This is a genomic window from Rhodococcus spongiicola (assembly GCF_004011835.1).
Taxonomy (GTDB): Bacteria; Actinomycetota; Actinomycetes; order Mycobacteriales; family Mycobacteriaceae; genus Prescottella; species Prescottella spongiicola.
Window position 1 is genome coordinate 142,597 of sequence record NZ_RKLN01000007.1, and the last position, 57,671, is coordinate 200,267.

Here is a 57,671-nt window from a genome sequence, read left to right on the forward strand (position 1 = left end):
GAATCAGTGAGCAGTCGTATGAGCGGAGCCTGCGGAGTGAATCAGTGAGCAGTCGTATGAGCGGAGCCTGCGGAGTGAATCAGTGAGCAGTCGTATGAGCGGAGCCTGCGGAGTGAATCAGTGAGCAGTCGTATGAGCGGAGCCTGCGGAGTGAATCAGTGAGCACAGTCTTCATTTACGTCCTCTTCCTGGCTGCGGGCTTCGCCATCGGCGGCGCGTACGCGATGTGGAAGGTCAACAAGCTGGCCTCGGGTGTGCTCGTGGCACTTGCGATCCTCGCTGGAGCGTCAGGGGTCCTGCGGCTGATCTGACGCGCGAGCGTCTGCGAGTGTTGCCGCCATGGGGAGATCTCCGACGGCTACGGAAGTGTGGGAAACCCCGAACTATCGGCTACTTCTCACTGTGTTCCCCTCTCGTCTACCGCACAGCCATGACCCGCGGGGTCCACGGGGCCCGGCTGTGCGGAGCCGGGGATGGCTAGCTGGGAGTGACCTTGGTGACGCCGGACAAGGTTCCCAGAATGTAGAAGTCGCCCCCCGGGCGCCAACGACAGTTGCGCGTACCAGTTGTTGAATCGAGCTGTACCGTCGCCGACCTTCGCTGCTCTCTGGACCTCGTGCAGGTCGGATGCGTATAGCGCGGTCAGATACCGAAGACCACCATCTCGAGAGAAGCCGCACCATCTACGTTGTGCGAACCCGCGTATTCGCGTTGACGAAACCGCATCGCCCGCAACAGCTGACTACACACGCGGGAAGCCGAGCTGCATGGCGAACGAACGAACAAGGGCCCGAACATGCTTCTGGCCCTACACCGTGATGGTGCCGGGCCAGGAAAGGGCGGTCAGGAACTGCCGAGGGGAGAGCACAACGCGTGGAGTGACGCGGCCCCCGGCGGCGGAGGATTGTCGTCGGGGCGCTCGGCTTCGAACATGCATGCTTCCACAGAAGCTGTGAGTATGAAGGGGAGTGCCAAGGACAGCCCCACGGAGCCGAAGACCATTTCGACCGAGCTGAGGCCGGTGCCTGCGCCGGTGTCAGCGACCGGTGCTGGCGACGCCATAGCGGACACCGCCTGGACGCTCGGCTCGACCGTCGCGGTGTTCGCCTGGGCGATGCCAGATCCGCCGGCGACGAGTCCGGACGTGACAGCGACGACGGCCATCGCCTTCCGAATGAAACCCATTGTGAGATCCCTCCCTAAAGTGAACCGGACCGAGACCCGGTAGAGCTGCAGTGAATTGGCAACCCTATGGAAGGCTATCGACCCATCGACAGGCGGCGTTAACAAAGGCATTTCGGGCACCCCGCGAGATCCCGAACCAACACAAAACAGCTTGCCCGAATATGCTTCTGGCCCGACACCGTGATGGTGCCGGGCCAGTAAGGGACGCTTAGGAACTGCCGAGGCTGCCGAAGTCGAGGCTGCCCCTGCCGCCATCGTCGGTGCCGCCGTCGTCGGTGCTAGTCGGGATGGTGAAACGAATCGGGTCGGCTGTCTTGGTGTAGCCAGGTTGCGAACCCGTCTCCCAGGACTCGCCGCCGCTCAAACGAAACCGTGCGGTGACAACGCGATACGACAACTTCTTGTCCGTTACACCGCAGCCGTCCGTATCGCCGCAATCAACCTGTGGCTCAACTGAACTGCTGACTATTGAGACACGGCCTGCCAACCATCAAGCGTTTGTGCTTTGGTGGAAGGTGAGGTGGAACCCGTCGGAGGGGCAGGGTTATGTCCATGTCATTCAGAGGTGTCGCCAATCTCGACATTCGTGATTCGATTCCGGACTGGGGGCCGTACGAGCAGCCGAAAGCCGAACCAGGTTCGCCGAACATTCTCTACATCGTGCTCGACGACGTGGGCTTCGGCGCACTCAGTTGCTACGGCGGACCGATCGAGACTCCCAACATCGATCGGATCGCCGCGAACGGACTGCGTTACGGGCAGTGGCACACCACGGCGCTGTGCTCACCGACCCGTGCCTGCCTGCTCACCGGACGGAACCACACCACCAATGGCATGGGGTGTATCAGTGAGGCCTCCACTGGTTTCCCCGGATCGAACGGGCACGTCCCACCCGAGTGTGCCACGCTGGCCGAGATCCTGGTCGATCACGGATACAGCACGGCAATGGTCGGTAAGTGGCATCTGTGTGCACAGGACGAAATGAATCTGGCCTCCAGCAAGCGTAATTGGCCGGTCGGTCGCGGTTTCGAGCGCTTCTACGGTTTCCTCGGTGGGGAGACCAACCAGTGGTATCCCGACCTGGTGCACGACAACCATCCCGTGGAGCAACCCTCTACCCCTGAGGAGGGCTATCACTTCGGCGTCGACATCACCGACAAGGCTCTCGAATACATCGGCGACGTGAAAGCGATTGCCCCGGACCGTCCGGTGTTCCTGTACTACTCCCCGGGATGCGCGCACGCTCCGCACCAGGTGCCCCACGAATGGTCAGACCGGTACCGGGGCAGGTTCGATGAGGGCTATGAGGTGATGCGTGAGCAGATCCTGGCCCGGCAGAAGGAAATGGGCCTTGTCCCCCAGAACACCGAGCTACCCCCGCTCAACCCGATCGGAACATTCGAGACCCGCAGCGGCCCGGACGGCCAGCCGTTCCCGCCCCTGGACTTCACTCGCCCCTGGGACACCCTCTCTGCCGACGAGAAGCGCCTCTTCGCGCGCATGGCCGAGGTGTATGCGGGTTTCCTCTCGCACTGCGACGACCAGATCGGCCGTCTCCTGTCGTATCTCGAAGACATCGAGCAACTCGACAACACCATCATCGTCGTCGTTGCCGACAACGGCGCCAGTGGCGAGGGGGGACCGAACGGTTCGGTCAACGAGAACAAGATGTTCAATGGTGTTCCAGACGACCTGGAGGAAAATCTTTCGCAGTTGGACGAACTGGGCAGTACCACAACGTACAACCACTATGCGAATGGGTGGGCGATGGCCTTTTGCACCCCCTTCAAGTTGTGGAAGCGGTACACATTCAACGGCGGGACTTGTGATCCGTGCGTCATCTCCTGGCCTGCCGGGATAGAGGCCAGGGGCGAGACCCGCGACCAATACCACCACGCCGTAGATCTGGTTCCGACACTTCTCGACTGCCTCGATATCGAACTTCCAGAGACGGTCAAGGGCTACACCCAGCATCCGCTTCAGGGCGTGAGCATGCGCTACAGCTTTGATGCAGCCACCATCCCGACGGCCAAGCACACCCAGTTCTACTCGATGCTCGGCAGTCGGGGTATCTGGCACGATGGCTGGAAGGCCGTCACCACGCACCCCACGCTCAGCGGGTGGAGCCACTTCGCCGACGACGAGTGGGAGCTCTACCACACGGATGTGGACCGCGCCGAATTGCACAACCTCGCCGCCGAGGAACCCGGCAAGCTGGCCGAGCTCGTCGGATTGTGGTTTCACGAGGCCGGCGCCAACCAGGCCTTCCCGCTCGACGACCGCGCACCTGTAGAGATCCTCACCGCCCCCCGCCCCCAGCAGGTGGCCCCGCGGAACCGCTATGTATACCGCCCCGGGGGCGCACCGTTGCCGGAATCTGTAGCGGTCAGCGTTCGCAACCGCTCGTACTCGATCGGTGCGCTCGTCGATGTTCCCGACCGCAGCATGCTCGGTCACCTTCTGGAAGAAGGTCCGTCCGGGGTTCTGTTCGCACAGGGCGGACGATTCGGGGGGCACACGCTCTATGTCAAGGATGGTCGGCTGCACTACGTCTACAACTTCCTGGGCATCGAGCAGCAGACGATCAGCGCGACCGAGGACATGCCGACAGGGGAGAACCTGATACTGGCCGCGTCGTTCGACAAGCAAGGTGAGGATCCACCTGGTACCGCGCGTGGGACTCTGGCCCTCTACTACGGTGACCGCAAGGTCGGCGAGGGCATGATCAGGACCCAGCCCGGCCCGTTCGGTCTCGCCGGTGCGGGACTCACGGTGGGCCGCGGCGGCGCCGATGCCGTTACAGACGACTACTCCGGCGATGCGCCATGGACGTTCACCGGGGGCAAGTTGAAACGAGTGGTGGTCGACGTCAGCGGAGAGCCTTACGTCGACCTCGAACGTGAAGCGGTCGCGATGCTCTCGCGTGAATAGCAGCCCCCGGGGTCGGGGCTCCGCCGTGATTGCCTCGGGCGGACGACGTCAGCGAGGGGAGTGAGTGATGGTCGGTGACGGGGGAGAGAGGCAGTTTCGCCAGCTGACGACCCCTCGGTCTGCAGCGGTCGCGGGCATCCTCTTCGCTCTACTCTTCGCGGCCAGCCTGGTCTTGCTGCGCACAGCTCTCCCTGCAGACCCCTTTGTGGAGCCGACCTGGGTGGGACGCAGCGAGTCGAGAATCGGCGCCGCACTCGTGCTGGCTCCCTTCGCGGGCATAGCGTTCCTGTGGTTCATCGGCGTTGTTCGCGATCGGTTCGGGCAGCTCGAGGACCGATTCTTCTCGACAGTGTTCCTTGGCAGCGGACTGCTGTTCCTGGCATGCGTTTTCGTCTCGATGGCAGTCGCAGGCGGTGTCTTAGCCGTCGGACGGTACTCGAGCATTCCTCAGGACGGCATCGTGCACTTCGGACGTGAGGTGATGCTGCAGATCAACAATGTCTACGCGGTACGCATGGCCGGGGTCTTCATGATCTCGCTGGGAACGATCTGGCTTCGCACAGGTCTGATGCCCCGGTGGCTCGCGGTGACGACGTATGTGCTCGCACTGACGCTGCTGCTGGTCGTGAGTCTCAGTCTGTGGGTCACCCTGGTGTTTCCCGCGTGGGTGTTGATGATCAGCGTCTACATCCTGGTCGTCCGTCGCCAGGAACTGCACCAATCAGGCTGATGATTCGCGGGCGAGGCGATCGGCACCCCAGACTTGTCCCCGACACGGACTCTCATCATGGATACACACAAATTCTTCGAGCTGGCGACACAGTCCTTCGAAGTGCTCGGTGTCCTGGCGATGGTTCTCGGATTCGTGTTCGCGTTCTTCCTGGCTGGACGAGCCTGGAGGCGCACAAGTGATGGTGGTCGGGCATTCAAGACTTTGCGCGAGTCTCTCGGGGGAGCGATTCTGCTCGGTCTGGAACTGCTGGTGGCGGCCGACATCGTCAAGACGGTCACGTCGACCCCATCGCTGACGGATGCGGCTGTGCTGGGCTTGATCGTGCTGATCCGCACGGTGCTGAGCCTGTCGATCCAGATCGAGATCGAGGGCGTTGCACCGTGGAAGAAGGCTCTGGTCACCGGTCCGCAGGTGCTTACTCGCGCGGCCCGCAAACCACTCCCCCCGGAAACGGATTCGGGTCGGTGAGAAGGAGGGCAGGTCGCCTACCGCAAGCTGGGTATGTGGCGGGATCCGGGACAGATCGCCAGGCTGGACAGAGACGCTATTGTAGCTCGCGGTCTGCGGCCGCTGGGCTCTCGGTAGAGTCTCCGCGTCAGTGTCCTTGCGCACGGCCGTGACCCGTGGGGTCCACGGGTCACGGATGTGGGGAGCTGGGAACGGCTACCTGGGAGTGACCTTGGTGACGCCGGTCAGGGTCCCGAGGATGTAGAAGTCGCCCCCGGGTGCCAAGGACAGTTGCGCGTACCAGTTATTGAATCGGGCTGCGCCGTCGCCGACCTTCGCTGACCACTGGACCTCGCGGAGGTCGGATGCGTTCAACGCGGTCAGATACCAGCCGTCGACCCGCTTCTCGTAGGTGATGATGGAGTTGTCGGCCGCGTTGCCCTTCGACACGATCGACGGCACGCTGATCGTGTGGTTGGCCGGCAACACTTCCACGCGTCCGTCGCTCCAGACTTCGATACCGCCGAAGCCCCCGACCGTGGTTTGTGGTCCCAGCGTGGACTGAATGCTGTCGTTGCCCCAGTTGTTCTCGGCGTAGATGCGGACGCTGTCCGGCGTAGAGCCCGGGAGGACGATCTCGGAATTCTCGTTGCTGATGTCGGTGCGGTCGCCGAATGGCGCGGCCTGTGCCAAGACTCGCTCCTCGCCTGGGCGCAGGTTCTTCTCGGCGCGATAGACGACGATGTTGGGCGTGACGGCGTTGTCGAAGATCGTCACGAATTCGCGATCGCCGATCTTGAAGTACGACGGTGAGGTGCCTGAGCCCCAACTGGTCTGGCCGGATTTCTGCCCGGTACCGCGGTCGTAAGGGGCCTTCCAAGCGATCTCCGGGCTGCCGTCTGGCGCCATGTCGAACCGGTACATGAAGTAGTTGGTTTGCTGGAAGGTGGACAGCCCAGCCACGGGGTGCGACTCCGAGATTCTCTCCTGCACTGTCCCACCGTTGAAATCGTTGACGTTCAAGGACTTGATGCAGTCTGTCGCACAGGGCTCGGGTGCCACCGTGCCCACCGAGCCCTCCGAGGTGGTGAACCAGATGTGACCCTCGTCGTTGGGGACCAGCGCGTAGAAGTTCTCGCCGGCGAGCGGTCCACCGCTGCCGGTCACATTGATATCGCGTGCCATGACGTAACGGTCGACGCTACTGACAGGCGACGGCTGACGCTCCCACGCGACGATGTGTCCATTGGGCATGCCCATGACGACGCGATAGTCGTTGTCCTGATAGAAGTATCCGATCCCACCGAACTCCGTCAATGCGGCCGTCAGATCCGTGAACTCCACCGCGAAGCTCTTGTAGGCGAGCAGGTTCCCGTTCATGTCGATCGTGATGATGCTGCGGACGAACTCGTTCGTCAGCGGGTTCGGGTAGCCACCGCAAACGGTCTGGAGATTCCCGTTGCGGTCATATGTGTGGGCGGGGCACTCACCTGTATTGACCGTGATCTGTTGCCCGGTATCGGGATCCTGGAACGTGTAGTCCGAGAAGATCTGGACGTCGACGTTCGGTGACCCAGCGGGACCGGGCATGCTGTACGAGTCGGTGAACGCGGCATCGTTGTGAATGTTGTTCCACGGGTTGGGAGACATCCACGGGTTCTGTGAGACCCAAACGGGTGCGGCGCTACTGGGGGACCATCCGAGTACGACGATGGCGATCAGGGAAAGCACCGTCAATGTTCTCCATCGACCCAGAGCGGGAGATCTTCGACGTTCCGTGGTATTCGACGCTGCGTTGGTGTTCTGCATCGGGAACCCCCAGTTCCGAACGAGCTTCGAGGTGGATCGACGTTGCACCCCGGCTTCGATTCGCAGTCAGTTGCCATTGTCGCACCGTCGCCTCGAGCGTCGAGGCGTTCTCCGCACCAGACTTCCTACGGGCAGGTGATTCGAGCAAGAATGTCCGGTGCCTGTTCGCGTCGGCTTTGCCGCCATTCACCCGAGGCGCCCGACAAATCCCCGTAAACTGCTGGCGGCCAACAGTTCTACAACCATCCGGAATAGCCAGCTCACCCAATTCCGCACCAAGTAGGCCACCGAGTCGAGAGTGCTCGTATACCGCCGCTTGAAGGTTCGACCGAATCGTGCAGACACGCAAACATCTATGTCACCGACGCGACCTACGGGATCTTGCCGTGGTGGACGCAGTCAGGCGATGAAACCTTCGGACTGTTCGACGGGCAGGGCGCGCGATGGCGACGGCAGTGGCGCTCGACCTGCCCGACTGCCGAACTCTCAGCTGAACCCTCGTAGCTGCAGGTCCAGCGACTGAGCGTCGCGATCCCGAGGCGCTAGCCCCCTGACCGCATGGGCTCCTCTATCAGTCCGAGGACTCGCTCGTTTCGGGCTCCGGTTCGGGCTCCGGTTCGGGTTCGGGCTCCGGGTCCGGTTCGGGCTCCGGGTCCGGTTCGGGTTCGGGTTCGGGCTCCGGGTCCGGTTCGGGTTCGGGCTCCGGGTCCGGTTCGGGTTCGGGCTCGGGTTCGGGCTCGGGTTCGGGCTCGGGTTCGGGCTCCGGTTCGGGTTCGGGGAGCGGCTCGGGGTCCGGTTCGAGTTCCGGTGAGGGCGGGTTCACTGGCGCGGGCGCCGGTGCGGGCGCGGGTGCGGGTGCACGCACTGGTGCACGCACTGGTGCGGGCGCGGGTTCTGGTGCCGGTGCGGCGCCGTCCTCCTCTGTGTCCTCGAAGTCGGCGAACGTCGTTGTGGTGGGCGCTGGCGGCTCCGAAACTTCGGCGGCGTCCGGCGTATCGGATGAGGTCGGCGCAGGCGCAAGAAGGCCGCCCATGAGCATGAGTCCGAACGCGCCGGCAGTAACCACTCCAGCAGGCTTGCGACCGGGGATCGGGGCCCAGGCCCAATCCAGGCTGCCTCGAACCAGTGCGATCACACCGATGACGAATGCGACAACACCGACGATGAATGCGATCAAACCAACGAGGCTGAATAGCGTCGACAAGCGAGTTCCTCCGGACATACGGGGAGAGCGGGCAAGTGTTCACGGTATTCAACCATGTGGTCGTACTGACTAGTACGTTAAGGTTGAAGGAATCGGTAGCGCACGGAATCGTTCGATACTCCGAATATGCGAAGTGGTTGTTGAACAGGATCGCCGGATGCTCAGACGAAGTGGGTGGGTACGACCGTTGCCTCGCAGTAGGACGGTGCCGAGGGGACGATGCGCACCTTCCTGGGAAGGAAGGTGCGCATCAGATCCCGGACGGTTGACTGCCCTCGAAGCCTATGAAGGGTCTATTGGAAGCACCCCGCGTAGCCCTCGTTGTCGAACGTCTCGGCCGAACAGTACGTAACCACTGGGTAGTACTCGCCCATAGTCGCGGCGGGATCTGCACCATCGGCCTGCGCGGCCTGGATCGACATCGGGTAGAAGGTGTCCGTCGGCAGCATGTTCCGCCAGATCAGCACCTTTCGCTCAACATCTGTCGAGCCCCATGGCAGCACAGTGACCGACGAATCGGCATTCGACGGGACGTCTTCCGGTGCGGCGACGACGTAGGTGTACCAGCCTTCGGCGTCGAGTGCGGTCTCGAAGTCTCCGGCGCAGGCGACCACCGGGAAGGGAAGAACGAGGTCGTTCTGACACATGGACCAGTACCTGAGCTGCTGGTCGGGATCGAGCGGGGATTCGCCCGCGCTGGTGTTCGGGAACGTAGGTGCCTTCCCGCGGATTACGGCAATGCGCCCGGGCTCGTAGGTCAGTTGCGCGCTGATGTACTTGTTGTCGCCGTTCGGGAAGAGGCCCGCGGTTCTCTGGGGGTTCGTGAAGGTTGCCTCGGGTGCGTCACCAAGCAAGGAGTCCAATAGCGACGGTCGTCCCTCCGGTCGCAGACCGGTCATAAGACCGGATCCCCCGGAAGCCTGATACCCGAACGGCTCGGAGCACGGCTGTATGGGCACTTCGTTTCCCCTGATGTTGTAGCGCACCTCCGGAAGTGGGACGCCGCCACTCTGAGACGCCGCGTCGTCCGGCACATACACGCGATAGATGAGGAATCCGACCGGACCACCGCCGGGCCGGAGCGCCTGGATCTCATTGCGGGCGTGGTCAGCCGGCCCCGACACCAGCGTCGCGGTCCACTGGCGCTCGTCGGGGGAGAGGTTCTCTGCCGGCGAATCGGAGAAGGGATTGCTACTCCCAGCGTCAGGGGAAATCAGCGCATCGCGGAGAGTGTCGATCGTGTCGAGCCCGGTGCCATACGTATTGAGCGAAAAGTAGCGCGCCGCAGGGTAGTTGCCGGATAGCTCGATCGAGGTCTCGGGACCGAGCGCGTAGGGAAGCACCCAGTAGGTTGCGTTCGTGTCGGGGAAAGCGATGTTCCCGACCTCACCGTCGGACATGAACCGCCAGGCACACATACCGCGGTCGGATGTGTCCACGGCCTCCGATGACTGCGCGAGAGCCGATGGGGCGACAAGCATGGCGGACACTGACGCGGCCGCCGCCGCACAAGCTAAGAGGCTGCGCCTGATTGATCCAGAAGGTTTCCGCACTGGTACTCCGATCCTGTTCTTGTACTCGACCGCGGTGGTTCCGTGGAGTTGATCTGAACCGCCCCTGTATGTCAAGAGACTGTCTCGAACGGCAGCTCAACGGGTCGCCGGGATGTGTCGCGACCGAAGTAAGCGTCCTCGAGTTCGACGCTGAACCACTCGGGGCTTCCGCCCTTCAGCGATGGGGGTTGCCCCACCCTTGTCGCCGTTCACCATCGCCGCCCACGTGGTGTGGGGTGTCCGGGAGTCGGTCTCGGTTGCAGCGGCGCAGGTTGCATCGTAGGTGGGTGGCTCGAGCGCCCGGTGTTCGAGCCTCCCTTGGAGACGGGGGTGACGTGGTCGGCGCTGGCGCTCATCGGGTCCGGGTAGGACAGGTCGGGGTCGATCCATTGACCGCATAGGGCGCGCACTCCCGAGGTGCGCAGGATCCGCTCGCGGTGGCGGCGGTATGTGAGATGTCCGGTGCGACTCATCGCTTCAGCCGCGCCCACCCGCGCGGCTTTGGTTCTTCATCCGGGTCGTCGTCGGCGATGTGGAGGTGGATGTGGATGTCGCCGCTCGGCTCACCGTCGGGCCCGTTGCCGAGGATGGGGTTGCCGATGCGGATCAGGACGTGACCGGTGATGTCTGTGATCGCCTTCACAGGATCCATGCCGCCTACTTGGTGTAGCTTGCTTCACGCCCGGGGGGGATTGCTCGCGTTCTCTCGAGATGCCACCGGTGCACCACCAGATACGGAGAACGAGGGAAGAGAATTCCTTGATCAAGTCAGTACGTGCCGTTGCCACCGCAGCCCTGGCCGCCCCGCTCCTGGCCGCCGTGTTCGCCGCGCCAGCCAACGCCGCACCCGGGGAAGTCAACCTCTCTGCTGAGGTCCAGGGCAACGACGTTTGGGTCACCATCAGCAACGACAACCAGTTGCCGGTCCTCTGCAATTGGGAGGTAACGAACGGCGATCCTGAGGCCTTCTTCGCCCCGATCCTCCTGCGGCTGGTCGAACCGGGCGGTGAGGATCGCGTCGGGCTGACCTTGGAGGATGGCAACTATCACGTCACCTGGAACTGCACCAACCTCTTCGAGGAATGGGGGACGACGGTCGAGAACGGGCCCGCAACAGCCGCCCCATTCCCGTTCACCATCCCGGCTAGTACCGACGACGGCAACGACGACAGCGCCGACACCGGCAGCCTCGGCAGCCTGGGCAGTGCCTCTGGAAGCCTGGGCAGCACGTCCGGCAGCTTCGGCAGTTCCTAACCGCCCCTTCGTGGCCCGGCACCATCACCGTGTCGGGCCAGAAGTCTGTTCGGGCGCGCTGTTCGTTCGCTCGTGTTGGTTTGGGTCCGCCTCACGGCATACTCGCAGGCCAATTGGTTGTGTTGCCATGGAAACCAAGCGTCGCGCACCGCGTTCGGTGTGAGGAGGTAGCCGCCTGGGGTCTGCGCGGCTATCAGTACCTCCCTACCTGATTGGACGGGGTGCCCGAAATGACTTTGTTATCGCCGCCTGTCGATTGGCCGATAGCCTTCCATAGGGTTGCCAATTCACCCCAGCCCTAACGGGTCTCAGCCCGGTCGACTTCAGGGAGGGATTCTCACAATGGGTTTCATTCGGAAGGCGATGGTCGTCGTCGCTGTCACGTCAGGACTCGTCGCTGGCGGATCTGGCATCGCCCAGGCCAACACCAGAGCAGTCGACCCCAGCCTCCCGGCGTGGTCGACGGGCTCCTGGATACCGGCAGGATCGCTCATCGACATCATCACAGACCCCGACGCAGGCCCGCTCGAATATGCCGCATTCTCCGTAGTGTTCCCCTTCGCGTTCACAGCTCATATGGTGGTCTGCTTGAGCGTCCCTAACGAGAACCTTTCTGTGCGGGGGGTGTTGGGGTGCGACTAGCTAGTTCCTTCCGGTCCGGAAGCTGCAGACTGGCAGTTCCTAACCGGCCCTTCCTGGCCCGGCACAATCACGGTGTCGGGCCAGAAGCATGTTCGGCCTACTCGACCGTGGCCAGGTAGACTTCATCGATCGTCTTCCGTGGCTAACGGTATTCGGTGGCTCATATTCTGCGGCCGTTGGGTTTTCAGTACTGGTGGCGGGAACACGTCTCGTGTCGGTCTCGTTCAGTCGAACCCAGTTCAGCAGCGTCTACGTGTTAGTGTCCTTGCGCTCTGCAACTAATCAGATGAATGAGGGGGACATGAATACACGCACCACCATTCGCCGCGGGCTCTCGACGGTGGCCCTTGCCAGTACGGCAGCCCTTGCAATCCCAGGCACAGCATTCGCTGTCGAGGCACCAAACGTCACCGTCGCAACCGGGATCAACACTGCGACATTCACCATCACGGCCCCGGAATCGGCGTTGGCGGGCTGCCTTGGCCCGTGGATCCACACTGAGGCAGACGCGATAGCGATACTGAACAGTCCCACGCTCGATGTCGCGAACAATCCTCTGAACTGGTTGGTAGGGAATCCGGTGTCGCCGATCACCCCTAACGGCGACCGCAACTCTGATGGGTCTCTGAACTACGTATACCCCGAACCCGGTCAGACGGAAGTCGCCAAGATTCCCTACATCGCTGACGGAGAATACGTCGCCGGCTCTCTTTGCATGGGGTGGGACGGTGCGGCCACCTGGGCCCTGACACAGACACCGTTCACCATCGGTAGCCCGGACTCGAGCCCTGGACCCGGCGGATCTGCAACCGGCAGCCTCGGATCGCTGTCGTTCGGGTCGTAAGGCATTCGATCTCTTGATCTAGTCGTGCCGAAAGAACGGAAGATGGCCGCCCGGCCGCCGGTCGGGGCACTGGGTCCGGGTGGATAGAGTGCTCCCATGAGTTCCGTCGCCCTCCTCGACTATGGATCCGGGAATCTCCACTCGGCCGAGCGTGCCCTCGCCCGTGTCGGGGCGGATGTCACCGTCACCTCCGATCCCCGGATTGCGCTCGCGGCCGACGGCCTCGTGGTTCCCGGAGTCGGCGCCTTCGCGGCCTGCATGGAGGGGCTGCTCGAGGTCAAGGGTGATCGGATCATCGGTCAGCGGCTGGCCGGTGGGCGCCCTGTTCTGGGTATCTGTGTCGGCATGCAGATTCTGTTCGAGCGTGGCGTCGAGTTCGGCGTCGAGGCTGAGGGCTGCGGCGAGTGGCCCGGCACCGTCGAACGACTCGAGGCCGACGTTCTGCCCCACATGGGATGGAACACCGTCCAAGCTCCCGACGACAGCGTCCTGTTCGCCGGCATGGACGCCGACACGCGCTTCTACTTCGTGCACTCGTACGCGGCGCGCACATGGGAGTTGCCGCCGTCCGATCACATCGCTCCTCCCAAACTGACGTGGGCCGAGCACGGCGACCCGTTCCTGGCCGCCGTCGAGAACGGGCCCTTGTCGGCGACCCAGTTCCATCCGGAGAAGTCCGGTGATGCCGGCGCGCATCTACTGGAGAACTGGGTCCGCAGTCTGTGACTAGGTGACCGGCGTCTCCAAGACCCGGCGGCCGCGACCCGGCACCTGGCCAGCGGCAGTGACCCGCTAGGATCGGCGCAGTGAGCCTGGTCCTTTTGCCTGCTGTAGATGTCGCCAACGGTGAAGCTGTTCGCCTCGTTCAGGGAGAGGCGGGAAGCGAGACCAGATACGGTGCGCCCCGTGAAGCCGCCCTCGCGTGGCAGAACGACGGTGCCGAGTGGGTGCATCTGGTCGATCTCGACGCCGCGTTCGGCCGCGGATCCAACCGCGAGTTGCTGGCCGCCGTCGTCGGTGAACTCGACGTCAAGGTGGAGTTGTCCGGCGGTATCCGCGACGACGATTCCCTCAAGGCCGCCCTCGCGACCGGGTGTGCGCGGGTGAACCTCGGCACCGCCGCCGTGGAAAACCCCGAGTGGTGTGCCCGCGCCATTGCCAAGCACGGCGAGCGCATCGCCGTCGGCCTCGACGTCAAGCTGATCGACGGCGACTATCGCCTGCGTGGTAGGGGCTGGGTGTCCGACGGCGGTGACCTGTGGGAGGTCCTCGAGCGCCTCAACCGCGATGGCTGCTCCCGCTACGTCGTCACCGACGTCAGTAAGGACGGCACTCTGACCGGCCCCAACCTCGAACTGCTGAGCGCCGTATGCGCAGCCACCGATGCGCCGGTCGTCGCCTCCGGTGGTGTCTCCACGATCGGCGACCTCGAGGCCATCTCGGGTCTCGTCGACGAGGGAGTCGAAGGGTCCATTGTCGGCAAGGCGCTCTACGCCGGACGGTTCACACTCCCCGAGGCGCTCGCAGCGGTCTCACGCTAGGACGGCTGCCGCGATGAGCCTGCCCCGGGAGCCGCTGGAGTTGCTCGCGATCGCCGGCGACGTCCTCGACGGTGCGCGGGACCGGTTCGTCGCGGGCCTCGGTGCCCCCAGCGCGGTGCGCAAGGGCCCGGCAGACTTCGCTACCGCGGTCGATCTCGAACTGGAACGGCTGATCTCCGCGGAACTCGAAACCCGCACCGGTATCGAGGTACACGGCGAGGAGTTCGGTGGCCCCGAAATGTCGGTCGGCGATGTGTGGATCCTCGACCCGATAGACGGGACGTACAACTACTCGGCAGGCCTGCCGATGGCAGGGATGCTGCTGGCGCTGTTGCGGGATGGGGATCCCGTCCTCGGTCTGACGTGGCTGCCGCTGACCGGTGAGCGGTTCGCGGCTGCGCAAGGCGGGCCGGTGCTGCGAAACGGGATCGCGTTGCCGCCATTACAGACCGGCGCACTCGCGGACGTAATGGTCGCGTTCGGGGCCTTCAACATCGACAGCCATGGACGAATCCCCGGACAATACCGGTTCGACCTGCTCGGCGAGCTGAGTAGGAGGTCGTCGCGTGTCCGCATGCACGGATCGACGGGGGTCGACCTCGCCTATACGGCGGCCGGAATACTCGGCGGTGCAGTGGTGTTCGGCCATCACGCGTGGGACAACGCGGCTGGCGTCGCGCTCGTCCGCGCTGCCGGTGGTGTCGTCACCGACTTGCGTGGTGCGCCCTGGCAGGTGGGCTCGCGGTCAGTATTGGCGGCCGCCCCCGGTGTGCACGACGAACTGCTCGACATTCTCGACTCTCTGGGAGACCCGGAGAACCGGCCTGAAGGAGGGCCACAACGATGACTTTGGCTGTTCGAGTGATCCCGTGTCTGGACGTCGATGCGGGCCGCGTCGTCAAGGGCGTCAACTTCGAGAACCTGCGTGACGCAGGTGATCCCGTCGAGCTTGCCGCGACGTACGACGCTCAAGGTGCGGACGAGTTGACGTTCCTCGACGTCACCGCATCGAGCGGTGACCGCGACACCATGCTCGACGTCGTCACCCGCACCGCCGAGCAGGTCTTCATTCCGCTCACAGTCGGCGGCGGCGTGCGGACCGTGGAGGACGTCGATCGCCTTCTGCGCGCCGGCGCCGACAAAGTCAGCGTCAACACCGCCGCCATCGCGCGCCCCGAGGTGCTGCGGGAGATGTCCGAGCGGTTCGGTTCGCAGTGCATCGTGCTCTCGGTCGATGCCCGCATCGTCCCCGAGGGCCAGCAGCCGACGCCGTCCGGGTGGGAGGTCACCACGCACGGCGGAAAGCGAGGCACCGGTATCGACGCAGTGGAGTGGGCGCAGCGCGGCGCCGAGTTGGGCGTCGGCGAGATCCTGCTGAACTCGATGGACGCCGACGGCACCAAGGTGGGCTTCGACTTGACGATGATCCGCGCAGTCCGTGCAGCGGTGCATGTGCCGGTCATCGCGAGCGGCGGAGCCGGCGCCGTCGAGCACTTCGCCCCGGCCGTCGAGGCGGGCGCCGATGCCGTGCTCGCCGCGAGCGTGTTCCACTTCGGAGAGATGACTATCGGTGACGTCAAAGCAACTATGCGAGCAGAAGGGATCACAGTCCGATGAGCCTCGATCCATCGATCGCCGCCCGCCTCAAGCGCAACGACGCCGGCCTGTTCACTGCTGTTACGCAGGAACGCTCGACCGGTGACGTCCTCATGGTCGCCTGGATGGACGACGAGGCCCTCGCCCGTACCCTCGAGACGCGCAAGGGCACGTACTACTCCCGCTCGCGGCAGCAGTACTGGGTCAAGGGTGAGACGTCCGGCCACATGCAGTACGTCCACGAAGTGCGCCTCGATTGCGACGGTGACACCGTCCTGCTGATCGTCGAGCAGGTCGGCGCCGCGTGTCACACCGGCACCCACACCTGCTTCGACGCCGACGTCCTTCTGCGCCCGGAGTCCTGAACGGTAAGAATGGTGGGATGCCACTCATCCAGATCAGCCAGACGCCCGGCCTGACGGCCGAGCAGAAGCGTGCCGCGATCGCCGCCGTCACCAAGGCCTACGCGGAGGCGACCGGCAAGAATGCGTCCAAAGTGTGGGTCACCATCACCGACGTGCCGCGAGAGAACTGGGGTGTCGGAGGCGAACCACTGGGGTGATCGGGCGGTATTCACCGCGATCGTGTAGATGCTCACCCAGCGGATGCGGGTGAGCGGTCGCTGCTACCCACGTTCCGGGTCTCACGGTCTCGACCGCGCACTGACGGTTCACGCCTGGCAGCGGCCCGGGTGTTCGACCGTTCGAAGATGATCCGAACCCGAGCTGGAGGCCGGGGCGTCGGGAACCGAGGACTCCAAGCCCTGATCGAATACCTCCTGATCGATTATCTTTGAGGCATGTAACCGACCAGCTACCCGGTGGGGTGGCTTCTCCTTCGGAAGTCCCGGCGACGAGGAGCAGCGAATGGGCGGCAATCACATCACCGTGTTCTACAAGTGGACGGCACAGCCAGGGAAGCTCGCGGAACTCGCGTCGATATACGAGAACGTGACCACAGCCATGGAGCAGAACGAGCCGGGGGCCGAGGCCGTCCACGTATACGTGTCCGAAGAGGACAACGCCGTGTACGTTCGCGACGAGTTCGTCGACGCAGCAGCGATGGGCTTCCACCTGCAAAGCACCGCGGCAGAGCACTTCCCCCAGCTGCTCGAGATCGCCACCCCCGGACCGTTCTTCTTCCTCGGAAACGTACCCTCCGAGCTGAAGCAGGCAACCCATCAGATGCAGCTTGGTGCCGAATTCAGCACTCACGCAGCAGGATTCGACCGATAGATCACACCGCGATCATCAGATGTGAGCCGTACTTTCTGCAAGAAGTGTCTCCATCGCGAGGTGCTCGACCGACTCGGAGAGCTAGCCACGACAGCTACGGATCGCGGCGACCTTGCGGTTCATGACGTGCCGGATCACCGTCCGGAACATGAGGTTCCGAACCCCGGTGAGGTTGGTCCCGTGCTTGCGGTAGAAGTCGTCAGGGTCTTCGTACGTGCCGAGGTCGCGGTTCACTCCGGTCTTCTGAATCGCGGTGTCGGTGCCGGTCCACGCCACCGGTGGATCATCGATGTTCTCAGTGCCCGCGCCGTACCCGAGGAATGCGCCATCCGAGGCGACCTTGTTGCGTAATCCGGACAGGTAGTCGGCGTCCAGGATGACGCCTTCCAGATCGACCCACCGGTCTTCGAACCGGACCTCCGCCCAGCTGTGAAGGATGTCTCGCGGGGCCAGGCGGTAGAGGATTCCGTCCACGACGCCCTTCTGCAGGCGCTTGTCGATGGTTGCCCCGTGGAACCGGCAGGGCACGTCGACGGCCCTCAGTAGAGCCATCAGGAGTGAGGTCTTCGTGTTGCACTGGCCGTATCCGTCGGCGAGCACCTGGGAGGCGGCCAGTTCGTCGGATGTGTTGTATCCGAAGCCGATCTCGTTCCTGACGAAGTCGTAGACCGCGCCGATGCGGATTCCGTAGGGGAGATCGCGCCATCCGCGCTTTGCCACGAGCGCCTGAACGGAAGGGCGGTCGTAGTCGAGGATGGGGGTGGGCCGTAGTTGAACTTCCATGAACCGAACGTATGCATAGCGGGCGACGGAGGCTTGAACTTTGCGGCTGACCTTCCGGATGGTGCCCGGTCCGATCAGTTGGTGCCTTCGGGCCACACGTCGGGGTCGAACCTCATACCGAGGAGGGCCGACGGGCTGAGGCCGAAATTGCTCTTGAACACCCGACTGAGGTGCGAGGAGTCGCTGAAGCCGGCCGCGACAGCAGCGTCCGTCAGGTTGTCACCGCCCGCCACTCGCTCGGCCACCGTCCGTAGACGCAGCCACAGTCCGTACCGCCGGAAAGGGATACCCACTTCTCGGGTGAACAGGTGAGTCAAGCGTGACGGAGAAATGTGGGCCTCGGCCGCCGCCCGCGCGAGAGTGGGCCGTGAACCGGAGTTCTGCTCCAAGTACCGCAGCGCGGAGCGCACCGGTTCGGACAGCTGGGCAGGCAGTTTCGGCGCTTGCGGGGTGACGGCCCGAACCAGACAGTCGATGGCGGTCACGGTGTTCGACTCTTCGGAGTGCTCGGTGACGATACGTGTAAGAGCGTCCTCGAAGTCCTGGCCACGGCTACGTTCGCCCACGACGCTGAGTCCCCGGCCACGCGGGCCGAAGGGCTCGACGAGCACCAGGAGCAGGCTGTGAGAGTTGCAGCGCAATCGGTGCCGTAGCCCGCTCGGAACGACGGCGGCCGAGGCGTGAAGGTCGTCGTCCTCGAACTCGAGGACGAACGGCTCGTCCAGGGTGACCATTACCTGCACGGCGTGGTGGGCGTGGAGACTCGCATCGCCGCCGGCACCACGGTAGAGAACCGCCCCGGGGGTCAAGGTGAGCGTTCCGCTCCACGGGAAGCGGGCAGGGGTCACCGGTTCCGCCGACATGGCAGCCGCCAGCGATCCGTGCCGGATCAGGCGCGGTTGCGGACGAACTCGAGCGCGCGGTCCGCGTGCAGATTGGCCCGCATCTCGCTCGAGATCACCTCGAGCACCGTGCGATCGGTGTCGATGACGAAAGTGCTCCGCTTGACCGGGGTGATCTTGCCCAGCAGGCCACGTTTGACGCCGAACTGCTCGGCGACCGTGCCGTCCACGTCGGCCAGCAAGGGGTAGTCGAACGACTGTTCACTAGCGAAGCCGGACTGCTTCTCGACATCGTCGCGGCTGATCCCGGCGACGGACGCCCCTGCCTCGGCGAACTCACTCGCGAGGTCCCGGAAATGGCACGCCTCGGCCGTGCACACCGGTGTAGATGCCGCGGGGTAGAAGAACAGCACGAGTGGTCCGTCCGAGAGCAGTGATGTCAGGGTGCGGCGGGTGCCGTCCTGGTCGGGAAGTTCGAATTCGGGTGCGCGCTCACCTGGCTTCATGAGCGCTGACGCTACCCGCGACCGCGGCCGAGATCGATGTCCCTGGGATGATGGGTGCATGCGCGGCGAGTCCTCCACCATCCCAGCAGCCTCCTCGGCCGCCCCGAACCAGGGGCTCCGGCACGATTCGACCACCACCCGTGAGCAGTTCCGGACGCTGGCGGCGGAGCATCGTGTGGTCCCCGTGATCCGAAAGGTGCTTGCGGACGCCGAGACTCCGCTGTCGGCCTACACCAAGCTGGCGGGCAACCGTCCCGGCACCTTCTTGCTGGAGTCGGCCGAGAACGGGCGGTCGTGGTCGCGCTGGTCGTTCATCGGGGCGGGCAGCCCCGCCGCCCTGACGGTGCAGGACGGTGAGGCCGCGTGGTTCGGCAACGTGCCCGCGGGTGCTCCGTCCGGCGGCGATCCATTGGTGGCCCTCGGTCGGACGCTCGAATTGCTGCGTAGCGAGCGACTGCCGGACCTGCCGCCACTGACGGGCGGCATGGTCGGTTTCCTCGGGTACGACGCCGTGCGCAGGATCGAGCGGTTGCCCAGCCACGCTGTCGACGATCTCCGTATCCCGGAGATGGTCATGTTGCTCGCGACCGATCTCGCCGCGGTGGATCACCATGAGGGCGCGATCACACTGATCGCCAATGCGGTCAACTGGGATGGCTCCGACGACCGTGTCGATGAAGCCTACGACGATGCCGTCGCCCGACTGGACCGGATGACCAATGCGCTCGAGGCGCACGCCCCGTCGACCGTGTCGACGTTCGCGAGGCCGCAACCCGAGTACCGTCGGCAGCGGACTACCGAGGACTATGGTTCGGATGTGCTTCGACTCGTCGGGGAGATCGAGGCGGGCGAGGCCTTCCAAGTCGTGTTGTCCCAGCGTTTCGAAATGGATTGTGCCGCCGAACCGATCGATGTCTATCGGATGCTGCGCGCATCGAATCCGAGTCCTTACATGTACCTGCTACAGGTGCCCGGTGAAGATGGCGGGACCGCCTTTTCGATCGTCGGCTCGAGCCCTGAGGCGCTCGTCACGGTCAAGGACGGCGTCGCCACCACGCACCCGATCGCAGGCACGCGGTGGCGTGGCGAAACCGAGGAGGAGGACATCCTGCTCGAGAAGGACCTGCTCGCCGACGAGAAGGAGAACGCGGAACACCTGATGCTGGTGGATCTCGGCCGCAATGATCTCGGTCGGGTGTGCGAGCCCGGTTCCGTCAAGGTCTACGACTACCGGCACATCGAGCGCTACAGCCATGTGATGCATCTGGTGTCGACGGTGACCGGTCGCCTCGTCGAGGGAAAGCACGCCCTCGACGCCGTTACTGCCTGCTTCCCTGCCGGTACTCTGTCGGGGGCGCCGAAGATCCGGGCAATGGAACTGATCGACGAACTCGAGCCGACACGACGCGGTGTCTACGGAGGAATCGTCGGTTACCTGGACTTCGCGGGCGACGCGGACACGGCGATCGCGATCCGCACGGCACTGATCAAGGACGGCACCGCGTACGTGCAGGCCGGTGCCGGGGTGGTAGCCGACTCGGACCCTGTCTACGAGGACACCGAGTCCCGGAACAAGGCGATGGCGGTACTCGGCGCGATCGCCGCGGCGCAGACGCTGCGGCCGTTCGGCGGTGGCACGGACGCGGGCGTCCAATGAACCCGGACGCGGGCGTCCAATGAACCCGGACGCGGGCGTCCAATGAACCCGGACGCGGGCGTCCAATGAACCCGGATGCGGGCGTCCAATGAACCCGGATGCGGGCGTCCAATGAACCCGGATGCGGGCGTCCAATGAACCCGGACGCGGGCGTCCAATGAACCCGGACGCGGGCGTCCAATGAACCCGGACGCGGGCGTCCAATGAACCCGGACGCGGGCGTCCAATGCTCTCGGAGGTGGGCAACCAGTGAGTGAGACCAAGTCCAGCACGCGTGCGACCCGGATCGCGGCGCTACTGCTGGCAGGCGCTGCCCTGTGCCTCTGGGCAGCATCGAGAATGACGTGGGTGACCGTCGCGTCATCGGACGGACTGGGTGAGGACCGGGTGACCGACTTGGACGGCGGGAACTGGGCGGCCGCGACGACGCCGCTCGCGCTCGCGCTCGTCGCCGCGATCGCCGCCGCGTTCGCAGTGCGTGGCTGGCTGGTGCGCGTGCTCGGGGTCCTCGTTGCGGTCGTCGGGGTGGTGGCCGCGCTCCCGGCGATAGGTCTGCTCGCCGGTGGTGCGTCGAACGATCGCGCCGCCGACATCGCCGGATTCGCGCGCGTTGCGACCCAGGTGACAGCCACCGAGGTCTCGGCCGGGCCGGCCGTGCTGGTGTTGCTCGGTTCGCTCCTTGCGCTTGTTGGTGCTGTCGTGCTGATTCGCAAACCCATTGCGGCGGGGGGACTCTCGTCGAAGTACGACAGCCCGGCCGCACGGCGCGAGGCTGCCGCCTCGCGCCCAGCCGGTGACGGGAAGCAGGAGCCGCAGACCCAACGCATGCTGTGGGACGCGCTCGACGCGGGGGAGGACCCGACGGTCGACGACGCCGATCAACGGTCTACCAGCGGTGAACCGAGGGCGGTGACGAATGACGCCACCGAGGACACCGGTCGTCCGGGTACCCGCCCGGAGAGCGACTGACCGCGGGCTCTACGCTGAGTCGAGATCCGATGATGTTGCTCACATCGGTTGACATGCCGGAAAGGACTCGAGCCACGATGACAGTTCTCGACTCGATTCTCGATGGGGTTCGCGCCGATGTTGCCGCCCGCGAAGCCGTCCTCGACCTTGCGGCGGTGAAGGCCGCCGCGGCAGCAGCCCCGCCGGCACTCGACGCGGCCGCCGCCTTGCGTGCCCCGGGTATCGGTGTCATCGCCGAGGTCAAGCGCGCGAGTCCGTCGAGGGGCGCGCTGGCTGACATCCCCGACCCCGCGGTGCTCGCATCCGCGTACGAGTCGGGCGGAGCGCGCGTGATCAGCGTTCTGACCGAGGAACGCCGTTTCCACGGATCGCTGGCCGACCTCGATACCGTCCGTCAGGCGGTCAACATTCCGATCCTGCGCAAAGACTTCATCGTCGGGCCGTATCAGATCCACGAGGCGCGGGCGCACGGCGCGGACGTCATCCTGCTCATCGTCGCCGCACTCGAGCAAAGTGTCCTGGCCTCGCTGCTGGACCGGGTCGAGTCACTCGGTATGACCGCGCTCGTGGAGGTTCACACCGAGGAGGAGGCGGACCGCGCTCTCGAGGCGGGCGCGAGCGTTATCGGCGTCAACGCCCGCAATCTCAAGACCCTCGAGGTCGACATGGACACCTTCGCCCGCATTGCGCCGGGGCTGCCCACTGACGTGGTCAAGATCGCCGAGTCGGGCGTCCGTGGCACCGCGGACCTGCTCGCCTACGCGGGTGCAGGCGCTGACGCGGTGCTGGTCGGCGAGGGGCTGGTGACCAGTGGTGACCCGCGGGCGGCGGTCGCCGAACTGGTTACCGCCGGCGCCCATCCGTCGTGCCCCAAGCCTGCTCGCTGAGCTGCCCGGGCCCTGGACCCGACCGTTCGTTCTCGTCGGAATTGGGGCAGACTGGTGAGGTGACTTCACGCAACGAGGCCCTCGTCTCCAAGGGTGGGAATCTGCCCACCGCCAGCGCCGGTCTGACCGAGCACTCGGGCCATGACCCCGATCCAGGCGGCCACTGGGGTGTCTTCGGTGGACGTCACGTCCCTGAGGCACTCATGGCGGTCATCGAAGAGGTCACGGCCGAGTACGAGAAGGCCCGCGCTGATAGTTCCTTTCTGGATGAACTGGACCGCCTGCAACGCGACTACGCGGGCCGTCCGTCACCGATCTTCGAGGCGACCCGACTGAGTGAGCACGCCGGGGGTGCGCGGATCATCCTCAAGCGAGAAGACCTCAACCACACCGGGTCTCACAAGATCAACAATGTCCTCGGTCAGGTGTTGCTCGCGAGTCGGATGGGCAAGACCAGGGTCATCGCCGAGACCGGTGCCGGTCAACACGGGGTCGCTACAGCGACCGCATGCGCACTTCTGGGAATCGAGTGCATCATCTACATGGGCGCGGTCGACACCCGGCGCCAGGCGCTCAACGTCGCCCGGATGCGCCTGCTCGGCGCCGAGGTCGTGTCCGTCGAATCCGGCTCGGCGACTTTGAAGGACGCGATCAACGAGGCTCTTCGTGACTGGGTAACGAATGCCGACCGCACCTACTACTGCTTCGGTACTGCTGCCGGACCGCACCCCTTCCCGATGATGGTGCGTGACTTCCAGCGCGTCGTCGGTCTCGAGGCGCGCGCGCAGGTTCAGGCCGCAACCGGACGTCTACCCGACGCCGTCGTGGCGTGTGTCGGTGGCGGTTCGAACGCAATCGGCATCTTCCATGCGTTCCTCGGTGATCCGTCGGTGAAGCTGGTCGGGTACGAGGCCGCCGGAGACGGCGTCGAGTCCGGTCGGCACGCCGCGACGTTCACAGGTGGTTCACCGGGGGCCTTCCAGGGCGCCTATTCGTACCTTCTGCAGGACGACGACGGGCAGACGATCGAGTCTCATTCGATCTCGGCGGGTCTGGACTACCCGGGTGTCGGCCCCGAGCACGCCTACCTCAAGGACACCGGGCGTGCCTCGTACGAACCGATCACGGACGCCGAGGCAATGGACGCTTTCCTCCTGCTCTCCCGTACGGAGGGCATCATCCCGGCGATCGAGTCCGCGCATGCTGTGGCCGGCGCGCTCGCGCTCGGCCGTGAGTTGGGCGACGGCGCGATCATCCTGGTGAACCTGTCCGGCCGTGGGGACAAGGACATGGACACCGCAGCGAAGTGGTTCGGGTTGGTAGACGATGCCGCGAGCAGTTCGAGCAAGGCCGCGAGCAATTCGAGCAAGAAGGGTACGACCAAGTGAGCCAACGAGAGTCACGCCTGGCGCCGACGTTCGCCCATTGCCGGGAGGAGAAGCGTGCGGCGCTCGTCGGCTATCTGCCTGCCGGCTACCCGGACGTGCCACGGTCGATCGAGGTCTTCAAAGCGATGGTCGATTCGGGCTGCGACATCATCGAGGTCGGCGTTGCGTACTCCGATCCGGTGATGGACGGGCCGACGATCCAGTTAGCAGCCGAGACCGCTCTGCGCAACGGGGTACGGGTTCGCGACGTGTTCACGGTCGTCGAGCAGATCGCCGCCGTCGGCGGTAAGGCCGTCGTGATGACGTACTGGAACCCGGTCCTCAAGTACGGAGTCGACGCCTTCTCACGCGACCTCGCTTCTGCCGGTGGCCTCGGCATGATCACACCGAACCTGATCCCCGAGGAGGCTGGTGAATGGATGGAGGCGTCCGAGCGCCACCATCTCGACCGCATCTTCCTGGTGGCACCGTCGTCGACGGAGGAGCGTCTGGTTCTGACGCTAGAGGCGAGCAGTGGCTTCAGCTACGCGGCGTCGACGATGGGCGTTACCGGCGCCCGGGACAAAGTCTCCTCCATGGCGCCCGAACTGACGGCCCGTATCCGCGCGCACTCCGACATCCCGGTCGGAGTCGGTCTGGGCGTGCGTTCTGGTGCCCAGGCGGCCGAAATCGCGTCGTATGCAGATGCCGTCATCGTCGGTTCAGCGATCGTCTCGGCCGTCGAACAGGGGCTCGGTGCGGTACGGGCGCTGACCGCGGATCTCGCGCAGGGAGTGCGCTCGGCTAGCGTAGCCTCGTGACCTCTACGCAGTTACTCGCTTATATCCCGAGTCCACCCCAGGGCGTGTGGCAAGTGGGTCCGCTCGCTCTGCGTGCGTACGCGCTTTGCATCATCGTCGGCATCATCGTAGCGATCGTTTGGGGTGATCGGCGATGGGTCGCCCGCGGCGGCGAGAAGGGAACGGTCCTAGACATCGCCGTCTGGGCCGTCCCGTTCGGTTTGATCGGTGGTCGCCTCTACCACGTGATCACGGACGCTCCGACGTACTTCGGTTCCGGCGGTAACCCCGTCGACGCGCTCAAGATTTGGCAAGGCGGCCTGGGAATCTGGGGTGCGGTGGCACTAGGTGCGGTGGGCGCCTGGATCGGGTGCCGACGCCGTGGCATCCCGCTTCCGGCCTTCGGTGACGCGATCGCACCAGGCATCGTGCTCGCGCAGGCGATCGGACGCCTCGGCAACTGGTTCAACCAGGAACTATTCGGACGTGAGACGACAGTGCCGTGGGGTCTCGAGATCTACGAGCGTGTCGACGCGTCGGGTCGTATCGACTCGCTCAACGGCGTATCGAACGGTGTCGTCCTACAGGTGGTCCACCCGACGTTTCTGTACGAATTGCTGTGGAATCTGCTCGTCGTACTGCTGCTGGTGGTGGTTGATCGACGGTTCAAGGTCGGGCACGGCAGACTGTTCGCGCTGTACGTGGCGGGGTACTGCGCGGGTCGCTTCTGGATCGAACTAATGCGCTCCGACTATGCGACCGAGATTCTCGGAATCCGGGTCAACTCCTTCACCTCGGCGATCGTGTTCGTCTGTGCCGTGGCCTACTTCGTTCTTGCAAAGAAGGGCCGGGAAGAGCCGGAGGAGTTGCAGCCGCGCGGCAGGAGCGGCGGGAGAGATTCGGACGGTGATGTTGTCGCGACCGTAGGTAACAATGACCCACACGAATCCGCTGATTCCGACCGGGCCGACACGGATCGGTCCGATGCGAAGGGGGAAGAGAGTTGATCGATCTCAGCAAGCCGGGCGGCCAAGAGCCAGATCCCCAGGAACCGGATCGTCCCGAGACGCCGTCATTCGGCTCACCCTTCGACTACGACGCGACGGCCGAAGCATCGCTGACCGAGTCGACGTCGGGCACTGCGGCGGTGCCGCCGTCGGGGGGAAACAGTGCGGGCCCGGGCTGGGACACGTATTCCGGGGTGGGGAACGGCCCCGGCTGGGGAAACGCGCCAAGTTACCCGCCGCCCGCCAGTGACCCCTTGGCATCCGCGTCGGGTCCCATCTACGGAACACCGCAGCCCGACTACGGCCAGCCGAGCGACAGCACGTCGCAGCCACCGCCTAGCTACCCTCCGGTACCGACGTATCCGGCAGCCACCGGGTACCCGGCCGGCGCCTATGGCGACCCGAATGCCCCCTTCGGACGCGATCCGGTGACCGGTGAGCCGTTCTCGGACAAGTCCAAGACCACCGCGGGTCTCCTGCAGATCCTCCTGGGGTTCATATCCGTCCCAGGGGTTGGCCGGCTCTACATCGGCAGTATCGGAATCGGCCTCACCCAGTTGCTGGTGTTCTGGCTGGGGTTGATCACAACCATCGTTTTGGTGGGGTTTGTCATCTTCCCTGTCATCTGGATCTGGGCCTTCGTCGACGGAATCTTGATGCTCACCGGCAGCGTCCGTGACCCCCAGGGCCGACCGCTGAGGAGTTGACCGCCAGGGCTCACGATTCTCCAGCACACCGCCCGCGCCGACCTTCGGCGCGGGCGGTGTGCATTCTCGCCATCGCTTCGGGTGGCCTAGGCGCGGTAAACTGACCCGGCCGGGTATGGAAACCCGGCAACCTTCACGGGTCGACAGCAGTGCCGGTGGACCCCGATCGATGCAGTCAGCACCCGTAGTTGGCGGCCCGCCACAATGGAGCCGCCGGAGAAGTGCGAGACGCGCGATGGTCCGCAGCAATGCTCTCCGCGGGCCGGTGTGGAGGTGATCGGTGCTGTACTCCCGGCAACCCAATTCACGCGGCCTCTATGTCCGAGATCGCGAGTCGGACTCGTGCGGTGTCGCGATGGTCGCGGACGTCCATGGCCGCCGCTCGCATCGGACCGTCGCCGACGCACTCCTAGCCCTCGAGAACCTCGACCATCGGGGGGCCGCGGGAGCCGAGGTCAACAGCGGTGACGGCGCCGGCATCCTGATGCAGCTGCCGGTCGAGTACCTGCGTGAACTGGTCGAGTTCGAGCTGCCGCCGCAATCTGACGGTGCGGAGACGTTCGCGGCGGGGATCTGCTTCCTGCCGCAGGACCCCGATCGACGGGCGTCCGCGCGTCTCCACGTCGAGGCAATCGCCGCCGAGGAAGGGATCGCGATCCTCGGCTGGCACGACGTCCACGTCGATGAGCTCGGAGCCGACATCGGGGCGACGGCTCGCTCGTGCATGCCGCACATGACCTACCTGTTCGTGACGGTGCCTCCAGTCGACGGTGTCCGGCCCGGCGGCGTGGACCTGGACCGACGCGTGTACGGGCTGCGCAAACGCGCCGAGCAGGTCACCCCGGCGATCGCCGATGCCGGCACCGGTGTGTACTTCCCCTCCCTGTCGAGCCGGACGATGACCTACAAGGGCATGCTCACGACCAGCCAGCTGGCCCTGTACTTTCCCGAACTACGAGATCCACGCATGATGAGCGCGATTGCCGTCGTGCACAGCCGCTTCTCGACGAACACCTTCCCGTCCTGGCCGTTGGCACACCCGTTCCGGTACATCGCGCACAACGGAGAGATAAACACCGTATGTGGTAACCGGAACCGTATGCGGTCACGTGAGGCGATGCTGGCGAGTGGCCTCATTCCCGGCGACCTCGAGCGGCTGTTCCCGATCTGCACTCCGGACGCGTCGGACTCGGCGTCGTTCGACGAGGTTCTCGAATTGCTGCATCTGGGTGGACGGTCGTTGCCGCACGCGGTGCTGATGATGATCCCGGAGGCGTGGGAGAACGACACGTCGATGACCGACGCGCGTCGCGCCTTCTACCAATTCCATGCCTCCGTGATGGAGCCGTGGGACGGTCCGGCGTGCGTAACCTTCACCGACGGCACCGTCGTCGGTGCCGTCCTCGACCGCAACGGGCTGCGTCCGGGCAGGTGGTGGCACACGGCGGACGGGCGCGTCGTCCTCGCTTCCGAGAGTGGGGTCCTCCCCATTCCGCAGTCCGAGGTGATTGCCAAGGGTCGGCTCGAGCCGGGTCAGATGTTCCTGGTCGACACGGCCGAGGGGCGCATCGTCCCCGACGACGATCTCAAGGAGCAGCTGAGCGAGCACGAGCCCTATCGGGAGTGGCTGCACGCCGGCCTGCTCGATCTGCGCTCCGTGCCGAGCCGTGGGCGGATTCCGCACGACCATGAGTCGGTCGTACGTCGTCAGCAGGTGTTCGGCTATACCGAGGAGGAGCAGCGCGTGCTGCTGGCGCCTATGGCCGCCTCGGGTGTAGAGCCGCTCGGATCGATGGGTACCGACACTCCGGTCGCGGTGCTGTCGCGGCGACCGCGGCTGCTGTTCGACTACTTCGTAGAACTGTTTGCGCAGGTCACCAACCCGCCACTCGACGCGATCCGGGAGGAAATCGTCACATCGCTCCGGCGGGTCATGGGCCCCGAGCAGAACCTGCTCGAGCCGACCGCGGCATCGTGCCGTCAGATCGTCCTGTCGTGGCCCGTACTCGACAACGACGAACTCGGCAAGATCATCGACGTCAATGCCGACGGCGACTGCCCGGGATTCGCAGCCAGCGTGCTGCGTGCGCTGTACGACGCGGACAGCGGCGGCGAGGGCATGGCCGTCGCGATCGAGGAATTGTGCGAAGCGGCGAGCGCGGCCATCGAGAACGGATCCCGGACCCTCGTGATTTCCGACCGGGACTCCGATCACCTGCGCGCACCCATCCCGTCACTTCTCGCAGTGTCGGCCGTTCACCACCACCTGGTTCGCACCAAGCAACGGACCAAGGTGGCGTTCGTCGTCGAGTCCGGCGATGCTCGCGAAGTCCACCACATCGCATTGCTGATCGGGTTCGGTGCAGCGGCTGTCAACCCCTACCTCGCGATGGAGTCGATCGAGGATCTCGTCGCCGAGGGGGAGTTGACCGGTGTCGAATCCTCGGTTGCCGTCCGAAACTACTTGACTGCACTCGGGAAGGGTGTACTCAAAGTGATGTCCAAGATGGGCATCTCTACTGTCGGATCATACACTGCTGCACAGTGTTTCGAGGCAATCGGGCTTGCGCACGGAGTCGTCGACGAGTACTTCACCGGCACCATGAGTCGACTCGGAGGGGTGGGGTTGGACGTCCTGGCCAGGGAAGTGGAACTGCGCCACCGAGCGGCCTATCCCGAAAACCCGTCATCCCTGGTCCATCGTCGCCTCGACGTCGGCGGCATCTATCAGTACCGCCGGGACGGCGAACTGCACCTGTTCACGCCCGAGACAGTGTTTCTGCTCCAACACGCGACGCGGACCGGACGTGAGGAGGTTTTCGAGCGCTACAGCGCGGAGGTCGACCGTCTCTCGGAGGAGGGGGGCACCCTGCGTGGGCTGTTCGCGTTCCGGCGGGGACTGCGCCCGCCGGTTCCCCTAGCGGAGGTCGAACCTGCCGAGGCGATCTTCGGCCGATTCAACACCGGAGCGATGAGCTACGGGTCCATCTCGGCCGAAGCCCATGAGACCATCGCGATGGCGATGAACCAGATCGGCGGGCGGTCGAACTCCGGCGAGGGCGGTGAGGACAACGACCGACTCTACGATCCGCTGCGCCGCAGCGCCGTGAAACAGGTGGCGAGTGGACGATTCGGGGTTACCAGTGCCTATCTCGTCAACGCCAGTGATATCCAGATCAAGGTAGCGCAGGGCGCCAAGCCCGGTGAGGGAGGCCAACTCCCGGCGTTCAAGGTGTATCCGTGGATCGCGCGGACGCGGCACTCCACACCCGGTGTGGGGCTGATCTCGCCGCCGCCGCACCACGACATCTACTCGATCGAGGACCTCGCCCAGTTGATCCACGATCTCAAGAACGCCAACGAGCAGGCGCGCGTGCACGTCAAGCTGGTCAGCTCGGTCGGCGTCGGTACCGTCGCTGCCGGGGTGAGCAAGGCCCATGCCGACGTCGTGCTCATATCCGGGCACGACGGCGGAACCGGAGCGTCGCCGTTGACGTCGCTCGAGCACGCAGGGCTGCCATGGGAGATCGGCCTCGCCGACACACAGCAGACCCTCGCGCTGAACGGTCTGCGCGACCGGATCACGGTGCAGTGCGACGGTGGACTGCGCACCGCGCGCGACGTCGTGGTCGCCATGTTGCTCGGCGCGGAGGAGTTCGGGTTCTCCACCGCTCCGTTGATCGCGGCCGGATGCATCATGATGCGGGTATGCCACCTCGACACGTGTCCGGTCGGGATCGCCACCCAGAACCCCGAGTTGCGTAAGCGTTTCACCGGCAAGCCCGAGTTCGTCGCGGAGTTCTTCCGCTTCGTCGCCGAGGGTGTGCGGCGCCACCTCGCCGAACTCGGGTTCCGCAGCGTCGACGAGGCTGTCGGGCACCCTGAGATGCTCGAAACGGCCATCGGGGTGGCGCACTGGAAGAGCCGCGGACTGGATCTGAGTCCGATCTTCTCGACCGAAGAGCCCGTGACCGGGGGCAGCCTTCCACAGCGCCGACGAGTTCGCGCCCAAGATCACGGCCTCGACATCGCCCTCGACCGCACGCTCATCCAACTGGCGGAGGGCGCGCTCGAGGACGCAATGCCTGTCCGTCTCGAGCTGCCGGTCAGGAACGTCAACCGTACTGTCGGGACGCTGCTCGGGTCCGAGGTGACCCGACGCTACGGAAGCGCGGGCCTGCCCGACGACACTATCCGTATCCAGCTCGAGGGCTCGGCCGGTCAGTCGTTGGGTGCCTTCCTGCCGTCGGGGATCACGATCGACCTCGTCGGAGACGCGAATGATTACGTGGGCAAGGGCCTGTCCGGGGGCCGCATCGTCGTCAGGCCGGCCGACGACGTGCAGTATTCGCCGGAAACGCAGGTGATCGCAGGCAACACTCTGCTCTACGGTGCGACCGCGGGGGAGGCATATCTGCGCGGACGGGTGGGCGAACGGTTCTGCGTGCGGAACTCGGGCGCGGTCGCGGTGGCCGAGGGGGTCGGTGACCACGCGTGTGAGTACATGACCGGCGGGAGGGTCGTCGTGCTCGGCCCGACCGGCCGGAACATGGCCGCTGGAATGTCGGGCGGCATCGCGTACGTGCTCGACGGCGATCCTGCGAAGATCAACCAGGCGATGGTGACCCTGCAGCAGCCCAACGGTGACGACTTGCAGTGGCTGCGGGTCGTGGTCGAGCAGCATTTGCGCTGGACCGGTTCCGCCGTCGCGGCGTCCGTCCTGGCCGACTGGCCGAGGCGGTCGGCGCTGTTCACGAAGGTCCTGCCGGTCGACTACCAGCGGGTGCTCGAAGCGACCAGGAAGGCACGCGCCGAGGGCCTCGACGTCGACACCGTGATCATGGAGGCTGCCCGTGGCTGATCCGCAGGGGTTTCTGCACACCTTCAAGCAGGAGGCGCGCAAGCGCCCGGTCTCCGAGCGTGTTCAGGACTGGCGAGAGGTCTACGAACCGCAATCCGCCGGCGAACGCGCCCGGGAGGTGTCCGAGCAGGCCAGTCGCTGCATGGATTGCGGCATTCCGTTCTGCCATTCCGGGAGCTCGGGCTGCCCTCTGGGGAATCTGATTCCGGAGTGGAACGACCTGGTGCGCCGGGGACGCTGGGACGCGGCGGCGGAACGGTTGCACGCGACCAACAACTTCCCCGAGGTGACCGGCCGAGTGTGTCCCGCGCCGTGCGAGACGGCGTGTGTGCTCTCGCTTGCGGACACCCACACGACCGGCAGCGTGACGATCAAGCGGATCGAGCAGGCGATCGCCGACATCGCTTGGGAGAAAGGTGAAGTGGGTCCGGTCCTGCCGGCACTCAGCACCGGTAAGCAGGTCGCCGTTGTCGGGTCCGGGCCGGCGGGACTGGCGGCGGCACAGCAACTGACCCGAGCCGGACACGAGGTGACGGTGTACGAGCGAGACGACAGGCTGGGTGGTCTGCTGCGGTACGGAATCCCGGCGTTCAAACTAGAGAAGTCCGTCCTCGATCAGCGACTGAGCCAGATGCGTGTGGAGGGAACCCGTTTCGTCACCGAGGTCGAGGTCGGGGTGGAGTTGCCGGTGTCCTCGTTGATGTCGCGGTTCGACGCGGTCGTCCTGGCGACCGGGGCGCTGAGGGCGCGGGACAATCGGGACGTCGTCGGACGAGACCTGGACGGCGTGCATCTGGCGATGGACCATCTCGTCGCGTCCAATCACGAGTGTGAGGGCGACGGGCCGTCACCGATCACCGCGCGGGGCAAGCACGTCGTGATCATCGGCGGGGGCGACACAGGTGCTGACTGCCTGGGGACGGCGCACCGGCAGGGAGCACTGTCGGTGACTCAACTCGACTACAACCCGGCGCTACCGGTCGAACGGGACGAGGCGTCGATGCCCTGGCCGGCGTGGCCGATGATCCTGCGGACCTCGCCCGCCCACGCCGAGGGTGGTGTGCGGCGTTACGAGGTTGCGGTTCAACGCTTTCTGGGAGATGCGGAGGGACACGTCAGGTCCATGATCCTGGCCGAGGTGCGGCTAGGGCGCGACGAAGCGGGAAGGCGTCAGATCGTCCCTGTCGGCGAGGAGATCGAATTACCGTGTGATTTAGCGCTGTTCGCAATCGGCTTCGAGGGAACGGAAACCGGACCGCTGCTCGATGGTCTTGGCCTCGAGACCAATCGACGGGGCACGCTCTCGTGCGGCTCCGACTGGCAGACCGCCACCCCTGGTGTTTTCGTGTGCGGCGACGCGCACCGCGGCGCATCACTGGTGGTGTGGGCGATCGCGGAGGGGCGATCGGCCGCACGCGGTGTCGACGAGTACCTGACCGGAAGTTCCGAGTTGCCCGCGTCGGTCCATCCGACAGCGTTGCCGCTGACCGCCGTGTGACGCTCACGCCCAGGTCATCGGGCCGCCGACTCGCCGATAGAGTTCGTTCCTCGAGTTGACTAGGCTTTCCCCGTGACTCGACGCACGAAAATTGTCTGCACCCTTGGTCCTGCAACCGCTACCGATGACCGCGTCCGTGAGCTCGTCGAGAGTGGGATGGACGTGGCGCGACTGAACTTCAGCCACGGTGAACATGCCGATCACGAGCACAACTACCGGCGCGTCAGGGAGGCAGCGGAGGCGACTGGCCGTGCAGTAGGAATCCTCGCTGACTTGCAGGGACCCAAGATCCGCCTCGGCCGTTTCGTCGAGGGCCGGACGGTGTGGGAGACCGGGGAACAGATCCGGATCACCGTCGCCGACTGCGAGGGCACCCACGACCGTGTCTCGACCACGTACGCGCAACTCGCCGAGGACGCCAAGCCGGGCGACCGGCTGCTTGTCGACGACGGCAAGGTCGGGCTGGTGGTCGAGCGTGTCGAGGGCAACGACGTCGTGTGCAGGGTCACAGAGGGCGGTCCGGTCAGTAACAACAAGGGGGTCTCACTGCCGGGCATGAATGTGTCGGTCCCGGCTCTGTCGGAGAAGGACATCGAGGACCTCGAGTTCGCGCTCGGTCTCGGAGTCGACTTCATCGCGCTTTCGTTCGTGCGCTCGCCCGCCGACGTCGAGCTGGTCCACGACGTGATGGACCGTGTCGGTCGCCGGGTGCCGGTGATTGCGAAGCTCGAAAAGCCCGAGGCGATCGAGAACCTCGAGGCCGTGGTGCTCGCGTTCGACGCCGTCATGGTCGCCCGCGGTGACCTCGGTGTCGAGCTGCCGCTCGAACAGGTCCCGCTGGTGCAGAAGCGGGCGATCCAGATCGCTCGTGAGAATGCGAAGCCTGTGATCGTCGCCACACAGATGCTCGAGTCGATGATCGAGAACTCCCGTCCGACGCGCGCCGAGGCTTCCGACGTCGCGAACGCCGTTCTCGACGGCGCCGATGCGGTCATGCTCTCCGGTGAGACATCGGTGGGTAAGTACGTGATGGAGACGGTGCAGACCATGGCACGGATCCTCGAGGCGGTCGAGACGGACCCCACCCGAGTGCCACCGCTCACGCACGTCCCACGCACCAAGCGCGGCGTCATCTCCTACGGTGCCCGTGACATCGGCGAGCGCCTCGACGCCAAGGCGCTGGTCGCGTTCACACAGTCCGGTGACACTGTGCGCCGCCTCGCGCGCCTGCACTCCCCGCTGCCTCTGCTGGCGTTCACCCCACTCGAGGAGGTGCGCTGCCAGTTGGCGTTGTCGTGGGGCACTGACGCGTTCCTGGTCGATCCGGTCGACTCGACCGACCAGATGTTCTTCCAGGTGGATCACGCGCTGCTGTCGCTGGGCCGCTACAACCGCGGCGACCTCGTGGTCATCGTCGCAGGATCGCCGCCCGGCACCGTAGGCTCCACCAACCTGATCCACGTTCATCGGATCGGGGAGGAAGACCACTAGAAACCGGCAAGGATGCAACTGGGAAGGATGCACCGGTGAACGACGTGCGGGCGGTGCCCGATCCGGCGAGGTCGTCCGACCTGGAGACCCTGTTGGCGCTCCTGGATCTCGAACGGGTCGGCGACGACACATTCCATGGCCGGCACCCCGAACAGGTCGGCAGTCGAACGTTCGGGGGGCAACTGGTGGCCCAAGCGTTCGTGGCGGCGAATCGGACGGTCGACAACGACCGCCCGATCCACGCGATCAACGCCCACTTCATTCGTGGCGGTGACGTCAAGGCTCCGATCGAGTACCGGGTCGAGCGGCACCGGGACGGACGTGCGTTCGCCAACCGCCAGGTCACGGCCTACCAGGGTGGCAACGTCGTGTTCTCGATGTTCGCGGCGTTTCAGGACGGAACCGGGGGCCTCGAGCACAGCGTCGAGATGCCACAGATCGAGCCGCCCGAGGGGTTGCCGTCCTTCGAGGACCACATCGCAGGCTACGAGGATCGGCTCCGGATCTTCGTCGACGCACTCAAGCCGATGCAGATGCGCTACGCGAACGATCCGACGTGGGTGCTCAAGGGCACCGGTGAACGCCTGAACCACAACCGGGTGTGGATTCGGACCGACGGCGTGTTGCCGGACGACCCGTGGGTGCACAGTGCCGCGCTGGCCTACTCGTCCGACACGACGGTGCTGGACTCGATTCTCACGACCCATGGTCTGTCGTGGGGGCTGGACCGAATCGTCGCGGCGACCGTGAATCACTCGATCTGGTTCCACCGACCGTTCCGTTTCGACGAATGGGCCCTCTACGCGACGGAATCTCCGGTGGCGTCCGGTTCGCGCGGATTGGCCACCGGGCACTTCTTCACACGCGACGGACAGTTGATCGCGACGGTGGTCCAGGAGGGTGTGATCCGCCACTTTCCGGCGCGGCGTTGATCGCGATTCGATGCTTAGCATCGGCAGTTTCCGCAAACCGTAGATAGAATTCGGGTTCTCCTTTACGGCACGCCATCGTCGATGGGGGAGTGATGCGGAACGACCCGTACGACTGGAATCAAGAGGTGGTCGCGAGCCTGCTCTGGACGACGAGAGCGTTCGCGATCGCCTTCGTGTGTTTGGTGATTGTTGGATACTTCCTGATCCGCTACACGCAGTGGGCACGGCAGTTCTGGATGATCTCCGGTTCCTACTTCTCGAGCCGCGACAGCTGGCGAGTGTGGTTGTCCGTCGCGGTGATGCTCTTCCTCACGGTGATGGGCGTGCGGATCACGATCCTCATCTCGTATCAGGGCAACGAGATGTACACCGCACTTCAATATGCCGCGCAAGGGTTCTCCAGCGGTGACGGCGCAGCACTGAACGAGGCGAAATCGGCCTTCTGGCGCTCGATCGTCGTGTTCACAGTGCTCGCGACGATCCATGTGGTTCGTTCCCTGCTCGATTATTACGTCGGTCAGGCATTCGTCATTCGGTGGCGGGTCTGGCTCACCGACCGGATGACGTCGGATTGGCTCGACGACCGCGCCTACTACCGTGGCCGGTTCATCGACAAGGGCATCGACAATCCCGACCAGCGCATCGAGACCGACGTGACCGACATGACCACGATGACGCAGTCGCTCTCGATGGACCTGGTCACGGCTGTGACATCGGTGGTGGCATTCACGAAGATCCTCTGGGATCTGTCGGGGCCTCTGACGCTCTTCGGGTTGGAAATACCTCGGGCGATGGTCGTGCTGGTCTACGTCTACATCCTGACCGCGACGGTTATCGCGTTCTGGATCGGTCGTCCATTGATCCGACTGAACTTCTTGAACGAGCGCTTCACGGCGAACTTCCGCTACGCACTCGTCCGTCTGCGTGACCGGGCCGAGAGCATCGCCTTCTTCCGCGGTGAAGCCGTCGAGAGGACCGGTTTGCTGGGTCGATTCGCGTCAGTCATCGCCAATGCTTGGCAGATCGTCTTCCGGACGGTGAAGTTCAATGGCTTCAACCTGGGGGTCAGCCAGGTGGCGGTGGTGTTCCCGATCGTCCTCCAGGCGCCGCGATTCTTCGCCGGGGCGATCACCCTTGGTGACATCACCCAGAGCTCGACGGCGTTCGGCCAGGTGTCGGATTCGCTGTCATTCTTCCGACAGTCGTACGACGACTTCGCCGGCTACCGGGCGAGCCTGATTCGGTTGAGCGGCCTGTTGAGTGCGGACGAACGATCCCGCGCACTCCCCGCAGTCCGCACCGAGCACCTCGACCGAGCGGTCGAACTGTCCGACGTACAGGTGAATCTTCCGGACGGACGGCCCCTCATCGAGGGTTTGGACCTGCGTCTCACACCTGGTGAGGCGCTGTTGGTCACGGGGGCGTCAGGCAGTGGCAAGACGACGTTGTTGCGGACGTTGGCTCAGATCTGGCCCTACGCCAACGGGACGGTGCGCCGGCCCACAGGCACCAAAGCGCTGTTCCTCTCCCAGTTCCCGTACCTGCCGCTCGGCGACCTGCGTGATGCTGTGGCGTATCCGGCGCGCGCCCTCGAGCTGGGTGATGATCGCATCCGAGACGTGTTGCGAAAGGTGGCGTTGGGTCACCTTGTCAATCGTCTTGACGAGCAGTCGGACTGGGCGTCCATCCTCTCGCCGGGGGAGCAGCAGCGGGTCGCGTTCGCGCGTATTCTGCTGATCCGGCCGCAGGTGGCGCTACTCGACGAGGCCACGTCCGCGGTCGACGAGGGGCTCGAGTACCAGCTGTATCGCTTGGTACGGGAGGAAGTGCCCGAGTGCATGCTCGTCAGCGTCAGCCATCGCAGCACCGTGGACCAGCATCACACGCGCCGACTAGAACTGCTCGGCGGCGGGCCGTGGCGGATGTCCGAAGTGGTGGTGAACTGAGGGAAACCCCCGGACCAGGGTCGAGACTCCGAATCAGCCAAAGCCCAAGGGCATTTCGCGCACAGCGATCTCAGGACGCCGATACGCGAAATGCCCTTGGAGTGGTCTCAGATGTCACAGATCTCAGATGTCACAGATACTGCCCGCACACCGGCCAGGCACCAACCCCCTGGCCGGCGAGGATGGACTCGGCGACCTGGATCTGCGTGGCTTTGGAGTACTGGTGTGGCAGGCCGGGGCCGCCCCCGAATGAGTGCCAGGTGGGCTCGCTGATTTGCAGACCGCCGTAGTAGCCGTTTCCGGTGTTGATGCTCCAGTCGCCGCTGCTCTCGCATTGTGCGACCGCATCCCAGTTACCTGATGCCGCATTCGCAGGTGCCACCGCGACGGCGAGCGGCGCCGCAACGAGTGCGATTGTCGTGGCAGCGGTGCCGAGCACGCGTTTGACGGTCAAATTAGACATGGGTGACTTCCTCTCCGGGTAGTAGAGAGCGAGGTTTTGGTACGCTTCGCGGCGTTGACGGGTCAGCCGGTGCGTGATCCCTCGCCGTGCGCCGTGCCCCTGAAAGGTCTTTGTGTGTCCGGTCCCGCCGGGGCATTCCAGCGGTCTTTTGTGGGCGGGAAGCCGGTGCCCGATGTGTCGAGCCGCACACGACGCTAGGACGGATCTAACATCCCGTCATCCCATGAATTTCTGGTACGGCAGTCCAGCAAATATCATGTATGTCAGATATTGGCGCAGGTGAGAGGCTCGATGCCGATTGGGTTTCGAAATTTGACCTCGATCCAATGTGTGACGAGGATCACATCTGCTGTGTGACATGGGTCACTTTCGAACCTTGCAAAGAGTACGGATGGTTCCCGATCCGATGCGTCAAATGCCCAGGTGGGGGCAGTTGATGTTCGAAGCCGACGACCGGGGTGGAGACGCAAACGCTCCCCACTCTCGAAGAGTGGGGAGCGTTTGCAGAAGCGTGAACGCGCGGCGGCTGGGTCAGGCGGCGGCGATCACCGACGAGCCGTGGCCGAACAGGCCCTGGTTGGCAGTGATGCCGATGCGAGCGCCCTCGACTTGACGCCCCTCGGCCTGGCCACGCAACTGCCAGGTGAGCTCGCAGACCTGGGCCAGCGCCTGCGCTGGAACCGCCTCACCGAAGCACGCCAGACCGCCGGACGGGTTGACGGGGATCCGGCCGCCGATGGTGGTGTCGCCGGCACGTAGCAGGCGCTCGGCTTCGCCGCGCTTGCACAGTCCGAGGTCTTCCATCCAGTCGAGTTCGATTGCCGTGGCGAGGTCGTAGACCTCGGCGACGTCGATGTCCTTCGGCGAGATGCCGGCCTCCTCGTACGCCGCGTGGCCGATCGACTCCTTGAACGTCAACTCGGGGGCGGGGACGGCCGAGGCGGACTCCGTGGAGAAGTTCGGCATGTCCATGATGGTTTGCGGGAAGGTCGGGGTTACCGTCGAGATCGCCTTGATCCGAACAGGATTGGCAATCCCCTTCTTGCGGGCGTATTCCATCGAGGTGAGGAGGACGGCGGCGCCACCGTCCGAGGTCGCACAGATGTCGAGCAGGTGCAGCGGGTCGGCGACCACCGGCGACGCGAGCACCGCTGCGACGTCGACCTCCTTGCGGTAGCGCGCGTATGGGTTGTTCAGGCCGTGCTTGGCGTTCTTGACCTTGACTGCAGCGAAATCCTCCGGGGTGGCCCCGTAGAGGTCGATGCGGCGGCGGGCGTTGAGCGCGAAGTACGCGGGGTTGGCCATGCCCATGAGACGGAATCGTAGCCAGTCCGGATCATCCCAGCGCTCACCGGCATTCGGAGCCAGGAAGCCCTTTGGGGTGGTATCGGCACCGACGACGAGGGCGACATCGGACAGGCCGGCGAGGATCCGAGCGCGTGCAGTGTCGAGGGCTTGCGCACCGGTTGCGCACGCCGCGTACGACGTTGCGACGCGCGCACCATTCCAGCCCAGAGCCTGCGCGAACGTCGCGCCGGCGACGTATCCACCGTATCCGTTGCGGACCGTTTCACCACCGACGATCAGATCGACGTCCTGCCAGTCGATCCCGGAGTCGGTGAGCGCCGCGCGGGCTGCGGCGACGCCGTACTTGACGAAGGGCTGTCCCCACTTGCCCCAGGCGTGCATGCCGACGCCGAGCACGGCCACATCGTTGTTGGTGCTCATGCCTGCGCCCCGTTCTCTGCTGCGACCGGCTTCCAGCGCCAGATGCTGCGCGCTCCGGTCTCGTCCGTGTAGAGGGTCTCGACGACGAGTTCGACCTCGTTGCCCACCTTGAGGTCGCCGACGCCGTAACCGTCGGCGACTTGGCCGAGGACGACCAGTCCCTCGGGCAGCTCGACCGCCGCGATCGCGAACGGAACGTAGGGATCGGTGTTCGCGATGTAGGGCGCCGGTGGCTTGTATTGCGCATCGGTGTACGACCACACAGTGCCGCGCCGCGACAGTTCGACGTCGTCGAACTCCTCCCCGGAGCAGGCCGGGTTCTTGCAGAAGGTGGTCTCCCGAGGGAAGGAGATGGTGCCGCAGGACCGGCACGAGGTGCCGATCAGGGCCGGCTCCGGCCCAGTGGTGAACCAGCCTTCGACGGCCGGTGTGGCGGTGTCGCTCATGCAAACCTCATCTGCTTGTCGAGCCTGTCCGGCCGCGCCGCGGCGACCGGAAAAGGAACACGTTGCAGTATTGCATGAGTTAACTGATTCGCGGTGTGCGATCCCATTGCACCGGACGGGTCTTGCCGGCGGGCGGCGTAGGGGCACGACCTCGACTGCACCGCGCGGCCGACCGGAAGGGATCGCACGTTGGCGGGGTGGAGTGATGCGAACAATCGACCGAAAGATACCGATAGGTCCGTGACCTGCGACGGCGGCCGGCTGGTGTCTGGAGACAGCGGCGCAAAGCAAACGCTTGAAAGTGTGCCAAGGTCGGCTGCTCGAGCGTTATCGTTGGTTCCGACTCGTCGGAGGTGCGCCTTGCCCAGAGTGACTACCGGGCTCGAGAATCGGGTGATCAGTCTGCAGGACGGTCGGTCGATGGGATTCGCCGACTACGGCCCGGCAGACGGTTTCGTTGTCATCAACGCACACCGCGGACTGTCGAGCCGTCTCGACATCAGGGCGGCCGCCCCGGCCGCCGAGGCTGCCGGTATCCGACTGATATCTCCCGACCGTCCCGGGATCGGTCTGTCCGATCCGAGTCCAGGGCGCACCGTCCTGGACTGGGCGGCGGATGTCGAGCAACTGATCGATCAACTCGGCCTCGAGCGGGTCGGGGCGCTCGGCTGGTCGATGGGCGGCCAGTACGCCGCCGGACTCGGCTACGCGCTCGAGTCACGTATCAGCCGGGTCGTGATCGTCGCGGGGGCACTGCCATTGACAGAGGACGGCGTCATGGCTGGGTTGACGCGCATGGATCGCTGGTCCACCCGCGTATCGCAACGCTGCCCTGCGCTGGCGACAGGCTGGTTTGGCACCATATCGGTCGTGGCCCGGCGGATGCCGAAAAGGTTCGCATGGTTGGCTGCCCGCGGGCTCGGTCCGGCGGATACTGAGGTGGTGCACAGGTTCCGGCAGGACTTCGCCGCGACCCGAGGGGAGGGGTTGCGTGCCCCTGCTGGTGTGGTGGAGGAGTATCGGGCGTGGGCCCGGCCGTGGGGGTTCGCCCCCGAGGATCTCGACGTGCCGGTGGACGTCTGGTGGAGTGACGCCGATCAGTTGGTTCCCCGGGAATGGCCCTCCGAACTTGCGAGTCGAATTCCAAAGTCCACCTTGAATATCGGTACCGGTGGCCACTTCATGGCGCACCTGCACTACCGTGCGATCCTCGACTCGTTCTCCGAGGCGGCGTGACTGACTGAACTCCGTTCGATGCTGCCGTGCAGCAGCCACGGTCATTGTCGAGCGAAGTTGTGGTGGCCGGTGATGGGAGGCAGCAGGCGTCGCCCTTCCAAGCGTTCAGGCCCTCCTTGGCCGCAATGGCGGCGATGACGAGGGCGGCGATCGGGTCGGCCCAGGACCAGCCGAGGAGGCTGTTGAGCAGCAGGCCGACCAGCAGCACAGCGGACAGGTAGCTGCACAGCAGTGTTTGCTTGGAGTCGGCGACCGCGGAGCGAGAACCGAGCTCGCGGCCGGCGCGGCGCTGCGCCCACGACAGTGTCGGCATGATCGCGAGGCTGGCGGCCGCAAGGGCGATACCGACGGTCGAGTGTTGTGCTTCACCGATCCCGAACAGGGCTCGGGCGGCGTCGACACTCACGTAGGCGGCGAGGCCGAAGAAGGAGAAGGCGATGATCCGCAGCGCGATCCGCTCCCGATCCCGTGGGTCCTTGCCGGAGAACTGCCAGGCCACGGCCGCTGCCGAGGACACCTCGATCACCGAGTCCAAACCGAACCCGATCAGGGCGGTCGACGATACCCGCGCGCCTTCCGTGAGGGCGACCGCGGCCTCGATGACGTTGTAGCTGATAGTCGCCGCCACGAACCATCTGATCCGGCGCGACAAGATCTGCCGCCGTCGGGCGGTCAAGGGCGGACTGCCTACGGGCGCCTCGAGTTCGGCCCCCATCAGCAGCACCCGTCGGTGTCGGCGTCCGGACAACAGGACGGATCGACGGCCAACACCAGCCCGATCAGATCATCGAGCGCACGCCCTATCCTCGGGTCCGCCAACTCGTAGCGGGTCCGCCGGCCTTCCGGGGATGCGACGACCAGCCCGCACCCCCGCAGGCAGGCCAGATGGTTCGACAGCGTCTGCCGGGACACCCCGATCTCCTCAGCCAACTCCGACGGATACGCGGCCCCCGACCGCAGGGTCAACAGGACCTGGGTGCGCGTCGTATCCGACAGGGCATAACCGAAGCGGGTCAACGCATCGCGATGAATCAACGTCTCCACACCCAGATAGTACAGCGAAAGCTGTATTCAGAATGTGGTGAATCGAGGTCCGCTTGGGAGCCTGCCGCCGGACCCGGTCTTTGCGACCGTCAGAGAACTGCTCGCCGTCGCGCGAGGCGACGCCGGCGAGCGGTCAAGCGGGTGCCGACGAGTCCATGCCGTGGGCTGAAGAGGTAGACCATCGCGAAGGCGATTCCTTGGGCCAGCACGACCATTCCGCCTGATGCGGTGTCGAGGTGGTAGCTCGCATACAAACCCACCACCGAACACACGGCCGCCAGGATCGGCGCTATGACGAGCATGCGCCCGAACCGATCCGTAAGTAGGTAGGCGGTGGCGCCGGGGATGATCAGCATCGCGACGATCAACACGACACCGACCGCTTGTAGTGCGACGACCGCGGTCAGCGCGAGCAGGCCGAGCAGCGCCGCTCCGAGCAGGCGCGGACTCAGGCCGATCGCGTGGGCGTGGGTCGGATCGAATGCGTACAACGTGAAGTCTCGACGTTTGAGGGTCAAGGCCGCGAAGACGATTGCGGCCAGGATCGCCACCTGGATCAGGTCCGAGCGGGAGACACCCAGCAGGTTTCCGAAGATTATGTGGTTCAGGTCGGTCTGGCTGGGTGTCACCGAGATCAATACGAGGCCGAGTGCGAACAGGGTTGTGAAGACGATGCCGATCGCGGCGTCCTCTTTCACACGGCTGGTGTTGTGAACGACGCCGATCAACGCGACGGCCAGGAATCCGAAGATCACCGCCCCGAGCGCGAAGGGTGCTCCGGCGATGTAGGCGAGCACCACTCCGGGCAGTACGGCGTGCGAGACGGCGTCGCCCATGAGGGACCATCCGATGAGCACCAGCCAGCAGGAGAGCATCGCGCACACCACCGAGGCGATAACAGTGGTGGCAAGCGCGCGGAGCATGAACTCGTAGCGCAGGGGATCGAGGAAGAAGTCGACGACGCTCACTGGTGGCTCCGATCGGGCTCCATGACGTCCAGTCCGAAGGCGCGTGCGAGATTCTCGGGCAACAGGACCTCGTCACAGCTGCCATGCATCAGGACGGTATTCATCAGCAGGACCGCCTCGTCGGCGAGCTGCGGCAGCGCATGCAGGTCGTGGGTGGACACCAGGACGGTGGCGCCGCCGGCGGTCAGTTCGCGCAGCAGCCGGGTGATCGTCGCTTCGCTGCGTTTGTCGACCCCGGCGAACGGTTCGTCCAGCAACAAGATGGCGGCGCCCTGCGCGATGCCACGCGCCACGAAGGCGCGCTTCTTCTGTCCGCCCGAGAGTTGACCGATCTGGCGATCCGCCAGATCGGTCAACTCGACGCGCTCGAGAGCGTGGTCGACGGCGTCGCGATCGGCTCGGCGAGGCCGGCGCGTAAACCCCATCTGCCCGTACCGGCCCATCATCACCACATCGCGCACCGTCAGCGGGAAGGACCAGTCCACGTCCTCGCTCTGGGGGACGTAGCCGATCACGCCGGATCCGCGTGCCCACGACGGGGATCGGCCATCGATCGTCACGGTTCCGGTGTCTGGCTCGACCAGTCCCATGATGGTCTTGAACAGGGTCGACTTGCCGGAACCGTTCATCCCGATCAGGCCACACACGCGGCCGTGTGCGACCGTCAGGGAGACGTCTTGCAATGCGAGGACCTCGCCGTAGTGGACGGTGACGTCCTGTACGCGGATCGCATCTGTCACTGCCGTTCCCCTCCGTTCAGCCCTGAGATGATGGTCTCGGCATCATGGCGGATCAGATCCAGATAGGTCGGGACGGGCCCACCCGGTTCCGAGAGCGAGTCGACGTACAGGGTGCCGCCGAACGCTGCTCCGGTGGCCGAAACGACCTGCTGCATCGGCGCGTCCGACACCGTCGACTCACAGAAGACGGCCGGAACCTGTTGCGTCCGAACGAACTCGATCACCGACGCGATCTGCTTCGGTGTGGCCTGCTGCTCGGCATTGACCGCCCAGATGTATTTCTCGGTCAGCCCGGCGTCGCGGGCTAGGTACGAGAAGGCGCCCTCGCAGGTCACCAGGGCGCGCTCGTTCAGCGGCAACGCACTGAGTTCGGTGACGAGGTCGTCTTGCACCTGCTGCAGCTGCACCTTGTATGCGGCGCCGTTCGCCTCGTAGGCCGGCGCATTCGCCGGGTCGAGGTCGCTGAATGCGGTCACCATGTTGTCGACGTAAGTCTGCACGTTGACTGGTGACATCCACGCGTGCGGGTTGGGCAGCCCCGCATAGGCATCCTCGGTGATGCCAACCGGCTCGATGCCCTCGCTGACGACGATGTGCGGTACGTCGAGGCCTTCGACGAACCGTGCGAACCACGCCTCCAGATTCAGGCCGTTGTCGAGGATCAGATCGGCCCGGGATGCCTTCTTGATGTCACCGGGTGTCGGCTCGTAGCCGTGAATCTCGGCCCCCACCTTCGTGATCGACTCGACCTGGAGATGCTCTCCGGCGACGTTGCCGGCGATGTCGGCCAGGACAGTGAACGTCGTGAGCACGACCGGCTTGTCTGCCTCACCGCCGTCGTCCGCAATCGAACAAGCAGAAAGCGACAGTCCCACGGCGACGACCAGCGCGGCGATCGATACCCGAGACTTGCGTTCCCGCACGGCAAAGTTTGGCATCCCGAAATTGTATGGTTCGGACAGGCGAACTATCAAATGGGGTACTTCGGTCAGCGTTGCATTCACAGTCCCCGAGTGCCGAGGGTGTTCCCGACGCGAGTGCACACCCGAGGGGGCGCTCGGGGTGCACCGACCCCCCTTCCCCGACGTCGATAGGTTCGACCAGAGCGCCGCGCGTAGCACCGACCCGCCTTGGCGTAGTCAGCACGGGCCGCCCCCGCGACGCGGCCGTCTCCGGCGCTGCCGACCAGCACACCGCGGTCGGCGGTCCCCCCGAGATCGTTGGCGTAGTTCTCCCAGTACCAGCCATTGCGGAGCAGCACGTGGGCGATGCCCGATTCCGCGAGCATGCGCTCGGTGGCCTGGTGCTCCTGTGCGAGTTGGAGTGTGTTGTTCGGGGCGTCAGGAATGGATGTGTACGCGACGAGACGGACGCCGGCACCCGTCGCGGCGTCGATGACGTTGGCGTGCTGCGGCACCCGACCGCCCACCTCGCTGCCCGAGATCATCAGTAGCTGGTCGACACCGGCGAACGCGGCCTCGAGTGCGGGACGGTCGAAGTAGTCGGCGGTCCGGACCTGCACCCCCAGCGTCGCGAGATCGGTTGCCTTGTCCGGGTTGCGGACGGCGGCGATGCCGGATGCGGGGGCACCGCGCCGGAGCAGGGCGTCGACGGCGAGACGACCGAGGTGACCGGTGGCGCAACGTCGAGTACCGCCTCACCCCGCTCGGCGAGGAGATCGCCGAGCGCGTCGCCGGCCTGGTCGGACTGTTAGAATCCCGCATGCCGGATATCACTGCAGCGCAGGCTCGGTACGACGCGCGCTGACCGAACGCGGCGCGACGGAGTGATCGTCGCCGACCCTGACCGGCGGGGCCATGCCGGTCTGAGTCGGGTTGGCCGGTGTGCACGGTGACCCCCGTGCGTCGCACCGACGACACGCGAGGTGGCCCCGCGCGATCCGTGGCTGCACCCGAGCGGACTTGGGGTAGCAGTTTGCTGACACTGGCGGTGCCGGCGCGTCACCCGATCTCCAGCAGAAGCTGATCATGTGGCCGGACCCGTCTGATTGACGAGTTTCGCAGCCGGTTTCGATGCACTTTCCCACGATTGGATGTCTCGAATCCCGAGATCTGGGAGTGATCGGATCCTTTCTCGCGGCAACCGTGGTTGGGATTCGGTGGCGTAGGGCTAGGACCGCGTTCCCAGGAACTGGCCGTGTAAGCCGGCCGGGATGTGGTGGGGGACGCTGGCTCGCGCGAGCTCGCGGAGTGTGCGACCGTCGAGCACGGCGAGGAATGAGGTGCCGTGTTTGGCGTCAAGCGTAACGGTCAGTACCAGGCCGTCGTCTTCCTCTCGCGCGTCGGGTGCCGCGACGAAGACCGGCTCGCCTGGGAAGCATGCCGGTTGTTCCCAGATCGTGGTTGTGCCGTCGACGACGTCGACTTTCGCGATCCGGTCGAGGAACCGGCCCTGCGGTGAGATGCTCGTGCCCCACGTGTATCGGTAGGGACGGGTGTTCACGCGACGGTAGTTGACCCGGGGAAGCTCGAGGGGAGTATCGGCCAGGTGCTCGCTGCGCACGCTGCCGACCTGCAGGTGCACACGCCAGCGGCGCAGGGTGCCGCGTGGAATGCGCGGGTCCTCCGTGCGCAGTCGGTCGAGGTAGGTTGAGCGGATGATCTCGTCGTCGTCGTAGACGCAGGCGTCTACGACGAGTTCTGGGCCGTCCTCGAACGCGTTCACGTGGTGGAAAGCAAAGCACGGTTCCGCCTCGAAGGTCCCGCGCAATGTTCCAGTGTGCCGGTCTATGACGATCAGGCGGGTGGGCCGGTCTGCGTGCCAACGGTAGTTCTCGATGAACGACTGGTTACCAAGCGCCAGGCGCAGCGGGTTCACCAGCAGCGGATGCTCAGCGAGGATCGCGTAGTGCTCGGTGAGCGCGAACGAGTGCATGTAGCCGGGCTCGCGCACGCCGATCTTCGCGATGGTGCGGTAAGTGTGGCCGTCGCGGCTCGCGTGCAGCCGGTAGGTCGTGCGCGGGCCGAAATGTACCGCATAGCTGATCATCTCGCCGGAGCGCGGATCGGCGTGTGGATGTGCGGTGACGTGATGGCCCGGAGACTTCTCCATGCCGAGGGTGGCGAGCGTCTCCGGGTCGAAAACGACCGGCATCGGAGTTTCGGTGAGCGCCAGGCATTTGTCGCCGAGGCGCACGAGATTGACGTTGGCGTTGTCGGTGAATTGTGGTGAGAACGCGGTCTGAACCCTGCCGAATATCGAGCGGCACGGATCGGTGGCGAACTCCGTGAGGCGGACTTCGCCCTTGTCCAGGGCCGCACGGCGCGCGCGCGTGTCCAGGAAACGGTTCGCGTAGGAGATGACGCCGTTGGCGAAGCCGAAGCGGTGCAGCATCGCGTGCCCATCGAACCAGTGATTGAGGGAGCGCGACCCGACCTCGTACTGTGCGGGTCCGTTGCGGATCAGCTCCCCACTCAGCCACGCGGGTATCTCACCGGTCACGGGCAGCGAGTCAATGCGCACTTCGTCGGTTAGTGACCGAAAGCAGGCGCGGTGGTCGGGTTCAGTGATCGTAGACACGGCGTGCCTTCTCTTCTGATAATTTGGATAGATCAACATATACCATCTACTTTGGACCATTGCAAATGATTCGACTGACGCCTACGTCTTACGTCGTCCTCGGACTCGTCGAGTCCAGCGGCGAGGCAACCCCGTATGAACTCAAGCAGCAGCTGGCCGCCGGTGTCGGCAACTTCTGGTCGCTGCAGCACGCGCAGGTGTACGGGGAGCCGGAACGCCTCGCCGGCGCCGGCTATTTGGAGGAGCACCGCGAGGAGGGTGGCCGCCGACGCAAGCGCTACAGGCTTACCGACAGTGGCCGCGAAGCACTTGCCGCCTGGCGTGAGGAGAACACAAGCGCCCTCTCGGAGTTGCGCGACCCGGGGCTGTTGAAGCTGTACTTCGGCGCCGACCCACACACGCTCGCCGTGGCGCAGCTTGCCGCGCACCGCGAGAAGCTCGCCGAGTACGAGCGCATCGCCGCGGCGGAACCCGACCCTATTTCTTTCGGCCCTCGGATGGCGCTGGAAGCCGGCATCGGGCATGAACGGGAGTGGGTCGAGTTCTGGGAGCGGGTCGCGGAGGAGGCGCCGAATCGCGCTTAAGCTTGGCCACTGCTGCACAGGCCAATTCAGGGCCGTCGTCGCAGCGCAGTACCGCTGGATAGGTACCGCGTTGGGCGGAGATCGAGATACGGCACGATCACCAAACCGTCACTGCCGCGGGCTGCAGAGAGCGTCAGCCGCGACAACTCGTCGTGATCGACGCCCAACATCGCCCGCGCCTGTGACGACTCTGCCGGCGCAGCCCGACGGGTCGCATCGAGGTCAGGGCCGGGTTGCTTGAAGGAACCACTGGTGACGCATCATCGACGCCACTCTTCCAACTGTGCTATTGCCGTATTCACCACCGCGACGGCTTCGTCCCGGTTGACGCGCGACAGGACGAGGGCGCTCACGGACAGTGACGTCAGTAGTCGGGCACGGTGCTCGAGGACGGCCGCCGGCATGTCCTGATCGACGGCGCGAAGGGCATGGGTGAGCGCGGTGGACAGCTCGTGCCGGTACGCGTCGACCACGGCACGCTGGGTGTCGTCGTGGGCCGCGAAGCCGGTGGCGCTGTTGAGGACCAGGCAGCCGCGGCCGGGGCAGTCGTCGTGGGGTTCTGTGAGGGCGTCCGCCAGACTCCGGTAATAGCGGACGGCATCGTCCGGATGCGAGGGCTCGTCGGTCAGGATGCGAAGCCGAGGGCGGACGACCCTGTCGAGATAGTCTTCCACCGCCGCGTCGAAGAGTCCGCGCTTGTTGGTGAACGCGTTGTAGAGACTCGAGCGATTCAGTCCAGTCACACGCTCGATGTCGGGTATTGACGTGGCTTCGAAGCCCTTGTCCCAGAAGAGGTTGCGAATCTTACCGATCACCTCGGCGGTATCGAAGTCCTGTGTTCGGGGCATGACGATCCTCACTCCCAGTTGTGAAACGGCCATTTCAGTTTATATTGAAACAGGCAGTTCAGAAAGAGAAGGATCGAAAGGAAGTACCGTGACCTCCAGCACCCAGATTCAGTTGATCAACCGGCCGGTGGGGTGGCCGACCCAGGACGACTTCCGTACGGTCGTCGTCGAGTTGCCCGACCTAGCACCTGGTCAGGTGCGTGTGGTCAACGAGTACACCTCCGTCGATCCCTACATGCGCGGACGGATGAACGAAGGGGAGTCATACATTCCGCCGTTCGAACTGGGAGAGACGATGACCGGTGGTGCCATCGGGCGCGTCGTCGAATCCAATGTCGCCACTCATCCCGTCGGTTCGGTCGTCATGCACGAGCTCGGTTGGCGAGACGTCGCGCAGGCCAATGCGTCGGCATTCCGCGTCGTGGAGGAGATTCCGGGCGTGCCGATCTCCGCGTACTTGGGGATCCTCGGGCTCACCGGTCTGACGGCGTATGTCGGACTGATGCACATCGCGAATCTGAAGCCCGGCGACTCCGTGTTCATCTCTGGTGCCGCTGGTGCGGTGGGAACGGCGGCCGGACAGATTGCCAGGCTCGAGGGCGCATCGCGCGTGATCGGATCCGCTGGCAGTGCGGAGAAGGTCGCGCTTCTCACTGAGAAGTACGGTTACGCCGCCGCCTTTGACTACAAGCAGGCCCCGGTGCGTGAGCAGTTGGCGGAGATCGCCGGCGAGGGCATCGATGTCTACTTCGACAACGTCGGCGGTGACCACCTCGAGGCTGCGCTCGATGTTCTACGCCCTGGCGGTCGTGTCGCGCTGTGCGGCGCCATCTCCATGTACAACGCCACCGACCGCACACCGGGCCCCGACAACATGGTGAACATCATCGGCCGCAGCCTCACCCTCCAGGGCTTCACGCTCGGTAACTACACACACCTCTTCCCAGAGTTCGTCGCCAAGATGGGCCCGTGGTTGGCGTCCGGCGAGGTGGTCCACGATGAGACCATCGTCGATGGAATCGAGAACTCGGTCGACGCGTTCCTCCAACTCATGCGCGGCGCGAACGTGGGGAAGATGCTCGTCCGCGTGCGCTGATCGGTCACGAGTCGGTGAGGTGGCGGACCTCGGAATATCGCTCGCGCACAGCGGGTGCCGGGTCCGCCTCTTCGGCGGTCTGATCTGGCTCCGAGCGTCCTGGCATCAGCTGGGTGGTCCGCCTCTTTTCCGCGCACGGCGGATGGTTCGGACTACCCGCGCCTTCACCGTGCGACTACGTCGGGCCTCGTGCGTTTCGATCAGTTCTTCGATGCGTTCCCAGGGCACAGTTCGCCTGAACGCTGCGCACTGGGAGGACAGGTTGCTGCCTGCTGCTTGGATAGCGGCAACTCCGGTTCGAAGGACCTCTGGGTCCTCCCCCAAGGCTTCCGCGAGCCAAAGCAGGCCGGGGGCGCAACGGAAGTGTTGGTAGAAAGCGCGTGCATCCCGGTCGTGGTTCTTGCGGCCGTAGGCCCCTGGCCCGTTGTACTCGGCGAGCCAGCCGGTCAGGTGCTCCTTCTGGGTGGCGTACCAGACGTTCCCGGAGCGGGGCGACTCGAACGCGTCTGTGATCGGACAGTGGGCGGGCAGCGTGAGGACGATGTCTCTGAGCTGGGCCGGTGTCATCGGTGTGTGAGCCTTGGTGGAGTTGTTCATGGTGTTCAGGTGCATTCCCTTGGCGTGCTGGGGGGGTGGCTCGAGCAGAATAGTCGGGCGACCGTACTGCCGGACCAGTGGAGCCGCGGTCCGGCTCCTCGGCAAGCCGAAAGTGCCCACATCGTGAGCCCAGTCGACGCGCTCCTCCAGGTCATGGAGGGGTGTCAATGCTGAGGCGATGTTCGTCCGCTCCCCATCAGTCAGGAGTCGGTGAGATCGCGGACCTTGGAATATCGCTGGCGCACAGCGGGTGCCGGGTCCGCCTCGTACCGCTCGGCAGGTGTCCGGCCCCAGTCGGGCGGTTCCACGGCACCGGCGAGTGCCCAGGCGGCCTGCCGAGCGGCGCCGATGGCGACATACTCCGCAGGCCTCGGCACCAGAACCGGTGCCCCGAACACAGTGGGAGCCAGTTCGCACAGTGCTCGCGACCGAGCGCCGCCACCGACCAGGAGTATGCGCCGCACCGTCACTCTCTGGGCAGCCAGGTGGTCGATGCCTTCCGCGAGCCCACACAGCAGCCCCTCGATCGCGGCGTGGGCGAAGTGCGCGGGTGTCGAGTTGGCGAGGCGCAGTCCGTGGACCGACGCTGTGGCGCGAGGGCGATTGGGAGTGCGTTCGCCCTCGAAGTACGGCACCATCACCAAACCGTCACTGCCGCAGGGCGCAGAGAGTGCCAGCCGCGATAACTCGTCGTGATCGACACCCAACAACGACGCCGTCGCGTCCAGTACGCGGGCAGCGTTCAGGGTACATACGAGTGGCAGTTGATGCCCGGTGGCGTCGGCGAAGCCCGCGACGAACCCTCCGGGATCGTTCGCGGGTATGGCCGACACCGCTGACACGACACCCGACGTTCCCACCGACACGACGACGTCACCCTCCCTGGCATCGAGAGCGAGTGCGGCGGCTGCGTTGTCGCCGGTGCCTGGGCCCAGTACCGCACCGGAGCGGGTTTCTCCGATCTGCTCGGCGGGTCCAGCCACGCGCGGCAGCTGAACCGTGCGCCCTCTCAACGCAGGTGACAGCAGATCGCGACGGTATGAATCCGTTGCGGCAGAGAAGTATCCGGAACCACTGGCATCGCCGCGATCCGTGGACAATGTGCTCGGATCCTGGCCGCCCGCAAGTTGCCAACCGAGCCAGTCGTGGGGCAAGCACACTGCGGCTGTCCGGTCGGCGTTCCGCGGTTCGAAATCGGCAAGCCAGCGCAGTTTGCTGACCGTGATCGCTGCAACTGGCACGACGCCGACTGCATCCGCCCACGATCCGGCTCCGCCGAGGTCGTCGACCAACTCCGCTGCAGCGTCGGCGGAACGAGTGTCGTTCCACAACAATGCCGGACGGACGACGGACGATGCGTCGTCGAGACACACCATTCCGTGTTGTTGTGCTGCGACGGACACTGCGGCGACATCGTCCAATCCGCCGGCCGTGGCCATCGCGGCGTCGAGAGCTTTCGCCCATTCCTGCGGTGCGACCGCGGTGTCATCCGGATGCGGCGCCCGACCCTCACGGACTGTTTCGCCGGTGTCGGACTCGCAGACGATCACCTTGCACGACTGCGTCGACGAGTCGATGCCCGCGACGAGGGTCATCGTGAACCAGTCAGTGGGTCGAGCGCTTCACCAGTGGGGAAGATCGGGGCCCGGTCGCGCCACGGCACGGCGCCGTCCGAACTTCGGCACTGTCTCGGAGTTGGGTGGCACCGGCGTGTTCTCATTCCTGTACGCGAACGACGGCCTTGAGACTGCCGGGTATCCGATCTGCGTTCAGTGCTTGCTCCGCTTCGGCGAGCGGAAATCGTTTGGTGACCATGGAATCGAGGTCGACCCGCCCGGACCGTTCGAGGGAGATCGCCGCCTGCCAGGTGTTGGCGTAGCGGAATACCCCGGTCAGTAACAACTCCCGGTGCTGGATTATATGGACCGGCAGCGTCATTTCGTCGGCGCCCATGCCGACAAGCACGACTGTGCCTGCGGGCCGAACGGCCTCGATACCAGCCGCTACGGCGCTGGGGGCGCCGGAAGCGTCGATGAAGGCGTCCACGTGGAGTCCGGTGACATCCTGCTCGCGCGGATCCAGGACGGCAGTGGCTCCGAACTCGGTTGCCATCTCACGTCGCCTGGGTTCGAGATCCGAGACGATGACTTCGGTGGCCCCGAACGCGAGGGCGGATTGCAATGTGGCGATGCCGATCGGTCCCGCACCCGCGACGAGAACGCGGGAACCGGCCGTTACTCGGGCCTTCCTGTTGGCGGCGATCGCCACCGACAAGGGCTCGCACAGAGCTGCGGCGTCGTCGGACATGTCGTCCGGGATTGCATGCGCGAATCCCGACCCGATGGTCACGTACTCGGCCAACGCCCCGTCGAACGGTGGCGCCGCAAAAAACTGCATGTGCGGGCACAGGTGGTAGAGACCTCGCCGGGATTCCTCGCTCGAAGGGTCAGGACGCTGCGGCTCGATGGACACCCTTTGCCCGATTCTGTGCGAGGCCACGTCGGCGCCGACCGCGACGATGGTGCCCGACGATTCATGGCCCAGTACGAGGGGCCGATCGACAACGAAGTCGCCTATGCGGCCCTCGCGGTAGAAGTGGGTGTCGGACCCGCAGATGCCCACCGATGCCACTTTCACCAAGACATCGCCGGGACCTGGGCTCGGGACCTCGCGTTCCTCCATCTCGATTCGACCGGGCTCGACGAGCACGCTCGCCCGCATCTTCGCGGGTATATTCGGCGGAATTGTTGCGGGGGTCACAGGCCGATGCTAGCTCCGCCGAGCGGATGATCGCATTGTCGAACTGACCTGCTGGGAGCGGGAGTCGATCTGGTGCCCTCGGTGAGACTCGAACTCACACTGTACGGGTTTTGAATCCGTTTCCTCTGCCAATTGGGATACGAGGGCGTGCGGGTAAACACTCTAGAAGATCACGAGGCGCAGTCAAAACCACCGGTACTCTCAAAGCGTTCGCGCCCCGTTCGGCGGGCGCCGACTCGAGGAGTGATGTGACCATGAACGCGACCCCCGCGCAGGGGACGGAACCCAAGTCGCGGCGCGTGGTGGTGGCGGAGGACGAGGCACTCATACGGTTGGACCTTGTCGAGATGCTCCGCGAGGAAGGCTACGACGTCGTCGGTGAGGCCGGCGACGGCCAGCGCGCCGTCGAGTTGGCGGAGGAGTTGCGTCCGGACCTGGTGATCATGGACGTCAAGATGCCGCGCCGCGACGGGATCGACGCAGCTTCCGAGATCGCTGCGAAAAGGATTGCGCCCGTAGTGATCCTGACTGCGTTCAGTCAGCGTGATCTGGTCGAACGGGCTCGTGACGCGGGGGCGATGGCGTACCTCGTCAAGCCGTTCTCCAAGGCAGACCTGGTGCCGGCGGTGGAACTGGCGGCGAGTCGGTTCACGGAGATCGCGTTGCTCGAACGGGAGGTTGCCAGCCTCTCCTCGCGGCTCGAGACTCGCAAGGTCATCGAGCGGGCCAAGGGCATGCTCATGCGGTCGCAGGGGCTGAGCGAGCCCGAGGCGTTCAAGTGGATCCAACGGGCCGCGATGGATCGGCGGACGACCATGAAGGCCGTCGCCGAGGTCGTCCTCGACACCCTGGGTGGCGGCAGCACGGGCGAGTGAGCGTGCATCGGCCTTTCGAGGGCCGACGCGCGGGGAGCAAGGACGTATCTGTCGGGCCGGCTCCCTAGACTGGACAACCGTGAGCCCCGCAACCACCTCCTCGTCCACCGCCCCCGCGACCGCCGACGTGTCCGGCGCCGACCGGCCGACGCTGCTGCTCCTGGACGGGCATTCGCTCGCGTACCGAGCGTTCTACGCCCTCCCGGCGGAGAACTTCAAGACGCACAGCGGGCAGACGACCAACGCGGTCTACGGGTTCACGTCGATGCTGATCAACCTGCTGCGCGACGAGGGGCCGACGCACATTGCGGCGGCGTTCGACGTCTCCCGGCAGACATTCCGCGCCGAGGCCTACCCCGAGTACAAGGCCAACCGCAACAAGACCCCGGACGAGTTCAAGGGGCAGGTCGAGATCACCAAGGACGTCCTCGGGGCCATGGGCATACCGGTGATGGCGATCGAGGGTTACGAGGCCGACGACATCATCGCCACGCTCACCACCCAGGCCACCGCCGGCGGCTATCGCGTGCTCGTCGTGACCGGAGACCGGGATTCGCTGCAGCTCGTCAGCGACGACGTCACCGTGCTGTACCCGCGCAAGGGCGTCTCCGACCTCACCCGGTTCACTCCAGAGGCGGTCGAGGCCAAGTACGGGCTCACCCCACAGCAGTACCCCGACTATGCCGCTCTGCGCGGCGACCCGAGCGACAACCTGCCCGGCATTCCCGGTGTCGGCGAGAAGACCGCCGCCAAGTGGATCCGCGAGTACGGCTCGCTCGAGAACCTCGTCGACGGTATCGACAAAGTGCGCGGCAAGGTCGGTGACGCGCTGCGCGCCAACCTGAACAGCGTCGTACTCAACCGACAGCTCACCGAGATGGTGCGCGATGTCCCGGTGCCGTACACGCCGGACCAGTTGGCCTTGGCGCCGTGGGACCGCGAACGCATCCACGCACTGTTCGACGACCTCGAGTTCAAGGTGCTGCGGGACCGGCTGTTCGCGACGCTCAGCTCCGCCGAACCGGAGGCCGAGGAGGGTTTCGAGGTCCGCGGACGGGCGCTGGCACCCGGTGAGGTCGCGGAGTGGATCGCCGCGCACGCCTCGACGGGGGAGCGGCACGGTCTGTCGGTCGTCGGCACCGGTGCGCCGTACGGTGGCGACGTCACTGCCGTCGCGATCGCAGCGTCCGACGGGGTAGGCGCGTACATCAGCACCACCACGGTGACTCCGGACGACGAGGCCGCGCTCGTGGCGTGGTTTGCCGACCCGCAGCAACCCAAGGCGCTGCACGAGGCCAAGCGGGCGATGCATGCGCTGTGGGGACGCGGGTGGACACTCGAGGGCCTCACCAGTGACACCGCGCTCGCGGCGTACCTCGTGCGCCCGGGGCAGCGCAGCTTCAATCTCGACGACTTGTCGTTGCGCTACCTCAAGCGGGAGCTGCGCGCGGAAGAGTCTGGGCAGCAACAACTGTCGCTGCTCGATGAGGAGGATGCCGCAGATGCGCAGGCAGCCGAAGGCGAAATCCTGCGTGCCCAGGCGGTGCTCGACCTCGCCGCTGCCCTCGACACGGAACTCGGCGACATCGCTGCCACTGGTCTCCTCGCTGACATGGAGCTGCCGCTGCTGGCGGTGCTGGCACGGCTCGAGGCGACGGGTATCGCGGTCGACACCAGCCACCTGAGCGATCTGCAGTCGACGTTTGCAGCCCGGGTCACCGACGCAGCGGATCGCGCGTACGAGGTGATCGGCAAGCAGATCAACCTCGGCTCGCCCAAGCAGCTGCAGGTGGTGCTGTTCGACGAACTCGACATGCCCAAGACCAAGAAGACGAAGACCGGGTACACCACCGACGCCGACGCGCTGCAGTCGTTGTTCGAGAAGACGCAGCACCCGTTCCTCGAGCATCTGCTCGCGCACCGCGACGCGACGCGCCTCAAGGTCACCGTCGACGGCCTGCTCAAGACGGTCGCCGACGACAACCGGATCCACACCACGTTCAATCAGACCGTGGCGGCGACGGGCCGGCTGTCGTCGACAGAGCCGAACCTGCAGAACATCCCGGTGCGCACCGACGCGGGCCGGCAGATCCGCGACGGCTTCGTCGTCGGAGAGGGCTACGAGACCCTCCTCACCGCGGATTACAGTCAGATCGAGATGCGCATCATGGCGCACCTCTCACGTGACGAAGGCCTGATCGAAGCGTTCAACACCGGCGAGGATCTACACAGCTTCGTTGGCTCACGCGCATTCGGGGTGCCGATCGAGGAGGTGACGCCTGAACTGCGCCGCCGGGTCAAGGCGATGTCGTACGGTCTGGCCTACGGTCTCAGTGCGTTCGGACTCGCCGCTCAGCTCAAGATCTCCACCGAAGAGGCTCGTGAGCAGATGGACGCGTACTTCGCCCGTTTCGGTGGCGTCCGCGACTACTTGCGCGAGGTTGTCGAACGCGCACGCAAGGTCGGGTACACGGAGACACTGTTCGGTCGCCGGCGCTACCTGCCCGACCTCAACAGCGACAACCGGCAGCGCCGGGAGGTCGCCGAGCGGGCCGCACTCAACGCGCCCATCCAGGGCACGGCCGCCGACATCATCAAGGTCGCGATGATCGACGTTCAGCGGGCACTGCGCCAGGCGGAGCTCGAGTCGCGGATGCTCTTGCAGGTCCACGACGAGTTGGTACTCGAGGTCGCCGCCGGTGAGCGTGACCAGGTGGAGCAGTTGGTGCTGGACAAGATGTCGTCCGCTATCGAGTTGTCCGTGCCGCTGGAGGTGTCCATCGGCACCGGACGCAGCTGGGACGCCGCCGCACACTGACGTGCGCGGGGCGTCCCAGTGGGTAGTGCCGCAGGGGGTGGTGCTACGTGAGCGGTTGCTCAGCTACCGGACGGCGCCTGAGCGATCTGCTTGCGAACCTCGTCCATGTCGAGGGCCTTGACCTGACCGATCAGGTCCTCCAGGGCGGCGGGCGGTAGCGCGCCGGCCTGGTTGAACACGAGAACACCCTCGCGGAACGCCATGATCGTCGGAATCGATCGGATGCCGGCACTGGCCGCGAGCTCCTGCTCGGCTTCGGTGTCGACCTTGCCGTGGACGACGTCGGTGTGCTTGCCCGAGGATGACTCGAACGTCGGGGCGAAGGAGCGACACGGGCCGCACCAGGATGCCCAGAAGTCGACAAGCACAATGTCGTGGTCTTCGATGGTCTGCTTGAAGTTCTGCTGGGTCAGGGTCTGGGTAGCCACAAGGGTCCTTTCTGTGCATCCGATCGGACGCGGTCGGCCGCGAGTCGGTCGGACGTCTGGTCGGTTGGCCATTGCAACGTTCCCATACGCGAATCTCTTCCCCAGGCCCGTCTCGGGAGGACTTCGGGTTACGGGCATCGGGTGATCCGCCACTCCCGCTTGGCGTCCGAATCCCAGCGTCGGACGCCATCGGAGGTGCCGACCACGTCGCGGTTGCCGGCGCGAGTCACCACCACCGCGGTGCCGAGATCGCTTGCCTGGATCCGCCGGGAC

At 65.2% G+C, this 57,671-nt stretch carries 56 protein-coding genes and 1 tRNA gene (1 of these 57 running past the window's edge); 32 read left to right on the forward strand and 25 right to left on the reverse strand.

The genetic code is table 11. The annotated features are described in order from the left end of the window. Positions 1-158 precede the first annotated feature (158 nt). Entirely contained in the window at positions 159-311 is a 153-nt protein-coding gene (locus tag EF834_RS18255; protein ID WP_164873334.1) for a hypothetical protein, read from the forward strand. Positions 312-843: 532 nt separating this feature from the next. Here the strand turns inward: EF834_RS18255 and EF834_RS17330 are convergent. Beyond that, on the reverse strand, positions 844-1,185 hold the full coding sequence (locus tag EF834_RS17330) for a hypothetical protein (protein ID WP_127948467.1): 342 nt from the start codon (positions 1,183-1,185) through the stop codon (positions 844-846). Positions 1,186-1,731: 546 nt separating this feature from the next. On the opposite strand from EF834_RS17330, the gene EF834_RS17335 reads away from it, so the two are divergent. From EF834_RS17335 to EF834_RS17345, 3 genes are all read left to right on the forward strand, one after another. Then, positions 1,732-4,116, forward strand: a complete 2,385-nt coding sequence (locus EF834_RS17335; protein WP_127948468.1) for an arylsulfatase — start codon at positions 1,732-1,734, stop codon at positions 4,114-4,116. A gap of 67 nt (positions 4,117-4,183) precedes the next feature. Further along, the gene (locus EF834_RS17340) at positions 4,184-4,846 is read left to right on the forward strand and encodes a hypothetical protein (protein ID WP_127948469.1); all 663 of its coding nucleotides are present in this window, start codon (positions 4,184-4,186) and stop codon (positions 4,844-4,846) included. A 57-nt stretch (positions 4,847-4,903) separates the two neighbouring features. Continuing rightward, positions 4,904-5,317 carry a DUF1622 domain-containing protein gene (locus EF834_RS17345; RefSeq protein ID WP_127948470.1) on the forward strand — a complete coding sequence of 138 codons (414 nt, stop codon included), beginning with the start codon at positions 4,904-4,906 and terminating at the stop codon, positions 5,315-5,317. Positions 5,318-5,512: 195 nt separating this feature from the next. On the opposite strand, the gene EF834_RS17350 is transcribed toward EF834_RS17345, so the two are convergent. From EF834_RS17350 to EF834_RS17365, 4 genes are all read right to left on the reverse strand, one after another. Then, positions 5,513-7,027 (reverse strand): hypothetical protein, encoded by a 1,515-nt coding sequence (locus tag EF834_RS17350; RefSeq protein ID WP_127948471.1) that lies wholly within the window; start codon positions 7,025-7,027, stop codon positions 5,513-5,515. Between the two features lie 649 nt (positions 7,028-7,676). Next, entirely contained in the window at positions 7,677-8,309 is a 633-nt protein-coding gene (locus tag EF834_RS18335) for a hypothetical protein (RefSeq protein ID WP_206615319.1), read from the reverse strand. 293 nt (positions 8,310-8,602) lie between these two features. Continuing rightward, positions 8,603-9,790 carry a hypothetical protein gene (locus tag EF834_RS17360; protein ID WP_408014530.1) on the reverse strand — a complete coding sequence of 396 codons (1,188 nt, stop codon included), beginning with the start codon at positions 9,788-9,790 and terminating at the stop codon, positions 8,603-8,605. 541 nt (positions 9,791-10,331) lie between these two features. Then, entirely contained in the window at positions 10,332-10,514 is a 183-nt protein-coding gene (locus EF834_RS17365; protein ID WP_127948472.1) for a hypothetical protein, read from the reverse strand. Positions 10,515-10,621: 107 nt separating this feature from the next. Between EF834_RS17365 and EF834_RS17370 the strand changes: the two genes are divergently transcribed. The 10 genes from EF834_RS17370 to EF834_RS17415 all read left to right on the forward strand — a co-directional run bounded on the left by EF834_RS17370 (position 10,622) and on the right by EF834_RS17415 (position 16,974). Continuing rightward, positions 10,622-11,116, forward strand: a complete 495-nt coding sequence (locus EF834_RS17370) for a hypothetical protein (RefSeq protein ID WP_127948473.1) — start codon at positions 10,622-10,624, stop codon at positions 11,114-11,116. Positions 11,117-11,458: 342 nt separating this feature from the next. After that, complete coding sequence (locus EF834_RS18340) at positions 11,459-11,758, forward strand: hypothetical protein (protein WP_127948474.1); 300 nt, start codon at positions 11,459-11,461, stop codon at positions 11,756-11,758. A gap of 301 nt (positions 11,759-12,059) precedes the next feature. Beyond that, the gene (locus tag EF834_RS17380; protein ID WP_127948475.1) at positions 12,060-12,602 is read left to right on the forward strand and encodes a hypothetical protein; all 543 of its coding nucleotides are present in this window, start codon (positions 12,060-12,062) and stop codon (positions 12,600-12,602) included. Between the two features lie 96 nt (positions 12,603-12,698). Next, positions 12,699-13,328: an imidazole glycerol phosphate synthase subunit HisH gene (gene hisH / locus EF834_RS17385; protein ID WP_127948476.1), complete on the forward strand. Its 630-nt coding sequence runs from the start codon at positions 12,699-12,701 to the stop codon at positions 13,326-13,328. A gap of 80 nt (positions 13,329-13,408) precedes the next feature. Beyond that, positions 13,409-14,143, forward strand: coding sequence for a bifunctional 1-(5-phosphoribosyl)-5-((5-phosphoribosylamino)methylideneamino)imidazole-4-carboxamide isomerase/phosphoribosylanthranilate isomerase PriA (gene priA, locus EF834_RS17390; protein WP_127948477.1), 735 nt, complete (start codon positions 13,409-13,411; stop codon positions 14,141-14,143). 13 nt (positions 14,144-14,156) lie between these two features. Then, complete coding sequence (locus EF834_RS17395; protein ID WP_127948478.1) at positions 14,157-14,990, forward strand: inositol monophosphatase family protein; 834 nt, start codon at positions 14,157-14,159, stop codon at positions 14,988-14,990. Beyond that, the gene (hisF, locus tag EF834_RS17400) at positions 14,987-15,760 is read left to right on the forward strand and encodes an imidazole glycerol phosphate synthase subunit HisF (RefSeq protein ID WP_127948479.1); all 774 of its coding nucleotides are present in this window, start codon (positions 14,987-14,989) and stop codon (positions 15,758-15,760) included. The genes EF834_RS17395 and hisF overlap by 4 nt, the downstream gene beginning before the upstream one ends. Beyond that, positions 15,757-16,104 (forward strand): phosphoribosyl-AMP cyclohydrolase, encoded by a 348-nt coding sequence (hisI, locus tag EF834_RS17405; RefSeq protein WP_127948480.1) that lies wholly within the window; start codon positions 15,757-15,759, stop codon positions 16,102-16,104. The genes hisF and hisI overlap by 4 nt, the downstream gene beginning before the upstream one ends. A 17-nt stretch (positions 16,105-16,121) precedes the next feature. Next, complete coding sequence (locus EF834_RS17410) at positions 16,122-16,301, forward strand: tautomerase family protein (RefSeq protein ID WP_127948481.1); 180 nt, start codon at positions 16,122-16,124, stop codon at positions 16,299-16,301. Positions 16,302-16,605: 304 nt separating this feature from the next. Beyond that, positions 16,606-16,974: a putative quinol monooxygenase gene (locus tag EF834_RS17415; protein ID WP_127948482.1), complete on the forward strand. Its 369-nt coding sequence runs from the start codon at positions 16,606-16,608 to the stop codon at positions 16,972-16,974. A gap of 81 nt (positions 16,975-17,055) precedes the next feature. Here the strand turns inward: EF834_RS17415 and EF834_RS17420 are convergent, their stop codons facing one another. The 3 genes from EF834_RS17420 to EF834_RS17430 all read right to left on the reverse strand — a co-directional run bounded on the left by EF834_RS17420 (position 17,056) and on the right by EF834_RS17430 (position 19,105). Beyond that, positions 17,056-17,757, reverse strand: a complete 702-nt coding sequence (locus tag EF834_RS17420) for a transglutaminase-like domain-containing protein (RefSeq protein WP_127948483.1) — start codon at positions 17,755-17,757, stop codon at positions 17,056-17,058. Between the two features lie 74 nt (positions 17,758-17,831). Further along, a complete protein-coding gene (locus tag EF834_RS17425) occupies positions 17,832-18,620 on the reverse strand; it encodes a helix-turn-helix transcriptional regulator (RefSeq protein WP_127948484.1) in 789 nt (262 codons plus the stop codon). 26 nt (positions 18,621-18,646) lie between these two features. Next, on the reverse strand, positions 18,647-19,105 hold the full coding sequence (locus tag EF834_RS17430) for a peroxiredoxin (RefSeq protein ID WP_127948485.1): 459 nt from the start codon (positions 19,103-19,105) through the stop codon (positions 18,647-18,649). A 58-nt stretch (positions 19,106-19,163) separates the two neighbouring features. On the opposite strand from EF834_RS17430, the gene EF834_RS17435 reads away from it, so the two are divergent. From EF834_RS17435 to EF834_RS17490, 12 genes are all read left to right on the forward strand, one after another. Beyond that, complete coding sequence (locus EF834_RS17435) at positions 19,164-20,762, forward strand: anthranilate synthase component I (RefSeq protein ID WP_127948486.1); 1,599 nt, start codon at positions 19,164-19,166, stop codon at positions 20,760-20,762. A gap of 249 nt (positions 20,763-21,011) precedes the next feature. Continuing rightward, positions 21,012-21,731 (forward strand): TIGR02234 family membrane protein, encoded by a 720-nt coding sequence (locus EF834_RS17440; RefSeq protein ID WP_127948487.1) that lies wholly within the window; start codon positions 21,012-21,014, stop codon positions 21,729-21,731. A gap of 77 nt (positions 21,732-21,808) precedes the next feature. Further along, on the forward strand, positions 21,809-22,618 hold the full coding sequence (trpC, locus tag EF834_RS17445) for an indole-3-glycerol phosphate synthase TrpC (protein WP_127948488.1): 810 nt from the start codon (positions 21,809-21,811) through the stop codon (positions 22,616-22,618). A gap of 59 nt (positions 22,619-22,677) precedes the next feature. Further along, positions 22,678-24,006, forward strand: coding sequence for a tryptophan synthase subunit beta (gene trpB, locus EF834_RS17450; RefSeq protein ID WP_127948489.1), 1,329 nt, complete (start codon positions 22,678-22,680; stop codon positions 24,004-24,006). Then, on the forward strand, positions 24,003-24,806 hold the full coding sequence (gene trpA, locus EF834_RS17455) for a tryptophan synthase subunit alpha (protein WP_127948490.1): 804 nt from the start codon (positions 24,003-24,005) through the stop codon (positions 24,804-24,806). The genes trpB and trpA overlap by 4 nt, the downstream gene beginning before the upstream one ends. Next, on the forward strand, positions 24,803-25,792 hold the full coding sequence (gene lgt / locus EF834_RS17460) for a prolipoprotein diacylglyceryl transferase (RefSeq protein ID WP_127948491.1): 990 nt from the start codon (positions 24,803-24,805) through the stop codon (positions 25,790-25,792). Before trpA ends, lgt begins: the two co-directional genes overlap by 4 nt. Continuing rightward, positions 25,789-26,499: a TM2 domain-containing protein gene (locus tag EF834_RS17465; protein WP_235871286.1), complete on the forward strand. Its 711-nt coding sequence runs from the start codon at positions 25,789-25,791 to the stop codon at positions 26,497-26,499. Before lgt ends, EF834_RS17465 begins: the two co-directional genes overlap by 4 nt. A 280-nt stretch (positions 26,500-26,779) precedes the next feature. Beyond that, on the forward strand, positions 26,780-31,360 hold the full coding sequence (gltB, locus tag EF834_RS17470; RefSeq protein WP_127948492.1) for a glutamate synthase large subunit: 4,581 nt from the start codon (positions 26,780-26,782) through the stop codon (positions 31,358-31,360). Beyond that, complete coding sequence (locus EF834_RS17475) at positions 31,353-32,858, forward strand: glutamate synthase subunit beta (RefSeq protein ID WP_127948493.1); 1,506 nt, start codon at positions 31,353-31,355, stop codon at positions 32,856-32,858. The genes gltB and EF834_RS17475 overlap by 8 nt, the downstream gene beginning before the upstream one ends. A gap of 72 nt (positions 32,859-32,930) precedes the next feature. Beyond that, on the forward strand, positions 32,931-34,349 hold the full coding sequence (gene pyk / locus EF834_RS17480) for a pyruvate kinase (protein WP_127948494.1): 1,419 nt from the start codon (positions 32,931-32,933) through the stop codon (positions 34,347-34,349). A gap of 53 nt (positions 34,350-34,402) precedes the next feature. Beyond that, the gene (locus tag EF834_RS17485) at positions 34,403-35,281 is read left to right on the forward strand and encodes an acyl-CoA thioesterase (RefSeq protein WP_408014535.1); all 879 of its coding nucleotides are present in this window, start codon (positions 34,403-34,405) and stop codon (positions 35,279-35,281) included. A 92-nt stretch (positions 35,282-35,373) separates the two neighbouring features. Then, entirely contained in the window at positions 35,374-37,227 is a 1,854-nt protein-coding gene (locus EF834_RS17490) for an ABC transporter ATP-binding protein/permease (RefSeq protein WP_127948496.1), read from the forward strand. A gap of 130 nt (positions 37,228-37,357) precedes the next feature. Here EF834_RS17490 and EF834_RS17495 read toward each other — a convergent pair whose 3' ends face one another. The 3 genes from EF834_RS17495 to EF834_RS17505 form a co-directional block, all read right to left on the reverse strand. After that, on the reverse strand, positions 37,358-37,690 hold the full coding sequence (locus EF834_RS17495) for a transglycosylase family protein (protein WP_127948497.1): 333 nt from the start codon (positions 37,688-37,690) through the stop codon (positions 37,358-37,360). A gap of 531 nt (positions 37,691-38,221) precedes the next feature. After that, positions 38,222-39,418, reverse strand: coding sequence for a lipid-transfer protein (locus EF834_RS17500; RefSeq protein WP_127948498.1), 1,197 nt, complete (start codon positions 39,416-39,418; stop codon positions 38,222-38,224). Further along, positions 39,415-39,864 carry a Zn-ribbon domain-containing OB-fold protein gene (locus EF834_RS17505; protein ID WP_127948499.1) on the reverse strand — a complete coding sequence of 150 codons (450 nt, stop codon included), beginning with the start codon at positions 39,862-39,864 and terminating at the stop codon, positions 39,415-39,417. Before EF834_RS17505 ends, EF834_RS17500 begins: the two co-directional genes overlap by 4 nt. Before the next feature lie 393 nt (positions 39,865-40,257). Between EF834_RS17505 and EF834_RS17510 the strand changes: the two genes are divergently transcribed. Next, on the forward strand, positions 40,258-41,100 hold the full coding sequence (locus EF834_RS17510; protein ID WP_127948577.1) for an alpha/beta fold hydrolase: 843 nt from the start codon (positions 40,258-40,260) through the stop codon (positions 41,098-41,100). On the opposite strand, the gene EF834_RS17515 is transcribed toward EF834_RS17510, so the two are convergent. The 6 genes from EF834_RS17515 to EF834_RS17540 all read right to left on the reverse strand — a co-directional run bounded on the left by EF834_RS17515 (position 41,045) and on the right by EF834_RS17540 (position 45,455). Then, positions 41,045-41,815: a cation transporter gene (locus tag EF834_RS17515; RefSeq protein ID WP_127948500.1), complete on the reverse strand. Its 771-nt coding sequence runs from the start codon at positions 41,813-41,815 to the stop codon at positions 41,045-41,047. The genes EF834_RS17510 and EF834_RS17515 overlap by 56 nt on opposite strands. Next, complete coding sequence (locus EF834_RS17520) at positions 41,815-42,144, reverse strand: ArsR/SmtB family transcription factor (protein ID WP_127948501.1); 330 nt, start codon at positions 42,142-42,144, stop codon at positions 41,815-41,817. Before EF834_RS17520 ends, EF834_RS17515 begins: the two co-directional genes overlap by 1 nt. Positions 42,145-42,233: 89 nt before the next feature. Then, a complete protein-coding gene (locus tag EF834_RS17525) occupies positions 42,234-43,112 on the reverse strand; it encodes a metal ABC transporter permease (RefSeq protein ID WP_127948502.1) in 879 nt (292 codons plus the stop codon). Further along, positions 43,109-43,852 (reverse strand): metal ABC transporter ATP-binding protein, encoded by a 744-nt coding sequence (locus EF834_RS17530; RefSeq protein WP_127948503.1) that lies wholly within the window; start codon positions 43,850-43,852, stop codon positions 43,109-43,111. Before EF834_RS17530 ends, EF834_RS17525 begins: the two co-directional genes overlap by 4 nt. Next, complete coding sequence (locus EF834_RS17535) at positions 43,849-44,790, reverse strand: metal ABC transporter substrate-binding protein (RefSeq protein WP_127948504.1); 942 nt, start codon at positions 44,788-44,790, stop codon at positions 43,849-43,851. Before EF834_RS17535 ends, EF834_RS17530 begins: the two co-directional genes overlap by 4 nt. Positions 44,791-44,852: 62 nt before the next feature. Then, the gene (locus EF834_RS17540; RefSeq protein ID WP_408014536.1) at positions 44,853-45,455 is read right to left on the reverse strand and encodes an NAD(P)H-binding protein; all 603 of its coding nucleotides are present in this window, start codon (positions 45,453-45,455) and stop codon (positions 44,853-44,855) included. Here EF834_RS17540 and EF834_RS17545 point away from each other — a divergent pair. Next, positions 45,431-45,619, forward strand: coding sequence for a hypothetical protein (locus EF834_RS17545; RefSeq protein WP_235871287.1), 189 nt, complete (start codon positions 45,431-45,433; stop codon positions 45,617-45,619). The two genes, EF834_RS17540 and EF834_RS17545, sit on opposite strands and share 25 nt — an antisense overlap. 363 nt (positions 45,620-45,982) lie before the next feature. Here the strand turns inward: EF834_RS17545 and EF834_RS17550 are convergent, their stop codons facing one another. Then, a complete protein-coding gene (locus EF834_RS17550; RefSeq protein WP_328590567.1) occupies positions 45,983-47,452 on the reverse strand; it encodes a carotenoid oxygenase family protein in 1,470 nt (489 codons plus the stop codon). 5 nt (positions 47,453-47,457) lie between these two features. On the opposite strand from EF834_RS17550, the gene EF834_RS17555 reads away from it, so the two are divergent. Continuing rightward, on the forward strand, positions 47,458-47,976 hold the full coding sequence (locus tag EF834_RS17555; protein ID WP_127948506.1) for a PadR family transcriptional regulator: 519 nt from the start codon (positions 47,458-47,460) through the stop codon (positions 47,974-47,976). Between the two features lie 260 nt (positions 47,977-48,236). Here EF834_RS17555 and EF834_RS17560 read toward each other — a convergent pair whose 3' ends face one another. Continuing rightward, on the reverse strand, positions 48,237-48,824 hold the full coding sequence (locus EF834_RS17560; protein ID WP_127948507.1) for a TetR/AcrR family transcriptional regulator: 588 nt from the start codon (positions 48,822-48,824) through the stop codon (positions 48,237-48,239). Between the two features lie 88 nt (positions 48,825-48,912). Here EF834_RS17560 and EF834_RS17565 point away from each other — a divergent pair, with 88 nt between their 5' ends. Continuing rightward, entirely contained in the window at positions 48,913-49,920 is a 1,008-nt protein-coding gene (locus tag EF834_RS17565) for an NADP-dependent oxidoreductase (RefSeq protein ID WP_127948508.1), read from the forward strand. Positions 49,921-50,025: 105 nt separating this feature from the next. Here EF834_RS17565 and EF834_RS17570 read toward each other — a convergent pair whose 3' ends face one another. The 4 genes from EF834_RS17570 to EF834_RS17585 all read right to left on the reverse strand — a co-directional run bounded on the left by EF834_RS17570 (position 50,026) and on the right by EF834_RS17585 (position 53,424). Then, positions 50,026-50,517, reverse strand: coding sequence for a hypothetical protein (locus EF834_RS17570; RefSeq protein WP_206615321.1), 492 nt, complete (start codon positions 50,515-50,517; stop codon positions 50,026-50,028). Between the two features lie 200 nt (positions 50,518-50,717). After that, positions 50,718-52,112 (reverse strand): FGGY-family carbohydrate kinase, encoded by a 1,395-nt coding sequence (locus tag EF834_RS17575; protein ID WP_127948509.1) that lies wholly within the window; start codon positions 52,110-52,112, stop codon positions 50,718-50,720. A 121-nt stretch (positions 52,113-52,233) separates the two neighbouring features. After that, complete coding sequence (locus EF834_RS17580; protein ID WP_127948578.1) at positions 52,234-53,238, reverse strand: NAD(P)-dependent alcohol dehydrogenase; 1,005 nt, start codon at positions 53,236-53,238, stop codon at positions 52,234-52,236. A gap of 109 nt (positions 53,239-53,347) precedes the next feature. After that, positions 53,348-53,424, reverse strand: a tRNA-Leu gene (locus tag EF834_RS17585). A 107-nt stretch (positions 53,425-53,531) separates the two neighbouring features. On the opposite strand from EF834_RS17585, the gene EF834_RS17590 reads away from it, so the two are divergent. Together EF834_RS17590 and polA are read left to right on the forward strand one after the other, a co-directional pair. Next, on the forward strand, positions 53,532-54,152 hold the full coding sequence (locus EF834_RS17590) for an ANTAR domain-containing response regulator (RefSeq protein WP_127948510.1): 621 nt from the start codon (positions 53,532-53,534) through the stop codon (positions 54,150-54,152). A 79-nt stretch (positions 54,153-54,231) separates the two neighbouring features. After that, positions 54,232-56,970 carry a DNA polymerase I gene (gene polA / locus EF834_RS17595; RefSeq protein WP_127948511.1) on the forward strand — a complete coding sequence of 913 codons (2,739 nt, stop codon included), beginning with the start codon at positions 54,232-54,234 and terminating at the stop codon, positions 56,968-56,970. Positions 56,971-57,029: 59 nt separating this feature from the next. Here the strand turns inward: polA and trxA are convergent, their stop codons facing one another. Next, entirely contained in the window at positions 57,030-57,398 is a 369-nt protein-coding gene (gene trxA, locus EF834_RS17600; protein WP_127948512.1) for a thioredoxin, read from the reverse strand. 128 nt (positions 57,399-57,526) lie between these two features. After that, positions 57,527-57,671, reverse strand: partial view of a 2'-5' RNA ligase family protein gene (locus EF834_RS17605; protein ID WP_127948513.1) — the end only. Its footprint extends 383 nt past the window's final position; only the last 145 of its 528 coding nucleotides appear in the window; its start codon lies off the right edge, out of view; the stop codon is at positions 57,527-57,529.

Coding starts and splice junctions, on each gene's coding strand:
- EF834_RS17330 (WP_127948467.1), bottom strand. CDS start 1,185: ATGGGTTTCATTCGGAAGGCGATGGCCGTCGTCGCTGTCACGTCCGGA.
- EF834_RS17335 (WP_127948468.1), top strand. CDS start 1,732: ATGTCCATGTCATTCAGAGGTGTCGCCAATCTCGACATTCGTGATTCG.
- EF834_RS17340 (WP_127948469.1), top strand. CDS start 4,184: ATGGTCGGTGACGGGGGAGAGAGGCAGTTTCGCCAGCTGACGACCCCT.
- EF834_RS17345 (WP_127948470.1), top strand. CDS start 4,904: ATGGATACACACAAATTCTTCGAGCTGGCGACACAGTCCTTCGAAGTG.
- EF834_RS17360 (WP_408014530.1), bottom strand. CDS start 9,790: ATGCTTGTCGCCCCATCGGCTCTCGCGCAGTCATCGGAGGCCGTGGAC.
- EF834_RS17365 (WP_127948472.1), bottom strand. CDS start 10,514: ATGGATCCTGTGAAGGCGATCACAGACATCACCGGTCACGTCCTGATC.
- EF834_RS18340 (WP_127948474.1), top strand. CDS start 11,459: ATGGGTTTCATTCGGAAGGCGATGGTCGTCGTCGCTGTCACGTCAGGA.
- EF834_RS17380 (WP_127948475.1), top strand. CDS start 12,060: ATGAATACACGCACCACCATTCGCCGCGGGCTCTCGACGGTGGCCCTT.
- hisH (WP_127948476.1), top strand. CDS start 12,699: ATGAGTTCCGTCGCCCTCCTCGACTATGGATCCGGGAATCTCCACTCG.
- EF834_RS17395 (WP_127948478.1), top strand. CDS start 14,157: ATGAGCCTGCCCCGGGAGCCGCTGGAGTTGCTCGCGATCGCCGGCGAC.
- hisF (WP_127948479.1), top strand. CDS start 14,987: ATGACTTTGGCTGTTCGAGTGATCCCGTGTCTGGACGTCGATGCGGGC.
- hisI (WP_127948480.1), top strand. CDS start 15,757: ATGAGCCTCGATCCATCGATCGCCGCCCGCCTCAAGCGCAACGACGCC.
- EF834_RS17410 (WP_127948481.1), top strand. CDS start 16,122: ATGCCACTCATCCAGATCAGCCAGACGCCCGGCCTGACGGCCGAGCAG.
- EF834_RS17415 (WP_127948482.1), top strand. CDS start 16,606: ATGGGCGGCAATCACATCACCGTGTTCTACAAGTGGACGGCACAGCCA.
- EF834_RS17420 (WP_127948483.1), bottom strand. CDS start 17,757: ATGGAAGTTCAACTACGGCCCACCCCCATCCTCGACTACGACCGCCCT.
- EF834_RS17425 (WP_127948484.1), bottom strand. CDS start 18,620: ATGTCGGCGGAACCGGTGACCCCTGCCCGCTTCCCGTGGAGCGGAACG.
- EF834_RS17430 (WP_127948485.1), bottom strand. CDS start 19,105: ATGAAGCCAGGTGAGCGCGCACCCGAATTCGAACTTCCCGACCAGGAC.
- EF834_RS17435 (WP_127948486.1), top strand. CDS start 19,164: ATGCGCGGCGAGTCCTCCACCATCCCAGCAGCCTCCTCGGCCGCCCCG.
- trpC (WP_127948488.1), top strand. CDS start 21,809: ATGACAGTTCTCGACTCGATTCTCGATGGGGTTCGCGCCGATGTTGCC.
- EF834_RS17490 (WP_127948496.1), top strand. CDS start 35,374: ATGCGGAACGACCCGTACGACTGGAATCAAGAGGTGGTCGCGAGCCTG.
- EF834_RS17495 (WP_127948497.1), bottom strand. CDS start 37,690: ATGTCTAATTTGACCGTCAAACGCGTGCTCGGCACCGCTGCCACGACA.
- EF834_RS17500 (WP_127948498.1), bottom strand. CDS start 39,418: ATGAGCACCAACAACGATGTGGCCGTGCTCGGCGTCGGCATGCACGCC.
- EF834_RS17505 (WP_127948499.1), bottom strand. CDS start 39,864: ATGAGCGACACCGCCACACCGGCCGTCGAAGGCTGGTTCACCACTGGG.
- EF834_RS17515 (WP_127948500.1), bottom strand. CDS start 41,815: ATGGGGGCCGAACTCGAGGCGCCCGTAGGCAGTCCGCCCTTGACCGCC.
- EF834_RS17535 (WP_127948504.1), bottom strand. CDS start 44,790: ATGCCAAACTTTGCCGTGCGGGAACGCAAGTCTCGGGTATCGATCGCC.
- EF834_RS17545 (WP_235871287.1), top strand. CDS start 45,431: ATGCGGGGGCACCGCGCCGGAGCAGGGCGTCGACGGCGAGACGACCGA.
- EF834_RS17550 (WP_328590567.1), bottom strand. CDS start 47,452: ATGGTCCAAAGTAGATGGTATATGTTGATCTATCCAAATTATCAGAAG.
- EF834_RS17555 (WP_127948506.1), top strand. CDS start 47,458: ATGATTCGACTGACGCCTACGTCTTACGTCGTCCTCGGACTCGTCGAG.
- EF834_RS17560 (WP_127948507.1), bottom strand. CDS start 48,824: ATGCCCCGAACACAGGACTTCGATACCGCCGAGGTGATCGGTAAGATT.
- EF834_RS17570 (WP_206615321.1), bottom strand. CDS start 50,517: ATGAACAACTCCACCAAGGCTCACACACCGATGACACCGGCCCAGCTC.
- EF834_RS17575 (WP_127948509.1), bottom strand. CDS start 52,112: ATGACCCTCGTCGCGGGCATCGACTCGTCGACGCAGTCGTGCAAGGTG.
- EF834_RS17580 (WP_127948578.1), bottom strand. CDS start 53,238: ATGCGGGCGAGCGTGCTCGTCGAGCCCGGTCGAATCGAGATGGAGGAA.
- EF834_RS17590 (WP_127948510.1), top strand. CDS start 53,532: ATGAACGCGACCCCCGCGCAGGGGACGGAACCCAAGTCGCGGCGCGTG.